Origin of the sequence: Micromonospora sp. CMU55-4, assembly GCF_011602315.1 — a bacterium.
Classification (GTDB): domain Bacteria; phylum Actinomycetota; class Actinomycetes; order Mycobacteriales; family Micromonosporaceae; genus Micromonospora; species Micromonospora chalcea.
In genome coordinates this window covers 1-46,380 of sequence record NZ_JAAOLH010000025.1, presented here as the reverse complement: position 1 = coordinate 46,380, position 46,380 = coordinate 1, and the positions used below count along the sequence as shown (strand labels likewise).

General features: G+C 73.9%; 39 protein-coding genes. 31 read left to right on the top strand and 8 right to left on the bottom strand.

Annotation, left to right across the window (positions count from 1 at the left end; all coding sequences use genetic code 11):
• Positions 1 to 346 precede the first annotated feature (346 nt).
• Positions 347 to 1,024: a hypothetical protein gene (locus HA073_RS28995; protein ID WP_043331013.1), complete on the bottom strand. Its 678-nt coding sequence runs from the start codon at positions 1,022 to 1,024 to the stop codon at positions 347 to 349.
• Between the two features lie 69 nt (positions 1,025 to 1,093).
• On the opposite strand from HA073_RS28995, the gene HA073_RS28990 reads away from it, so the two are divergent.
• The 3 genes from HA073_RS28990 (at position 1,094) to HA073_RS28980 (ending at position 5,486) form a co-directional block, all read left to right on the top strand.
• On the top strand, positions 1,094 to 3,712 hold the full coding sequence (locus tag HA073_RS28990; RefSeq protein WP_064448732.1) for a valine--tRNA ligase: 2,619 nt from the start codon (positions 1,094 to 1,096) through the stop codon (positions 3,710 to 3,712).
• 77 nt (positions 3,713 to 3,789) lie between these two features.
• Positions 3,790 to 5,061 (top strand): folylpolyglutamate synthase/dihydrofolate synthase family protein, encoded by a 1,272-nt coding sequence (locus tag HA073_RS28985; RefSeq protein WP_205798951.1) that lies wholly within the window; start codon positions 3,790 to 3,792, stop codon positions 5,059 to 5,061.
• Positions 5,058 to 5,486, top strand: coding sequence for a DUF4233 domain-containing protein (locus tag HA073_RS28980; RefSeq protein WP_166457755.1), 429 nt, complete (start codon positions 5,058 to 5,060; stop codon positions 5,484 to 5,486). The genes HA073_RS28985 and HA073_RS28980 overlap by 4 nt, the downstream gene beginning before the upstream one ends.
• Positions 5,487 to 5,573: 87 nt before the next feature.
• Here the strand turns inward: HA073_RS28980 and HA073_RS28975 are convergent, their stop codons facing one another.
• Complete coding sequence (locus HA073_RS28975) at positions 5,574 to 6,902, bottom strand: glyoxalase/bleomycin resistance/dioxygenase family protein (RefSeq protein ID WP_166457754.1); 1,329 nt, start codon at positions 6,900 to 6,902, stop codon at positions 5,574 to 5,576.
• A gap of 144 nt (positions 6,903 to 7,046) precedes the next feature.
• Here HA073_RS28975 and ndk point away from each other — a divergent pair, with 144 nt between their 5' ends.
• Positions 7,047 to 7,472 (top strand): nucleoside-diphosphate kinase, encoded by a 426-nt coding sequence (gene ndk / locus HA073_RS28970; protein WP_030503075.1) that lies wholly within the window; start codon positions 7,047 to 7,049, stop codon positions 7,470 to 7,472.
• Positions 7,473 to 7,532: 60 nt separating this feature from the next.
• On the opposite strand, the gene HA073_RS28965 is transcribed toward ndk, so the two are convergent.
• Positions 7,533 to 7,973: a carboxymuconolactone decarboxylase family protein gene (locus tag HA073_RS28965; RefSeq protein WP_043328964.1), complete on the bottom strand. Its 441-nt coding sequence runs from the start codon at positions 7,971 to 7,973 to the stop codon at positions 7,533 to 7,535.
• A 193-nt stretch (positions 7,974 to 8,166) separates the two neighbouring features.
• Between HA073_RS28965 and HA073_RS28960 the strand changes: the two genes are divergently transcribed.
• The 3 genes from HA073_RS28960 (at position 8,167) to HA073_RS28950 (ending at position 14,010) form a co-directional block, all read left to right on the top strand.
• On the top strand, positions 8,167 to 9,726 hold the full coding sequence (locus HA073_RS28960) for an alkaline phosphatase (RefSeq protein WP_113972702.1): 1,560 nt from the start codon (positions 8,167 to 8,169) through the stop codon (positions 9,724 to 9,726).
• 301 nt (positions 9,727 to 10,027) lie between these two features.
• Entirely contained in the window at positions 10,028 to 13,174 is a 3,147-nt protein-coding gene (gene ileS, locus HA073_RS28955) for an isoleucine--tRNA ligase (RefSeq protein ID WP_166457753.1), read from the top strand.
• Between the two features lie 143 nt (positions 13,175 to 13,317).
• A complete protein-coding gene (locus HA073_RS28950) occupies positions 13,318 to 14,010 on the top strand; it encodes a 1-acyl-sn-glycerol-3-phosphate acyltransferase (RefSeq protein ID WP_069087994.1) in 693 nt (230 codons plus the stop codon).
• A gap of 4 nt (positions 14,011 to 14,014) precedes the next feature.
• Here the strand turns inward: HA073_RS28950 and HA073_RS28945 are convergent, their stop codons facing one another.
• Positions 14,015 to 15,943: a hypothetical protein gene (locus tag HA073_RS28945; protein WP_166457752.1), complete on the bottom strand. Its 1,929-nt coding sequence runs from the start codon at positions 15,941 to 15,943 to the stop codon at positions 14,015 to 14,017.
• A gap of 217 nt (positions 15,944 to 16,160) precedes the next feature.
• Between HA073_RS28945 and HA073_RS28940 the strand changes: the two genes are divergently transcribed.
• From HA073_RS28940 to HA073_RS28895, 10 genes are all read left to right on the top strand, one after another.
• A complete protein-coding gene (locus HA073_RS28940; protein WP_043328969.1) occupies positions 16,161 to 18,146 on the top strand; it encodes a TIGR03960 family B12-binding radical SAM protein in 1,986 nt (661 codons plus the stop codon).
• 167 nt (positions 18,147 to 18,313) lie between these two features.
• Positions 18,314 to 18,751, top strand: a complete 438-nt coding sequence (locus HA073_RS28935; protein ID WP_030503083.1) for a hypothetical protein — start codon at positions 18,314 to 18,316, stop codon at positions 18,749 to 18,751.
• 13 nt (positions 18,752 to 18,764) lie between these two features.
• Entirely contained in the window at positions 18,765 to 20,249 is a 1,485-nt protein-coding gene (locus HA073_RS28930) for a hypothetical protein (RefSeq protein WP_166457751.1), read from the top strand.
• Positions 20,250 to 20,259: 10 nt separating this feature from the next.
• Positions 20,260 to 21,699 (top strand): type VII secretion-associated serine protease mycosin, encoded by a 1,440-nt coding sequence (mycP, locus tag HA073_RS28925; protein WP_166457750.1) that lies wholly within the window; start codon positions 20,260 to 20,262, stop codon positions 21,697 to 21,699.
• Positions 21,700 to 21,995: 296 nt separating this feature from the next.
• A complete protein-coding gene (locus HA073_RS28920; RefSeq protein ID WP_083296969.1) occupies positions 21,996 to 22,715 on the top strand; it encodes a TIGR03936 family radical SAM-associated protein in 720 nt (239 codons plus the stop codon).
• A 130-nt stretch (positions 22,716 to 22,845) separates the two neighbouring features.
• Complete coding sequence (locus tag HA073_RS28915) at positions 22,846 to 26,289, top strand: Rne/Rng family ribonuclease (protein ID WP_166457749.1); 3,444 nt, start codon at positions 22,846 to 22,848, stop codon at positions 26,287 to 26,289.
• A gap of 294 nt (positions 26,290 to 26,583) precedes the next feature.
• Positions 26,584 to 26,898 (top strand): 50S ribosomal protein L21, encoded by a 315-nt coding sequence (rplU, locus tag HA073_RS28910; RefSeq protein ID WP_018787289.1) that lies wholly within the window; start codon positions 26,584 to 26,586, stop codon positions 26,896 to 26,898.
• Between the two features lie 11 nt (positions 26,899 to 26,909).
• Positions 26,910 to 27,164, top strand: a complete 255-nt coding sequence (gene rpmA / locus HA073_RS28905) for a 50S ribosomal protein L27 (protein ID WP_013288010.1) — start codon at positions 26,910 to 26,912, stop codon at positions 27,162 to 27,164.
• Positions 27,165 to 27,253: 89 nt separating this feature from the next.
• Positions 27,254 to 28,705, top strand: a complete 1,452-nt coding sequence (gene obgE / locus HA073_RS28900) for a GTPase ObgE (protein ID WP_166457748.1) — start codon at positions 27,254 to 27,256, stop codon at positions 28,703 to 28,705.
• A 59-nt stretch (positions 28,706 to 28,764) separates the two neighbouring features.
• Positions 28,765 to 29,214: a GNAT family N-acetyltransferase gene (locus HA073_RS28895; RefSeq protein WP_064448720.1), complete on the top strand. Its 450-nt coding sequence runs from the start codon at positions 28,765 to 28,767 to the stop codon at positions 29,212 to 29,214.
• Positions 29,215 to 29,258: 44 nt separating this feature from the next.
• On the opposite strand, the gene HA073_RS28890 is transcribed toward HA073_RS28895, so the two are convergent.
• Positions 29,259 to 29,723 (bottom strand): DUF4383 domain-containing protein, encoded by a 465-nt coding sequence (locus HA073_RS28890; protein WP_197494991.1) that lies wholly within the window; start codon positions 29,721 to 29,723, stop codon positions 29,259 to 29,261.
• 211 nt (positions 29,724 to 29,934) lie between these two features.
• Here HA073_RS28890 and HA073_RS28885 point away from each other — a divergent pair, with 211 nt between their 5' ends.
• Genes HA073_RS28885 through HA073_RS28875 form a run of 3 tightly spaced genes read left to right on the top strand, consistent with a single transcriptional unit; the run spans position 29,935 to position 31,842 of the window.
• Positions 29,935 to 30,720 carry a hypothetical protein gene (locus tag HA073_RS28885; RefSeq protein WP_166457747.1) on the top strand — a complete coding sequence of 262 codons (786 nt, stop codon included), beginning with the start codon at positions 29,935 to 29,937 and terminating at the stop codon, positions 30,718 to 30,720.
• Positions 30,721 to 30,751: 31 nt separating this feature from the next.
• Positions 30,752 to 31,204: a phage holin family protein gene (locus tag HA073_RS28880; RefSeq protein ID WP_018787295.1), complete on the top strand. Its 453-nt coding sequence runs from the start codon at positions 30,752 to 30,754 to the stop codon at positions 31,202 to 31,204.
• Positions 31,201 to 31,842, top strand: coding sequence for a DUF3618 domain-containing protein (locus HA073_RS28875; protein WP_113972694.1), 642 nt, complete (start codon positions 31,201 to 31,203; stop codon positions 31,840 to 31,842). The genes HA073_RS28880 and HA073_RS28875 overlap by 4 nt, the downstream gene beginning before the upstream one ends.
• Positions 31,843 to 31,858: 16 nt before the next feature.
• Here the strand turns inward: HA073_RS28875 and HA073_RS28870 are convergent, their stop codons facing one another.
• Positions 31,859 to 32,980 (bottom strand): glycosyltransferase family 2 protein, encoded by a 1,122-nt coding sequence (locus HA073_RS28870; protein WP_166457746.1) that lies wholly within the window; start codon positions 32,978 to 32,980, stop codon positions 31,859 to 31,861.
• Positions 32,981 to 33,104: 124 nt separating this feature from the next.
• Positions 33,105 to 34,376, bottom strand: a complete 1,272-nt coding sequence (locus HA073_RS28865; RefSeq protein ID WP_166457745.1) for a cytochrome P450 — start codon at positions 34,374 to 34,376, stop codon at positions 33,105 to 33,107.
• A gap of 239 nt (positions 34,377 to 34,615) precedes the next feature.
• Between HA073_RS28865 and HA073_RS28860 the strand changes: the two genes are divergently transcribed.
• The gene (locus HA073_RS28860) at positions 34,616 to 35,002 is read left to right on the top strand and encodes a hypothetical protein (protein WP_113972690.1); all 387 of its coding nucleotides are present in this window, start codon (positions 34,616 to 34,618) and stop codon (positions 35,000 to 35,002) included.
• Positions 35,003 to 35,009: 7 nt separating this feature from the next.
• Here HA073_RS28860 and HA073_RS28855 read toward each other — a convergent pair whose 3' ends face one another.
• A complete protein-coding gene (locus HA073_RS28855) occupies positions 35,010 to 35,228 on the bottom strand; it encodes a DUF397 domain-containing protein (protein ID WP_013287999.1) in 219 nt (72 codons plus the stop codon).
• Between the two features lie 66 nt (positions 35,229 to 35,294).
• Between HA073_RS28855 and pepN the strand changes: the two genes are divergently transcribed.
• The 10 genes from pepN (at position 35,295) to HA073_RS28805 (ending at position 46,307) form a co-directional block, all read left to right on the top strand.
• Positions 35,295 to 37,811 carry an aminopeptidase N gene (pepN, locus tag HA073_RS28850; protein ID WP_166457744.1) on the top strand — a complete coding sequence of 839 codons (2,517 nt, stop codon included), beginning with the start codon at positions 35,295 to 35,297 and terminating at the stop codon, positions 37,809 to 37,811.
• A gap of 89 nt (positions 37,812 to 37,900) precedes the next feature.
• Positions 37,901 to 38,497, top strand: a complete 597-nt coding sequence (nadD, locus tag HA073_RS28845; RefSeq protein WP_030503098.1) for a nicotinate-nucleotide adenylyltransferase — start codon at positions 37,901 to 37,903, stop codon at positions 38,495 to 38,497.
• A gap of 110 nt (positions 38,498 to 38,607) precedes the next feature.
• Positions 38,608 to 39,012 (top strand): ribosome silencing factor, encoded by a 405-nt coding sequence (rsfS, locus tag HA073_RS28840; RefSeq protein ID WP_043328985.1) that lies wholly within the window; start codon positions 38,608 to 38,610, stop codon positions 39,010 to 39,012.
• Positions 39,009 to 39,638, top strand: coding sequence for a histidine phosphatase family protein (locus tag HA073_RS28835; RefSeq protein WP_166457743.1), 630 nt, complete (start codon positions 39,009 to 39,011; stop codon positions 39,636 to 39,638). Before rsfS ends, HA073_RS28835 begins: the two co-directional genes overlap by 4 nt.
• 48 nt (positions 39,639 to 39,686) lie before the next feature.
• On the top strand, positions 39,687 to 40,541 hold the full coding sequence (locus tag HA073_RS28830) for a DegV family protein (RefSeq protein ID WP_166457742.1): 855 nt from the start codon (positions 39,687 to 39,689) through the stop codon (positions 40,539 to 40,541).
• Between the two features lie 9 nt (positions 40,542 to 40,550).
• Positions 40,551 to 41,327 (top strand): SDR family NAD(P)-dependent oxidoreductase, encoded by a 777-nt coding sequence (locus HA073_RS28825; protein WP_064448711.1) that lies wholly within the window; start codon positions 40,551 to 40,553, stop codon positions 41,325 to 41,327.
• Positions 41,328 to 41,453: 126 nt separating this feature from the next.
• On the top strand, positions 41,454 to 42,332 hold the full coding sequence (locus HA073_RS28820) for a ComEA family DNA-binding protein (protein ID WP_113972686.1): 879 nt from the start codon (positions 41,454 to 41,456) through the stop codon (positions 42,330 to 42,332).
• Positions 42,329 to 44,743, top strand: a complete 2,415-nt coding sequence (locus HA073_RS28815; protein ID WP_375336247.1) for a ComEC/Rec2 family competence protein — start codon at positions 42,329 to 42,331, stop codon at positions 44,741 to 44,743. The genes HA073_RS28820 and HA073_RS28815 overlap by 4 nt, the downstream gene beginning before the upstream one ends.
• Before the next feature lie 122 nt (positions 44,744 to 44,865).
• Entirely contained in the window at positions 44,866 to 45,846 is a 981-nt protein-coding gene (holA, locus tag HA073_RS28810) for a DNA polymerase III subunit delta (RefSeq protein ID WP_043328991.1), read from the top strand.
• Positions 45,843 to 46,307: a hypothetical protein gene (locus tag HA073_RS28805; RefSeq protein ID WP_043328992.1), complete on the top strand. Its 465-nt coding sequence runs from the start codon at positions 45,843 to 45,845 to the stop codon at positions 46,305 to 46,307. The genes holA and HA073_RS28805 overlap by 4 nt, the downstream gene beginning before the upstream one ends.
• Positions 46,308 to 46,380 lie beyond the last annotated feature (73 nt).

Sequence of the window (46,380 nt, the reverse complement as noted above, 5' to 3'; positions counted from 1 at the left end):
ACATTCGATTTCAGGGCCACCCCCTCAGGGGGTGGCCCTGAAACGCGTCCACTCCGAAAACCGGCCCTCATGCCGGCGCGCGTGAACGGTGGACCACCCACCACTTCCCCGAACCGCCGAACCGGCCACCACTACGCCGTAATGGCGATCCGGGGGGCCGTTACGCCGAGGTGGCGGCAACGGAGTGCCGGGAATGCAGCCACCTCCCCGGTATGGCGAACCGGGCCGCCATTGCGGGGAGCGGTCACCAGGGAGGGGACAGGCACCCGTCACCACGGCGACGTGACGGGGCGGGTGCCTGTCCCCTCGCCGTACTGGCGTGGACGAGTGCCCGCCGAGGTCGCGGTCAGCGCGTCTGGACGGACTCTCGGATGTCCCGGAACAGGGCCGCGGCGGCGTCGACCGTCCGGCCCGGGAACATGCCCATCACCACGCTGCCGTGGTCGGCCCACCCGCAGACCGCGAAGTCACCGCCGTCGCCGCTCGTCGTACCGCACTTCATCACGCCACCCAAACGGCCGGCGTCCACCTCGCGCAGGCCCGCGACCCGGCCGGTCTCGTCGGCCATCAGCCCGAACAGGGTGTCCAGGTCGCGTTCGGGCTGCCAGAGCAGCGTGGTGCCGCCGAACAGCAGCACCGAGCGCTTGGCGTCGCCGCGGTCGGAGTAGACGGCACCGTAGCCGCGGTCCAGCTCGATGTCGGCGGCGAGCCCGTCGCGCAGGTAGTCGGCGGTGCTGCGGGCCCGCTCGCTGTCGTCGCGTACCAGCCCGGCGACCTCGGTGGGCTGGCCGAGAGTGGTGTCCTTCTGCTGGAGCACCCGCCATCCACCGAGGCCGAGCACGCCGGCGCCGGCCAGGCCGGCCGCCAGCAGGGCGGCGAGGACGATCTTCCGGCGCCGGGAGACGGGCCGGCGTTCGGGCTCCTGCGCGGGGTCGCGGCGGCTCAGCTCGATCGGCTCTTCGGTCAGCTCGACCGGATCGGAACCCCCGTCGACCGGGCGCTCGGTGAGATGCGCGTCGGACATGACCGCCACCGTACGCGAATCACCGGTGGCGCACGTCAGGTCCTCGAAAGCGCTCCGTAGACTTTCAGGGTGACCGAGAGACTGGATGCCCGACGCCCCGACGCCCCGACCCTCGCCGGCCAGTACCAGCCCGGCGAGGTAGAGCAGCGACGGTACGAGCAGTGGGTAGCCGGCGGACACTTCCGGGCGTCGGCGGACAGCGAGAAGCCACCGTTCACCATCGTCATCCCGCCGCCCAACGTCACCGGCTCGCTGCACATGGGCCACGCGTTCGAGCACACGCTCATGGACGCGCTCACCCGGCGCAAGAAGATGCAGGGGTACGAGGCGCTGTGGCTGCCGGGCATGGACCACGCCGGCATCGCCACCCAGAACCTGGTCGAGCGGCAGCTCGCCGGTGAGGGGCTGTCCCGCCACGACCTCGGCCGGGAGAAGTTCGTCGAGCGGGTCTGGCAGTGGAAGGCCGAGTCCGGCGGCGCGATCCTGGGCCAGATGCGCCGGCTCGGCGACGCCGTCGACTGGGACCGCGAGCGTTTCACCATGGACGAGGGCCTGTCCCGGGCCGTGCAGACCATGTTCAAGAAGCTCTTCGACGACGGGCTCATCTACCGGGCCAACCGGATCATCAACTGGTGCCCGCGTTGCCTCACCGCGCTGTCCGACATCGAGGTGGAGCACACCGACGACGAGGGCGAGCTGGTCTCGATCCGCTACGGCGACGAGGTGGTGGTGGCCACCACCCGTGCCGAGACGATGCTCGGTGACACCGCGGTGGCGGTGCACCCGGACGACGAGCGGTACCGGCACCTGATCGGCACCGAGGTGGAGCTTCCGCTCACCGACCGGCGGATCCCGATCGTCGCCGACGAGCACGTCGACCCGAGCTTCGGCACCGGCATGGTCAAGGTGACCCCGGCGCACGACCCGAACGACTTCGAGATCGGCCAGCGGCACGACCTGCCCTCGCTGACGATCATGGACGAGCGCGGGATCATCACCGCGCCCGGCCCGTTCGAGGGCCTGGACCGGTACGAGGCCCGCCCGGCGATCGTCGCAGCGCTGCGCGAGCAGGGCCGGATCGTGGCCGAGAAGCGGCCGTACCTGCACGCGGTGGGGCACTGCTCGCGCTGCAAGACGACTGTCGAGCCGCGGCTGTCGCTGCAGTGGTTCGTCAACACCGGGCCGCTCGCGAAGGCCGCCGGCGACGCGGTGCGCGACGGCCGGGTGGCGATCGAGCCGGCCGAGCTGGCCAAGCGCTACTTCGCCTGGGTCGACAACATGCACGACTGGTGCATCTCCCGCCAGCTGTGGTGGGGTCACCGCATCCCCGTCTGGTACGGCCCGGACGGCGAGATCGTCTGCGTCGGCCCGGACGAGGAACCGCCGTCCGGCGAGGGCTGGCGGCAGGACGAGGACGTGCTGGACACCTGGTTCTCCAGCGGCCTGTGGCCGTTCTCCACGCTCGGCTGGCCCGAGCGCACCCCGGACCTGGCGAAGTTCTACCCGACCAGCGTGCTGGTCACCGGCTACGACATCCTGTTCTTCTGGGTCGCCCGGATGATGATGTTCGGCCTGTACGCGATGGACGGCGTGCAGCCGTTCGACGTGGTGGCGCTGCACGGCATGGTCCGCGACGAGCACGGCAAGAAGATGTCGAAGTCGTTCGGCAACGTGGTGGACCCGCTGGACTGGATCGACCGGTTCGGTGCCGACGCCACCCGGTTCACGCTGGCCCGGGGCGCGAACCCCGGTCAGGACGTGCCGGTCAGCGAGGAGTGGTGCCAGGGCTCCCGCAACTTCTGCAACAAGCTCTGGAACGCCACCCGGTTCGCGCTGCTCAACGGCGCGCACACCGGCGGCCCGCTGCCGGACGCCGCCGAGCTCTCCACCGTCGACAGGTGGATCCTGTCCCGGCTGGCGCACGTCACCGCCGAGGTCGACGAGCAGTTCGAGGCGTACGAGTTCGCGAAGGTCTGTGACCTGCTCTACCACTTCGCGTGGGACGACGTCTGCGACTGGTACGTGGAGCTGAGCAAGCCGGTGCTCGCCGAGGGCGGCCCCGCTGCCGACGCCACCCGGCGGGTGCTCGGGCACGTGCTGGACCAGCTCCTGCGGCTGCTGCACCCGGTCATCCCGTTCGTCACCGACGAGCTGTGGTCCGCGCTCAGCGGCGGCGAGACCGTACTGACGGCGTCCTGGCCGGTCGCCGACCGTACCCTCGTCGACGACGCCGCGGAAGGCGAAGTCGCCACCCTCCAGCGGGTGGTGACCGAGGTCCGGCGGTTCCGGTCGGACCAGGGGCTGCGGCCGACCCAGCGGGTCGCCGCGCGGCTCGACGGCCTGACCGGCGCGGGCATCGCGGCGCACGAGCCGCTGGTGCGCTCGCTGGCCCGGCTCGACGCGCCCGGCGACGACTTCCAGGCCAGCGCCACGCTGGCCATGCCCGGCGCGGTCAGCGTCGCGCTGGACACTCGCGGCTCGATCGACGTGGCCGCCGAGCGCGCCCGGCTCACCAAGGACCGGGCGGCGGCCGAGAAGGAGGCCACCCAGGCGCGGGCGAAGCTGGACAATCCGGCGTTCGTCGGCAAGGCGCCCGAGCCGGTGGTGGCGAAGATCCGCGAACGGCTGGCGGTGGCCGAGGCGGACCTGGTCCGGATCGACGCCGCCCTGGAGGCGCTGCCCTCGTGAGCGACCGCACCGACCGCACCGACCGCAGCGCGTTCGCCGAGGTGGAGGCCGCGCTCAACGCGCGCGGCTTCACCCGGATGCACTTCGAGCTGGAGAAGATCGAAACCCTGCTCGACCTGCTGGGCAGCCCGCAGCGGGCGTACCCGTCGATTCATCTGACCGGCACCAACGGCAAGACCTCGACGGCCCGGATGATCGACTCGCTGCTGCGGGCGTTCGGGCTGCACACCGGCCGCTACACCAGCCCGCACCTGGAGACCGTCCGGGAGCGGATCAGCCTGGACGGCGAGGCGGTGAGCGAGGAGCGGTTCGTGTCCACGTACCGGGAGATCGCGCCGCTGGCCGAGCTGGTCGACCAGCGGTTCGCCGAGCCGCTGACGTACTTCGACATGACCACGGCGCTGGCGTTCGCCACGTTCGCCGACGCCCCGGTCGACGTGGCCGTGGTGGAGGTCGGGCTCGGCGGCGCGGAGGACGCGACGAACGTCATCCAGGCCGGCGTCGCCGTGATCACCCCGATCGGGCTGGACCACACCGAGTGGCTCGGCGACACGATCGAGGACATCGCGCTGCACAAGGCCGGCATCATCCACCCCGGCGCCACGGTGATCGCGGCGGCGCAGGAGGAGGAGGCGGCCCGCCCGATCCTGGAACGCTGCGCCGAGGTCAACGCCACAGTCGCCCGGGAGGGCGCCGAGTTCGGCGTGCTGCGCCGCGCGGTCGCCGTCGGCGGCCAGGTGCTGACCATCCAGGGCCTGGGCGGCGTGTACGAGGAGATCTTCATCCCGCTGCACGGCGCGCACCAGGCGCAGAACGCGGCGGTGGCGCTGGCCGCGGTGGAGGCGTTCCTCGGCGCCGGTGCCCGGCGGCAGCTCGACATCGAGGCGGTCCGGGAGGGCTTCGCCGCGACCAGCTCGCCGGGCCGGCTGGAGCGGGTACGGACCGCGCCGACGGTGCTGCTCGACGGCGCGCACAATCCGCACGGCATGGCCGCCACGGTGGCCGCGCTGCAGGAGGAGTTCGCGTTCAGCAAGCTGGTCGGCGTGCTGGCGGTGCTCGGCGACAAGGACGCGGCGAGCCTGCTGGAACTGCTCGAACCGGTGCTCGACTCGATCGTGGTGGCGGAGAACAGCTCGCCCCGGGCGATGCCGGTGGACGAGCTGGCCGCGCTGGCGCGGGAGATCTTCGGGCCGGAGCGGGTGCAGGTGGCCCGGGAGATGCCCGACGCGATCGAGGCGGCGGTGGCGGAGGCCGAGTCCGACGTGCCGGGTGAGCTGGCCGGGGTGGGCGTGCTGGTCACCGGATCGGTGGTGACAGTGGCCGACGCCCGCCGGCTGCTCAAGCGATGACCGGCCCGCAGCAGGGTCCGGGCCCTGAACCGGCGGCCGGCGACACGCCGGAGGGCCAGGCCGGTCCGGAGCAGGCGGGCGGCGAGCGGCGGTCCGGGCTCCGGAACCCGGACAAGGCGGTACGTGGACTGGGCGCCGGCACGATGGCGCTGGAGGCGCTGGTGCTGCTGCTGGCCATCCAGCCGATCCGGGTGGTCGGCGGTGACCTGAGCGGCGCGGCGATCGGCGCGATCGTGGCGCTGGCGGTCGCCTGCGTGGTGCTGGCCGGCCTGATGCGCCGACCGTGGGCGTGGCACGCCGGCACGGTGCTTCAGGGTCTGCTGCTGCTCTCCGGGCTGCTGCACTGGTCGCTGTTCGCGCTCGGGGTGATGTTCGCGCTGGTGTGGGCGTACGCGCTGCACGTGCGGCGGGTCATCCTCGGCTGAGCGCCGTCGCGCGCGGCGCGGTGCCGCGCGGTGTTGTGTTAAGAAGGGCCCCTTCCTCTACCTGAGGCGTTAAGAAGGGGCCCTTCCTTACACCTCGGCGAGGGTGCGCCACTGGGTCAGGGCGACGCCGTGACCGTCGGGGTCACGGAAGGCCGCCGCCCACACCTCCAGCTTGGTGCCCCGGTTGACCACGCGCGGCGCGTACGTGAACCGGACGCCCGATTCGCGCAGCCGCTCGTACGCGCCCTGGATGTCGTCCACCTCGAGGTTGACGTGCACCAGCCGGCGGCTGATCGGGGCGGCGCCGGTGACCCGGCGCAGCACCAGCCGGGTCGGCCCGGAGGCGAGCACGGCGTTGCCCTCGCCCCGGTCCAGCTCGTCGAAGCCCAGCTCGCGGTAGAAGTCGAGGGACCGGTCCAGGTCGGTGACGAGCAGGGTGATGCCGACGCCGCTGATCGGGCTGCCCAGCCCGTCCGGCTCGGCCGCGTCCGCCGGGCCGGACGAGGCGGACGGGCCGAAGATGGCCTCGTCCAGCTCCTCGGCCGTGGGCGGGGTGTCGGAGCGCCGGGGCGCGTCCGCCGGGTCGTCCAGCGGCACGTCGATCGGGTCGGGCACGGTCTCGACGGGAACGGTGTCGGCCGCCTCGGCGCGCGTGCTGTCGGGTGCCGGGGCGCCGATCGGCTCCTCGGCCGGGACGCGGGGCGCCGGGGCGCGGCGGGGGAGCGGGCCGGCGGCTGCCGGTTCGACGAGCTGCCCCTCCAGCACCATCCGGCCGCTGGGGCTCTGGTGCAGCACCACCGGCTCGCGCTCCTCGGCCCGGGGCACGTCGTCCAGGTACTCCTCCGGCGCGGGCGGGTAGTCGTCGCGGAAGTCGTCCTCGGGCGCGCGCCCGGCCCACGGCGGCGCCTCCTGCGCGATCAGCGGCTCGTCCAGCGGGTCCGGGGTGTCGTACTCGGGCGGCAGGTCGGCCACCGCGGCGGCGGTCTCCGCGTGGGTGGGCACCTCGTCCCAGAGGACGCGCACGTGCCGCTGGTCGTCCAGCGCCACCCGGACCGGCAGCGCCTGGCCGAGCGAGGGCCACTTGGCGACCGGCACCCGCGGCTCGATGATCTTCTTGGACCGGGGCGGCAATCCGGGCGCGTCGATCACCAGTTGCAGCTCGCAGCGGCCGAACGCGTACTGGGTGGGTGGTTCGGAGGCGCTGTGCACGTGCCCCAGCCCGATCACCCAGGTGCGACCGCCGCCGCGTACCGTGGCCAGCGCGATCGCCAGCACCAGCAGCGCGACGCCGAGCGCCACGATGGCCCAGCTGGTCATGCCCAGCCCGAACACCGTCACGAAGGTGGCGACGGTGCCCAGCACCGTGCCGATCAGTTTGCGTACCGGCGCGATCGTGCGGTTCCCGCCATTCGCCACAGTGGACCTCCCAGGGGTTCCAGGGCCAGGCTAGGCCGCCACGGCGGGCCAGGGAAGACGCAGCCGCCGCGCCGGCGCCGGGACCGGGTCGCTACGCTGACCGTACCCAGCCGACCCCGTTTGAGTGCGCAGGAGGAAACCAGCGTGTCCAGCAGCAGCCCGGACGAGCGGACGCTCGTACTGATCAAGCCCGACGCGGTGCGCCGCGGTCTGGTGGGCGAGATCCTGTCCCGTTTCGAGCGCAAGGGCCTGCGGATCGACGCGATGGTGAGCCGGACCATGGACGGCGACTTCGCCGACCAGCACTACGCCGAGCACGTCGACAAGCCCTTCTACCCGCCGCTGAAGACGTTCATGACCAGCGGCCCGCTGGTGGCGCTGGTGCTCTCCGGCGACCAGGTGATCGAGGTGGTGCGCGCCATGATCGGCAGCACCGACGGCCGCAAGGCCGCCGCCGGCACGATCCGGGGCGACCTGTCGCTGTCGAACCGGGAGAACCTGGTGCACGCCTCCGACTCGGCGGACAGCGCCAAGCGCGAGATCGCGCTCTGGTTCCCCGAGCTGGCCTGACCGACGCGCCGACGGCCCCGGCCCGCTCCTGGCGGGACCGGGGCCGTCGTGTGTCAGCGATCAGACCTGCGCCGGCGGCTGCGTCCGGCAGGTCACCGCGACCCGGTTCCACACGTTGATGGTGGCGATCGCCACCACCAGGTCGGCCAGTTCCTTCTCCGACCACACCTTCGCCGCGCCGTCCCAGACGTCGTCCGGCACGCCGTGCTCGCCGAGCCGGGTCACCGCGTCGGTGAGGGCCAGCGCGGCCCGCTCCCGCTCGTCGAAGAACGGCGCCTCCCGCCACGCCGCGACCGCGAACAGCCGGCGGCTGTCCTCCCCGGCCCCCAGCGCCTCCCGGCTGTGCATGTCCACGCAGAACGCACAGCCGTTGAGCATCGACGCCCGCAGCTTCACCAGCTCCAGCACGGTGTGGTCCACGTTCGTCCGGACGTACTTCTCCAGGCCCAGCACGGCCTGGTACGCCTCTGGCGCCACCGCCGCCATGTCCATCCGGCTCATCGCCGCCTCCTCGTTGGTTGGGGTACGCGCACAGGACGGGGCACGGCGGGCGCGGCGTGACGCGCCTGCGGTGTGACGGTGGTCATGGCCGGGCCGACAATAATCGTTGACGTTCCGGTCACCTCGACCGGAGTTCCCGGCCACCTGCGGCCGGTAGACCGGGCTGGCGACACTGCCGAGACCGGGAGAACCCATGACGCACATCGATCGACGTACCCTGCTCCGCGCCGGCCTGGTCGCCGGCGCCGGAGTCGCCGGCGGCGCGCTGCTCGGCGCGCCCGGCGCGCCCGCCGCACCCGGCCTGCGGCCCGGCGGCCGGCCGCTGCTCACCCACGGCGTGCAGAGCGGCGACGTGACCGCCGACTCGGCGCTGGTCTGGACCCGCGCGGACCGGCCCGGCCGGATGCTGGTCGAGGTGAGCCGCCGGCCGGACCTGCGCGGCGCCCGCCTGGTGCGCGGCCCGGTGGTCGACCCCACCGGCGACCTCACCGGCAAGGTCCGCCTGCGCGGCCTGCCCGCGGGCCAGCGGCTGCACTACCGGGTACGGGTGGAGAGCCTGGACCGGCACGGCCTGTGCAGCGAGCCGCTGACCGGCTCGTTCGCCACCGCCCCCGGCCGGCAGCAGCGGCGTGACGTGCGGTTCGTGTGGACCGGCGACATCGTCGGGCAGGGCTGGGGGATCAGCCCCGACTTCGACGGGCTGGCGATCTTCCGGGCCATGCGGGAGCGCCGCCCGGACTTCTTCCTGTGCAGCGGCGACACCGTGTACGCCGACGGCCCGCTGACCGAGAGCGTGGTGTTGCCGGACGGGCGCACCTGGCGCAACCTGGTGACGCCGGAGAAGAGCAAGGTGGCCGAGACGCTCGCCGAGTACCGGGGGCAGTTCGCGTACAACCTGCTCGACGAGCACCTGCGGGCGTTCGCCGCCGAGGTGCCGCAGATCAACCAGTGGGACGACCACGAGGTGGTGAACAACTGGTACCCGGGGGAGATCCTGACCGACGAGCGGTACGGCGAGAAGCGGGTGGACGTGCTCGCCGCCCGGGCCCGGCAGGCGTTCCACGAGTGGCTGCCGGTGCCGGCCGGCGGGCCGATGTACCGCAAGCTGTCGTACGGGCCGCTGCTGGACGTGTTCGTGCTGGACATGCGCACCTACAAGGACCCGAACGACGGCAACACGTACGCCGACCGCAACCGGGGGCTGCTCGGCAGGGCGCAGCGGGAGTGGCTGATCCGGGAGCTGCGCGCGTCCCGGGCCACCTGGAAGGTGATCGCCAACGACCTGCCGATCGGCGTGGTGGTGCCGGACGGGGCAGACGCCCAGGAGGGCGTGGCGCAGGGCGACCACGGCGCGCCGGCCGGCCGGGAGCTGGAGTTCGCCGAGGTGCTGCGCGCCTCGCACCGGGCCGGGGTGACCGGGCTGGTGTTCCTCACCGCCGACGTGCACTACACCGCCGCCCACCACTACGACCCGGCCCGTGCGGCGGTGCGGGACTTCAGCCCGTTCTGGGAGTTCGTCTCCGGCCCGGCGCACGCGGGCGCATTCGGCCCGAACGCGCTGGACGGCACGTTCGGCCCGAAGGCGGTGTTCGTGCACGCCCCGCCGCGCGCCAACACCTCCCCGGCCGAGGGCTTCCAGCACTTCGGCGAGGTCACGATCGACGGCCCGTCGGCGGCCCTGACGGTCCACCTGCGGGACCGCTCCGGCGCCTCGCTCTGGACCACCACCCTCCCGGCCCCGTCGCGCCGCTGACACCCCGCCGGGCAGTGGAATACCCGGCGGCGCGGCACGGCGGGCAGGGGGTCGAGTACGCTTGAACGCACAGGCGACGACCCGGCCATCACCGGTGAGCCTCCGGAGGAACAGCCGGGTGACCGGCCCAGTAGAACCGGACGGGACGGCCCGTCACAGCCGGCCAACGAGCGGGCGGTCGCACCTCGGCCGCCAAGCGGGGTGGTACCGCGGGCCACGCCCGGGACGCCGGTCACGGCGTACCGGATCCGGCTCGTCCTCGCAGAGCACAGACGAGTGAGCTGCTGAGGAGCGACAGGCGATGGCCTATCCGTTGCACGACCCGTCCGGCGCCGGTGTCCCGGCGAGCCCGGACCTGCCCGCGGTCGAGCGCCGGGTCCTGGAGCACTGGACGGCCGACAAGACCTTCGAGGCGTCCGTCGAGGCCCGCGACGCCGGCCGCGACGGCGAGAACGAGTACGTCTTCTACGACGGCCCCCCGTTCGCCAACGGCCTGCCGCACTACGGCCACCTGTTCACCGGCTACGTCAAGGACGTGGTGCCGCGCTACCAGACCATGCGCGGCCGGCGCGTCGAGCGCCGGTTCGGCTGGGACTGCCACGGCCTGCCCGCCGAGGTGGTGGCCGAGAAGCAGCTCGGCATCACCACCAAGGCGGAGATCCTCGACCTCGGCGTGGCCCGGTTCAACGACGCCTGCCGCACCTCCGTGCTGGAGTTCACGCACGACTGGGAGCGGTACGTCACCCGGCAGGCCCGCTGGGTCGACTTCGCCAACGACTACAAGACGCTCGACCTGGACTACATGGAAAGCGTCATGTGGGCCTTCAAGACCCTGCACGACAAGGGCCTGGTCTACGAGGGCTTCCGGGTGCTGGCGTACTGCTGGCGGTGCGAGACCCCGCTGTCGAACACCGAGACCCGGATGGACGACGTCTACCGGGACCGGCACGACCCGACGCTGACGGTGTGGTTCGAGCTGGCCGCCGACGACGCCGCCCCCGAGCTGCTGCGCGGGCCGGTGAAGCTGGGCGTGTGGACCACCACGCCGTGGACGCTGCCGTCGAACGTGGCGCTCGCCGTCGGCCCCGACATCGAGTACGCGGTGCTGGAACGCGACGGTGAGCGCTACGTCGTCGGCGCCGCGCGCCTCGGCGCGTACGCCAAGGAGCTGGAGGGGTACGAGCAGGTCGGCACGGTGTACGGCCGGGACCTGGTCGGGCGTCGCTACACGCCGCTGTTCGACTTCCTGGTCGAGCCGGCCGGGGAGAACGCCTACCAGGTGCTCGCCGCGGACTTCGTCACCACCGAGGACGGCACCGGGATCGTCCACCTCGCCCCCGCGTTCGGTGAGGACGACCAGAACGTCTGCAACGCCGCCGGCATCCCCACCGTCGTGACCGTGGACGACCACACCCGGTTCACCGCGCTGGTGCCGCCGTACCAGGGCGAGCAGGTCTTCGACGTGAACAAGCCGGTGATCCGGGAACTCAAGGAGCGGGGGGTGGTGCTGCGGCAGGACACCTACACCCACTCCTACCCGCACTGCTGGCGCTGCGACACCCCGCTGGTCTACAAGGCGGTGTCGTCCTGGTTCGTCGCGGTGACGAAGTTCAAGGACCGGATGGTCGAGCTGAACCAGCAGATCAACTGGACGCCCGGGCACATCAAGGACGGCTCGTTCGGCAAGTGGCTGGCCAACGCCCGCGACTGGTCGATCAGCCGGAACCGGTTCTGGGGCTCGCCGATCCCGGTGTGGCGCTCCGACGACCCGAACTACCCGCGGGTGGACGTGTACGGGTCGCTGGCCGACATCGAGCGTGACTTCGGCGTACGCCTGACCGACCTGCACCGGCCGGCGGTGGACGACCTGGTCCGTCCCAACCCGGACGACCCGACGGGCAAGTCGATGATGCGCCGGGTGCCGGAGGTGCTGGACTGCTGGTTCGAGTCCGGCTCGATGCCGTTCGCCCAGGTGCACTACCCGTTCTCCAACCGCGAGTGGTTCGAGCACCACTACCCGGGTGACTTCATCGTCGAGTACATCGGGCAGACCCGCGGCTGGTTCTACACCATGCACGTGCTGGCCACCGCGCTGTTCGACAGGCCGGCGTTCCGCAACTGCATCAGCCACGGCATCCTGCTCGGCTCGGACGGCCGCAAGATGTCCAAGAGCCTGCGCAACTACCCGGACGTCTACCACGTGTTCGACTCCTACGGGTCGGACGCGATGCGGTGGATGCTGATGTCCTCGCCGGTGCTGCGCGGCGGCGACATGGCGGTCACCGAGTCGCTGATCCGGGACGCGGTGCGCCAGGTGCTGCTGCCGCTGTGGAACGTCTGGTACTTCTTCTCGCTCTACGCCAACGCCGACGGCTACACCGCGCGTCGCCGTACCGACTCCACGCACGTGCTCGACCGGTACGTGCTGGCGAAGACGAACGAGCTGGTGGCGACCGTCGGCGCGCAGATGGACGCGTACGACATCTCCGGCGCGTGCGCCACCGTGCGGTCCTACCTGGACGCGCTGACCAACTGGTACGTGCGCCGGTCCCGGGACCGGTTCTGGGCCGGCGACGCTGACGCGTTCGACACGCTCTCGACGGTGCTGGAGACGCTGTGCCGGGTGGTCGCGCCGCTGGCGCCGCTGACCGCCGAGGAGATCTGGCGCGGGCTGACCGGCGAGCGGTCGGTGCACCTGACCGACTGGCCGCGGGCGGACGAGTTCCCGGCCGACCACGAGCTGGTCTCCGCGATGGACAACGTCCGGGCGGTCGCCTCGGCGGCGCTGTCCCTGCGCAAGGCCAAGGGCCTGCGGGTACGGCTGCCGCTGGCGAAGCTGACAGTGGCCTCGCCCGTCGCCGCCCAGCTGCGGCCCTTCGCCGACCTGGTCGCCGACGAGGTCAACGTGAAGGAGGTAGTGCTCACCGACGAGGTGTCCGCGTACTGCCAGCAGGTTCTCACCGTGGTGCCGCGGGCGCTCGGCCCGCGCGTCGGCAAGGCCGTCCAGCAGGTGATCAAGGCGGTCAAGGCGGGGGAGTGGGAGCTGCGCGACGGCGCCCCGGTCGCCGCCGGGGTCACGCTCGCCGAGGGCGAGTACGAGCTGCGCCTGGTCGCCGCCGACGCCGAGCACTCCGCGCCGCTACCCGGCGGTGAGGGCGTGGTCGTGCTGGACACCGAGGTCACGCCGGAGCTGGCCGCCGAAGGGCTGGCCCGGGACGTGGTCCGGGTCGTGCAGCAGGCACGCCGCGACGCCGACCTGGACGTGTCGGACCGGATCACGGTGGCCGTCTCCGCCTCCGAGGACGTACGCGCGGCGGTCGCCGCGTACACCGAGTTCGTGGCCCGGGAGGTGCTGGCCGACAGCATCGACTTCGCCGAGGGGCTCGACGGCTTCGCCGGCGAGGCCGGCGACGGCGAGCGGGTCACAGTGACGGTCCGGAAGGTCTGAGCCGGACCGGGTGCCCTCCCCCGCCCCCGTGGTGGGGGAGGGCCCAGCCCCAGCGAGTGGACTGCGGGCCACCCGCTCGGTGACGGACGGCCGCGTCGGCTACCGTGACAGCGCCTGTTTCACGTACGACCGCCGGAGGACCCGTGCCCCTGCTCTACACCATCGGCAAGCTCACCGTGGCGCCCGCGCTCCGGTTGGCCTTCCGTCCGCACGTGGAGGGTTTGGAGCACATCCCGGCGACCGGCGGCGCGATCTTCGCCAGCAACCACCTCTCCGTCGCCGACGAGCTGCTGCTCGGCACCGTGGTGCCCCGCCACCTGGCGTTCTGGGCCAAGTCGGAGTACTTCAAGGGCACCGGCCTCAAGGGCGGCTTCTCCAAGTTCGTGCTCACCGGGCTGGGCGCGATCCCGGTCGAGCGGGCCGGCGGGCGGGCCGCGCTCACCGCGTTCGACGCGGCGATCCCGGTGCTCAAGGCCGGTGACCTGGTCGCCGTCTACCCGGAGGGCACCCGTTCGCCGGACGGGCGGCTCTACCGCGGGCGTACCGGCACGGTCCGGCTGGCGATCGCCGCCGGCGTGCCGATCATCCCGGTCGGCGTGACCGGCACCGACAAGGCCCAGCCGATCGGTACGCGGATCCCGCGACCGGGCCGGGCCAAGATCACCATCAAGTTCGGCAAGCCGCTGGACTTCACCGGCCGTCCCGACGACCGCACGTCGCTGCGCGCGATGACCGACGAGATGATGGCCGAGATCCAGAAGCTCAGCGGCCAGGAGTACGTCCCGCGCTACGCGCCGAAGCGCGCCGACCAGGCCGCCGGTGAGCAGACCGCCTGAGCGGTCAGGACTTCGGCACCACCACGCGCTGACGCAGATCGTTCAGTAGCCGCCCGCTGTCGTCCACGGACAACCGGGTGAACACGCCTGTGGTCAGACTGCCGTGGTCGGCCGAGGCGCAGACCACCACCGAGTCGCCGTCCGCCCGGCCGACCGCGCAGCGCGCGTACCGGCCCCGGACGCCGGTCTCCACGTTCACCGACTCCTTCAGGGCGTACTCCCCGGCGAGGCGGTCGATCTCCGCCTTGGCGTCCGACTCCGGGCTGAACCGCAGGCCGGTGCTGCCGAACAACGTCACCCGCTTGCCGTCGCTCGTCGTGTAGATACCGGCGAACGTGTCCTCGGCGAGCAGGTTCGACTCGCGTACCCGGCTCTTCAGCTCCTCGGCGGCGGCCTGGCTGCGCTCGTCCTGGCGCAGCCGCATCGAGTCGATCTGGTCCGGGAGGCTGGCGCGGGCCGGGTACTGGCTGGAGATCGGCTGGAACCACCACAGCGGCAGGCCGCAGCAGCACGCGACGCTGAGCAGCAGCACCCAGGGCCAGCGACGCCGTCGGCGGGTCCGCTTGGGCGGCTGCTGCCAGCCCGGCGGCGGCGCGACCGGCGGCCCGGCCTTGCCCCGGCGCTGCTTCGGCGGCCGCGCCGGCTTGGCCGGGGCGGGAGCCGCCGGTGGTGGCAGGGGACGGGCGGCCGGCGCGGCGGGGTACTGCGGCGCGTGCGGCGGTGGCGACACCGGCCGGGCCGGGTGATGCGACGGCGGTGAGACCGGCCGGGCGGCCGGTGCGGCGGGGTGTGCCGGGTGGTGCGGCGGCGTCGAGACCGGCCGGGCGGCGGGCGGCTGCGGGTGGGGCGGCTGCGGCGGCGCCGGGTGGGCCGGGTGGGGGTTCGGCGTCGACCAGGGCGCGGTGTACGGCAGCGTCGGCGTCAGGGGCGGCAGCTCCGGCGCGTGCAGCTCCCAGCCGGTGGTGTCCACCCCCTCCCACGGGTCGACCGGCGTGGCGTGCTCGGGCGAGTCCAACGGCGGCACCGGCGTGGGCTCGGCGGACGCGCCCCAGCGGGGCCGGCTCGGCGCCGGTGGCGGGACGGCGGCGGAGCCGCTCCAGCGGGGCGCCTCGACGCGGGTGGCGTTCGGTGCGTTCCCAGTCGGGTTCGGGGCGTTGTCCACCCGGGTGGGGTCCGGCGTGGTGGCCGAGGGTGGCTGCGGCGCGGCGTCGATCCGGGTCGGGTCCGGCGTGGTGGTGGCCGCCGGCGGCTGCGGGGCCGCGTCGATCCGGGTCGGGTCCGGCTGGCGGCCCGTGCGGGGAGTGGGGGCGGGTGTGGTCCGGCCCGGCACCGGGGCCGACCCGCGGGCCCGTGGGACCGGCACCTGCGGGACGGTGTCGGTCCCGCCGGCGGCTGTCGCGGTGTTGTCGGCCGGTGTTCCGGCGGTCTCGGCGGGTGTTTCGGCGTCGGTTGCCGGGGCGTCAGTGCTGTCGGCGGGCGTCTCGGTGCCGGCGGCGAGGGCCTCAGCGCTGTCCGTGGCCGTCTCGGTTGCGGCGGACTGGACCTTGTCGGTGGGTGTCTCGGTTCCGGTGGGCTGGACCTTGGCGGTGGGCGTCTCGGTCTCGATGGGCTGGACCTTCTCGGTGGGCTTCTCGGTTCCGGTGGGCTCGACCCTGTCCGTGGGCGTCTCGGGCGCGGTGGCGTCGACCTCGTTCGTGGGCGTCTCGGCCTCGGTGGTCCGCGGCTGCGGGGCCGCGTCGTGCGAAGGCGCGGCGGTGTCCGGCGTGGTGGACGGCCGGCCCTCGGGTGCGGCGGCTCCCGGCGCGGCGGACGGCGACGCCGGAGCGGAGGCGCCGGTGGCGTCCTCGGTGTCGACGGCGGTGGCCGGCTCGATGACGGTCGGCTCCTCGGCCCCGTCGGCCGGCCGGCCCGCCCCCGGCTGCGGCTGCGGCATCGCGGCTATCTCCTCTCGCGCCCGTTGCGAGGTTAGTACCGCCCCGCCACCCAGGACTAATCCCGCCCGCTCACCGGCCCCACTCCGGTGATCAAGGAGTTCGTGTCCGGTGGGAGCGCGGGACAGCCCGCAAACTCCTTGATCAACGCGGCGGACACGGGCGCGGGTGTGGCGGCTGGGGACGGCGGGGCGGGGGCACCGCGTACGCTTGGGCATCATGAGTGCCCCGTCCACCACCCCGCGTCCCGCCGCCGCCAACTCGGTCTGGCCTCGGCTGGAGCCGTTGCTGCCGCAGGTGACCAAGCCCATCCAGTACGTGGGTGGAGAGCTGGGCGCGGTGGTCAAGGACTGGGACGCCGCCACCGTCCGGTGGGCGCTGATGTATCCGGACGCGTACGAGGTGGGCCTGCCCAACCAGGGCGTGCAGATCCTGTACGAGGTGCTCAACGAGCTGCCCGACGTGCTGGCTGAGCGGACGTACGCGGTCTGGCCGGACCTGGAGAAGCTGATGCGCGCCCACGGCGTGCCGCAGTTCACCGTCGACGCCCACCGCCCGGTGCGTGACTTCGACGTGTTCGGCGTCTCGTTCTCCACCGAGCTGGGCTACACCAACCTGCTCACCGCGATCGACCTGGCCGGCATCCCGCTGCTCGCGGCCGACCGCACCGACGCCGACCCGGTGATCGTGGCCGGCGGGCACGCCGCGTTCAACCCGGAGCCGATCGCCGACTTCGTCGACGCCGCGGTGCTCGGCGACGGCGAGGAGGCGGTGCTGGAGATCACCGCCATCGTCCGGGAGTGGAAGGCCGAGGGCTCCCCGGGCGGCCGGGACGAGCTTCTGCTGCGGCTGGCCCGGACCGAGAGCGTCTACGTGCCGCGCTTCTACGACGTCGACTACCTGCCCGACGGCCGTATCCAGCGGGTCGTGCCGAACCGCCCGGACGTGCCGTTCCGGGTGCACAAGCGCACGACGATGGACCTGGACGCCTGGCCGTACCCGAAGAAGCCCCTGGTCCCGCTCGCCGAGACGGTCCACGAGCGGTACGCGGTGGAGATCTTCCGGGGCTGCACCCGGGGCTGCCGGTTCTGCCAGGCCGGCATGATCACCCGTCCGGTGCGGGAGCGCTCGATCACCACCGTCGGCCAGATGGTCAAGGAAGGGCTGGAGTTCTCCGGCTTCCACGAGGTCGGCCTGCTGTCGCTTTCGTCGGCCGACCACTCGGAGATCGGCGACATGTGCTCCGGCCTGGCCGAGCAGTACGCCGGCACGAACGTCTCGCTGTCACTGCCCTCGACCCGGGTGGACGCGTTCAACATCGACCTGGCCCAGGAACTGTCCCGCAACGGGCGGCGGACCGGTCTGACGTTCGCCCCGGAGGGCGGGTCGGAGCGGATCCGCAAGGTGATCAACAAGATGGTGTCGAAGGAAGACCTCATCCGCACCGTGGTCACCGCGTACTCCAACGGCTGGCGGCAGGTGAAGCTCTACTTCATGTGCGGCCTGCCCACCGAGACCGACGAGGACGTCCTGGAGATCGCCGACATGGCGCACGAGGTGATCCGGGCCGGCCGCGCCGCGACCGGGTCCAAGGACATCCGCTGCACGGTCTCCATCGGCGGTTTCGTGCCCAAGCCGCACACCCCGTTCCAGTGGGCCTCGATGGAGCGGCCGGAGGTCATCGACGGCCGGCTCAAGCTGCTCAAGCAGGCGATCAACAGCGACCGGTCGCTGGGCCGGGCGATCGGCTTCCGCTACCACGACGGCGAGCCGTCGCTGATCGAGGGCCTGCTGTCCCGGGGCGACCGCCGGGTCGGCGCGGTGATCCGCAAGGTCTGGGAGAACGGCGGCCGGTTCGACGGCTGGAGCGAGCACTTCTCGTACCAGCGCTGGGTGGACGCCGCCGCCGAGGTGCTGCCGGCGTACGGCGTGGACCTCGACTGGTACACCACCCGCGAGCGCGAGGAGCTGGAGGTCCTGCCCTGGGACCACCTCGACTCCGGCCTGGACAAGGACTGGCTCTGGCAGGACTGGCAGGACTCGCTGTCGGAGTACGAGCAGGACGACTGCCGCTGGACGCCCTGCTTCGACTGCGGCGTGTGCCCGTCCATGGACACCGAGATCCAGATCGGCCCGACCGGCCGCAAGCTGCTGCCGCTCACCCCGGTCAATGGACTGAAGCTGCCCGCCGCCGCCCAGGGCTGAGGCACGGACCGTACCGGAGCGCGGGAACCCGACCGGGTTCCCGCGCTCCGTCGTCCTTCCGGGCGACCGCGCGCGTGCGCGGGGTGGGGCTGCCCCGACTGGTGCATCCTCGATACGCTGCGTCCGTAATGGACCGGCCAGGGCCGGTAGCGGGGAGGACAGCAGGCATGGGCATCAATCCGCCGGATACCGGCGATCTGCACGTCAGCGTCGAGGACCTGGACGCCGCGGCGGAGTACGTCGAGCGCCTCAAGCAGTACGTCGACGACACCATCGGCTACGAGATGGAACGCATCAAGGAGCGGATGAAGGGCGACAGCGGCAACGCGCAGACGGTGCCCAACGGCACCCCGTTCGGCGCGTACGAGGACGCCCGGATGCAGTGGGCGGCGCTGACCAGGTCCACGGCCAGCATGGAGGCCCACCTCAAGGCCATCTCCATGAAGCTGGCCGGCCTGAAGCAGGGCACGCAGGACATCGCCAAGGCGTTCCGCGACGCCGAGGCCCGCAACGCCGCGAACGGCAAGGACATCGAGCGGCTGCTGGAGACCGCGGCCCCGCCGCCGGACGCCGGGCAGCAGCCCACCTACCCGTACACGGCCTGAGGGGGAGACGGTCATGGCAGGAGGCACCTGGGAGCGCTGCGTCCGTGAGGTGACGCTCTCGGCGGATCCGGAGACCGTGGGTTCGGTCGGCGCGGGCTGGCGCAACCTGTCCACCGCGCTCGGCCATCTGCGTGACTCGCTGGTCGGCCGCTCGTTCGTCGGCCCGATCGCGCCCGGCCAGGAGCGCCCGCACACCGGCGGTCTCCCCGGGCTGCTCGCCGGCTGGCAGGGCAGCGGCGGCGACGCGTACCGCGAGCACCTGGGCGAGATCGGCAAAGAGATCGAGGAGCTCATTACGCACGCCAGCAACGTCAGTGGCGCGCTGTCGCGGATCGAGGGCGACATCCGTACGGCGGTGGCGAGCATCCCGATCCCGCTGATGGACAACTTCGGCTGGAACGAGTGGAGCCTGCCCGGCGGCACCGAGCTGGACGACGCGCGCGACGGCGAGAGCCAGTCCGGCTTCCTCGCCGCCCTGCGCAGCGACTACCAGTCCAACCAGGCGCTCTACGCCGACGGCGCGTTCCGCGACAAGGCCGACGACCTCGAAGCCACCATGAAGATCGACGGCAACGCCAACGACCAGAAGCGCGGCGGCTGGTGGGACACCAAGTCCCACCTGGACAACTGGTACCGCGACAACCAGCAGGCGGCCAACAAGGCGATGTCGCCGCTGCCGGCCGCGGTCGAGGCCGAGCGTCCCAAGCTGGTCGTACCCCAGCCCGACGGGCGGCTCGACGACGGCTACCGCGCGGATCCCCGCGTACCCCCGTCGGGAGTGCCCGGCGGTGGGCTGCCCGGCGGCGGCGGTGGCGGCGGTGCCGGTGGTGGCGGCGGCGGGATGCCCTCGCTGGGCAGCACCGGCATCGGCGGCGGCGGTGGCGGTGTCGGCGGTGGCGGCTCGTTCACGCCCCCGCCGACCACCGGCGTGCCCGAGTTCGGTGGCAGCGGCCCCGGCGGCGGCTCGTACACCCCGCCCGGCACCGGCCTGCCCGGCGCCGGCGCCCCGGGTTCCGGCAGTCCCGAATACGGCACCGGCCTGGCCGGCGCGGGTGGGCCGGGCACGATCACCCCGGGCGGTCCGGGCAGCACCCTCGGCGGTGGCGGCGCCGGACTGAGCACCGGCGGCGCCGGCTTCGGCGGCGGTGGTGCCGGGCTGGGTTCGGCGGGCGGCATCGGCGGCGGTGGCCTCGGCGCGGCCGGTGGCATGGGCGTGGGTGCGCTGCCCGGCATGGTCGGCGGCGGCAACGGCAAGGTGCCCCCGCTGACCAGCGCGGCCGGCGCGCTGCGGGCGGCGGCGGGCGCGGGGCCGGGAGGCGCGGGCGCGGCCGGCGCGCGTGGTGGCCTGGCCGGCGCGGGCATGATGGGCGGCGGGATGATGGGCGGCCACGGCGGCGCCGGGCATGGCGGCGGCGGTGGCGACCACTCGTCGTGGTTGACTGAGGACGACGATCCGTGGGGCGCCGGTGACGGTGCGTCCCCGGGCATCCTGCGATGAGGACGGACGGATGACGGTGCACGTCGGCGCGTTCCGGCCGGTGGTGGCCGCGCTGGCGGCCGGGCTGATGGTGCTGGGGGCCGCGCAGCCCGCCGTCGGCGCTCCCCGCCGGGCCGAGCAGTGGTACCTCGACGAGCTGCGGATCGACCGGGCACACCAGATCTCCACCGGGCGTGGTGTCGTGGTCGGAGTGGTCGACAGCGGCGCCGACGCCGGCCACCCGGATCTGCGCGGCCGGCTCCTGGCCGGGCGCAGCACGTTCGACTCCGGCGACGGCCGGCGCGACCCGGACGGCCACGGCACCCACATGGCCGGGATCATCGCGGCGAACGGGACCGGGGTGGTCGGCGTCGCGCCGGACGCCCGGATCCTGCCCATCCGCACGCCGTCCGGCGACAAGGGCGCCGACGCGGGCAACTCCGCGACCGGCATCCGGATGGCGGTGGACGGCGGCGCGAGGGTGCTCAACCTGTCCTACGGGCACGCCGGCGCCGTCGACGAGGGCGAAGAGGCGGCGATCCGGTACGCGCTGGAACGCGACGTGGTCGTGGTGGCCGCCGCCGGCAACGTCCGCAAGCTCGGCCCGGACATCGCCTCACCCGCGAAGATCCCCGGCGTGATCGCGGTGACCGGCACGACCCGGGGCGGCGGCTTCTGGCCCGGCTCGGCCCAGGGCCCGGAGGCGGTGGTCGCCGCTCCGGGGGACGAGGTCTACAACATCGGACCCGACCGGGGGTACGGCTGGGGCGACGGCACGTCCGACTCCACGGCCATCGTCGCCGGTGTGGCGGCGCTGATCAGGTCGAAGTTCCCCCGGCTCTCCGCACCCGACGTGATCAACCGGATCATCCGTACCGCCCGGGACGCCGGCCCGCCCGGCCGCGACCCGCAGTTCGGCTTCGGCCGGATCGACCCGGTGGCGGCGCTCACCGCCGACGTGCCGTCGGTGTCGGCGAACCCGCTGCTCGGCGCCGCTCCGGCCAGCGCGTCCGCGCCACCGGCCGCGGCCGAGGATGAAGACTTCGACGTGACCGACTACGGCGACCGGGGCGGCCCCACCGACCAGCAGGTCATGGTGATCGGCATCGGCATCGCCGTGGCGCTGGTGGTGCTGGTGGCACTCGTGGTGTTCCTGATCTGGAACCGCCGCCGGCACCGGCGCGAGCTGGCGCGCGCCGCCGACATCCCGGACGAGGCGCTCGACCGGATGACCGAGCAGGGCCCGCCGGTCCCGGCCGGCCACCCCGCCGGCTACGGCCCGCCGCCCGGCTACGGCCCACCCGGCGGCCCTTCGTCGCCCGGCGCCTACGCCCGCCCGGGCACCTCACCGCACCCTGGCGCCCCGTCCCAGCCGGACGGATACCCGCCCAAGGGCACCCACCCCCAGCCCGACCCCGGCGCCTACCCACCCCCGGCCCAGCCCACCCCGCCCCACGACAACCGCTCCTGACCCCGCCCAACCTCTCCCGGCCCTCCGGCCCTTGTCGGCCCGACCCGGCAGGCCGGGTGGGGTGATCAAGGGGTTTGGGGTCTCGGGGGCGTGGGAGCTGGACGTGAACTCCTTGATCACGGCGGGGGCGGGCGGGGGTTTGGGGCGGTTTGGGGTGGGTGGGGTGGCCCCGGGTGTGGGGCACCGTGGGTGCTGCGCCAGGATGGGACCGATACGCAGGCACAGCCGAGGAGCTCACGATCGCCAGAAAGCCTCAACCCGAGGGCGGCCAGGCCCCCGTCGTCCAGCGGGTCCGTATCCGGTACGCCAAGCGGGGACCGCTGCGTTTCACCTCGCACCGGGACTTCGCCCGGGCCTTCGAGCGCGCGCTGCGCCGGGCCGGCGTGCCGATCGCCTTCTCCCAGGGCTTCACCCCACACCCCAAGATCTCGTACGCCTCGGCGGCGCCCACAGGTGTGGCCAGCGAGGCGGAGTACCTGGAGATCGGGCTGCGTGAGCCGGTCGACCCGGCGCGGCTGCGCGAGGCCCTCGACGCCGCGCTCTCGCCCGGACTCGACGTGCTCGACGCGGTGGAGGCCACCGGCGGCAGCCTCGCCGACCGGATCGAGGCGTCGTACTGGCGGATCGAGCTGCCCGAGGTCGACCCGAAGGTGCTGGCGGGGGCCGTGGCGGCCTTCACCGCCGCCGAGGAGGTCCTGGTCGAGCGGATGACCAAGCAGGGGCGGCGTACGTTCGACGCCCGTGCGGCAGTGGTGTCCATCGATGTGGTGTCTCCGTCTGAGACGCCTTCCGAAGCGGCGGCCGTACCGTGTGCGATACTCGAACTGGTCGTGCGGCAGGTCACCCCGTCCGTTCGGCCCGATGACGTCCTGTCCGGCCTCCGCGCGGTGGCCGCCCTGGAGCCGCCGGTCACCCCGAAGGTGATTCGGCTGGCGCAGGGCACGCTGACCGCGCAGGGCGAGATCGTCGATCCGTTGGAAGCGGATCGCGACGGGGCAACCATCGGAGAGCGCTGACCGTCGGTCAACGCTCTGGCAGGCAGACTTCGGCGGTCGCGCGTTTGCGCGCCCGGCGGAAACACCTTTGCGGCAACCCTGCGTGGCAGCGCTCACCCGCGCCCGGGGCAGCCAGAACTGGAGAACGTCCATGCTCGAGAACGAGCCCGAGGGCGGCGAACGGACCGGCGCAGAGCCGACCGGGACGCCCGCCGACAACGCCGCCACCGCCTCCGGCAGCGCCGCGAGCGCGGCCTCCGCCGGCGCCCAGGGTGCCGCCTCCGGCAGCGCCGACGACGGCACCGCCCAGGGCGTCGCCAGTGCGGAAGGCGCCACCGCTGAAGGCGCCACCGCTGAAGGCGTCGCCGCCCTGGAGGGCGTCGCCGAGACCAAGCCGCCGGCCCGTAAGCGGGCCAGCCGTCGCAAGGCCGCCCCGCTGAACCAGCCGGAGCAGACCGACGCGCCGGTCGAGGCGTCCACTGCGGCGACCGGCAGCGGCGAGTCGCCGCAGGCCGAGGTGCTCGCACCGATCGCCGGAGAGTTGGACACCGCGCCCAAGACCACCCGGCGGCGTCGTAAGGCCACCCCGGCGAAGGCGGTCGAGGAGCCGGTGGCCGCGGCGGGTGTGGAGGCCGCCTCGGAGGAGGTCGTGCCGCCGGTCAAGGTGACCCGGACCCGTCGTCGCAAGGCCACGCCGCCGGCTGCCGAGACCGTCGTGCCGGACGAGACCGCCGCCGGCGGGCAGACGCCCACGGACGGGGTGATCGACGGGCCGGTCTCTGCGCCCGGGGGTGACTTGATCGCCGAGGGCCGCGCCGACATCGACGGTGCCGAGGCCACCGCGCCGGGCCAGGCCGGGGTCGCGGAGAGCACGGGTACCGCCGGGCGGTCCCGCACCCGCCGCCGCGCCGCCACCGCCGACAAGGCCGCCTCCGGGGACACGGCCACCACCACCGGCGACAAGGCCGCCACCGGCGACCGGACCACCGCCATCGGGGATGCTGCCACCACCGGCGGGAGCGGGGCCACCGCCGGTGACAAGGCGATCGCCGGCCTCGGCGAGGACGTCGAGGACGAGGACGCCGAGGCCGGGACCGTCGAGGACGCGAGCGCCGCGGGTGCGCGTACCCACGAGGTCGACCTGGCCCGCAGCGGCGGCCCGGCGGACGCGACGGGCGTCGTGTCGACGGGCGCCGCCGTGCCGCGCGTGGACGAGGAGCCGGCCGAGCCGACGCCGCCCACCACCCGGCGGCGTCGTGCCGCGCTCTCCGCGCCGACCGTCCTGTTCATGGCGCCGCAGCCCGACGAGGCGCCCGCCGTCCAGGTCACGTACCCGGCGGCGGAGGAGCCGATCGAGGAAGCGGTCGAGACCGGCCGGCGCCGCCGTCGCGCCCGCCGGGAGGTCGAGCCGGCCGAGGCCGAGGCCGAGTCGGAGGTCGTCGAGGAGGAGCCGTCCGCCGAGGCCGAGGAGTCCGCCGAGATCGACGAGGACGACGAGACGGCCGCCGGCCGGCGGCGTCGTCGCCGGGGTCGCCGGGGCCGGGGCCGGGGCAAGGGTGGCGCCGACGAGGCCGACGACGAGGACGTCGAGGAGCCCGCCGCGGCCGAGACCGCCGAGGACGAGACCGAGGAGTCCGCCGAGGACGAGGAGCCCGACGGCGAGGGGATGACCCGCCGCCGTCGCCGCCGTCGCCGCCGCGGCGCGGGGGAGGCGGACACCGCCGCCGAGGACGGCGTGCCCACCGTCGTCAAGATCCGTGAGCCGCGCAAGCCGGTCGACGAGGTGCAGGGCGTCTCCGGCTCGACCCGGCTGGAGGCCAAGCGGCAGCGCCGCCGGGACGGCCGCGAGCAGCGGCGTACCCGGCCGCCGATCCTGAGCGAGTCGGAGTTCCTGGCCCGCCGTGAGGCGGTCGACCGGGTGATGGTGGTCCGCCAGCGCGGCGACCGCACCCAGATCGCCGTGCTCGAGGACGGCGTGCTGGTCGAGCACTACGTGACCCGCAACTCGTCCGCCACCATGGCCGGCAACGTCTACCTGGGCAAGGTCCAGAACGTGCTGCCGAGCATGGAGGCCGCCTTCGTCGACATCGGGCGCGGGCGCAACGCGGTGCTGTACGCCGGCGAGGTCAACTGGGACGCCACCGGCCTGGAGGGCCGGGCGCGCTCGATCGAGCAGGCGCTGCGCTCCGGCGACTCGGTGCTCGTGCAGGTGACCAAGGACCCGATCGGGCACAAGGGCGCGCGGCTGACCAGTCACATCGCGCTCTCCGGCCGGCACCTGGTCTACGTGCCGAACGGCAACGCCTCCGGCATCAGCCGCAAGCTGCCCGACACCGAGCGCAAGCGGCTGCGGGACGCGCTGAAGAAGCTGGTGCCGGACGGCGCCGGGGTGATCGTCCGGACCGCGGCCGAGGGCGCCAGCGAGGACGAGCTGGCGCGTGACGTCAAGCGGCTGCAGGCGCAGTGGGAGGACATCCAGGCCAAGGCGACCGAGGGCGGCGCCCCGGTGCTGCTCTACGAGGAGCCGGACCTGGTCATCCGCGTGGTCCGGGACCTCTTCAACGAGGACTTCCGCGAGCTGGTCATCGAGGGCGAGTCCGCGTACGACCTGGTCGAGTCGTACCTGTCGCACGTCTCGCCGGACCTGGTGGCGCGGCTGCGGCGGCACGCCGGGGTGGCGGACGTGTTCGCCGAGTACCGGATCGACGAGCAGATCCTCAAGGGGCTGGACCGGAAGGTCTTCCTCCCCTCCGGCGGCTCGCTGGTGATCGACCGCACCGAGGCGATGACCGTCATCGACGTCAACACCGGCAAGTACACCGGCTCCGGCGGCAACCTGGAGGAGACGGTCACCCGCAACAACCTGGAGGCGGCCGAGGAGATCGTGCGTCAGCTGCGGCTGCGCGACCTCGGCGGCATCGTGGTGATCGACTTCATCGACATGGTGCTGGAGTCGAACCGGGAGCTGGTGCTGCGCCGGCTCACCGAGTGCCTGGGCCGGGACCGCACCAAGCACCAGGTCACCGAGATCACCTCGCTCGGCCTGGTGCAGATGACCCGTAAGCGCATCGGCGCGGGCCTGCTGGAGGCGTTCAGCGAGACCTGCGAGTGCTGCAAGGGCCGGGGCGTGATCATTCACACCGAGCCGGTGCCGGAGAAGCCGCGCGGCGGCGCGGGCGAGAAGGTCAAGGCGGTCGCCTCGGCGGTCGCCGCGCCGGCCGAGGAGAAGAGCGGCCGACGCCGGGGCCGCAAGGCCGCCGCGGAGAAGCCGGCCGTGGAGGCCGCGCCGGAGCCCGCAGCCGCGCAGCCGCCGGCCGCCGAGCCGCCTTCCGCACCGGCCGCCCCGGAGCGGACCGTCGCCGAGGTGGTCGAGACCGACGACGACTACTACGACACCCAGGGCTACGACCTGTCCCGGTTCGAGACGGACACGCCCGCCGCCCCGGCGGTCGCGGACAGCCAGGAGGGCGACTCGGCCCGGCTGGCCGCCGCCGACGACCCGGACGCGATCGGTGACGGCGACAGCGACGACGACAGCGGCGCCCCGCGCCGGCGGACCCGCCGTGGCGGCGCCCGGCGGCGTACCCGGCCGTAGGGCACTGACCTGCGCGAACAGGGCCCCCGATCCACGCCTGGCGTGTGGCGCGGGGGCCCTGTCGTGCCGGTGGGCCGCGCGGAAGAGCCGCCTACCGGCAGCCCGGTTTGGGGAGCGGGCCGGGTATGGCGTAGGCTTGCCTGCGGCGCACTTTGGTGTGCCGAGTTCCCGCGTGCCCGCGCCGCCGGTGTCACGGCTCCCGGCGAGACGCCGTGGGAACGACCGCCGACGGTGTGACAACCGGCAGCGGTGGAACAGACGCCAGCAGCCTCAACGACAGGGAGTCCGCCTCCGATGTACGCGATCGTCAAGACCGGCGGCAAGCAGTACAAGGTCGCCGAGGGCGACGTGATCGAGGTCGAGAAGCTCGCCGGTGCCCCCGGCGACGCGGTGAAGCTCACCGCGGTGCTCCTCGTCGACGGTGACGACCTGGTGACCGACGCGGCGAAGCTCGCCAAGGTCGCGGTGTCCGGCGAGATCGCCGCGCACACCAAGGGCCCGAAGATCCGGATCCACAAGTTCAAGAACAAGACCGGCTACCACAAGCGCCAGGGTCACCGCCAGCCGCTGACCCAGGTCAAGGTGACCGGCATCTCCAGCGGGAAGTAGGTCGTCCTCCAATGGCTCACAAAAAGGGTGCGTCCAGCTCGCGTAACGGCCGTGACTCCGCGGCCCAGCGGCTCGGCGTGAAGCGCTTCGGTGGTCAGGTCGTCAGCGCGGGTGAGATCCTCATCCGTCAGCGTGGCACCAAGTTCCACCCCGGTGACCTGGTCGGCCGTGGCGGCGACGACACGCTGTTCGCGCTGGCCGCCGGCTCGGTTCAGTTCGGCACCAAGCGCGGTCGCAAGACCGTCAGCATCGTGCCGCAGCAGTAGTTTTCTGGCCAAGCGGGCCGCGGACCTCTGGTCCCGGCCCGCTTCGCCTTTTCACGCGCGGGGCGGACCCCGCTGGAAGGATTGGCGTCGTGACGACGTTCGTTGACCGGGTCGTCCTGCACATGCAGGCCGGCGACGGCGGGCACGGCTGTGTCTCGATCCACCGGGAGAAGTTCAAGCCGTTCGGCGGGCCGGACGGCGGCAACGGCGGCCACGGCGGCAGCGTGTCCCTGGTGGTCGACGCGCAGGTCACCACGCTGCTCGACTTCCACTTCCGGCCCCACCTGAAGGCCGAGAACGGCAAGGGCGGGGCCGGCTCGAACCGGGACGGCGCGAACGGCCGCGACCTGGTCATCAAGGTGCCCAACGGCACCGTGGTGCAGAGCCTCGACGGCGACGTCCTGGCCGACATGGTCGGCGTGGGCACCACGTTCGAGGCGGCCCGGGGCGGCCGGGGCGGGCGCGGCAACGCCTCGCTGGCGAACGCCCGCCGCAAGGCACCCGGCTTCGCCGAGCTGGGTGAGCCCGGCGACCGGCTGGACGTGGTGCTGGAGCTCAAGAGCGTCGCCGACGTGGGCCTGGTCGGCTTCCCGTCGGCCGGCAAGTCGTCGCTGATCTCGGTGATCTCCGCGGCCAAGCCGAAGATCGCCGACTACCCGTTCACCACGCTGGTGCCGAACCTGGGCGTGGTCCGCGTGGACAACCACACCTTCACCGTCGCCGACGTGCCGGGCCTGATCCCGGGCGCGGCCAGCGGCAAGGGCCTGGGCCTGGAGTTCCTCCGCCACGTCGAGCGCTGCGCCGTGCTGGTGCACGTGGTCGACACCGCGACGCTGGAGCCCGGCCGCGACCCGCTCGCCGACATCGACGCCATCGAGTCGGAGCTGTCCCAGTACGGCGGGCTCGCCGACCGGCCCCGGCTGGTCGCGCTCAACAAGGTCGACGTGCCCGACGGCAAGGACCTCGCCGACATCGTCCGCCCCGACCTGGAGGCCCGCGGCCTGCGCGTCTTCGACGTCTCCACCGCCACCCGCGAGGGCCTGCGCGAGCTGACGTACGCGATGGCGGAGCTGGTCGAGCAGGGCCGCCAGGCCGCCCCGCCGGCCGAGCCGACCCGGATCGTGATCCGCCCGAAGGCGGTCGACGACGCCGGCTTCACCATCGAGGCCGAGCCGGACGGCTCGTACACGGTGCGCGGCAGCCGGCCGGAGCGCTGGGTGAAGCAGACCAACTTCGACAACGACGAGGCGGTGGGTTACCTGGCCGACCGGCTGGCCCGCCTCGGCGTTGAGGAGAAGCTCGCCAAGGCCGGCGCGCAGGCCGGTGACCTGGTGCGCATCGGCGAACGGGAGTTCGACTGGCAACCGACGCTCTACGCCGGTGTCGACTTCGTACCCGGTAACCGGGGCACCGACGTGCGGCTGGAGGAGAAGTCGAACCGTCCGTCGGCGTCCGACCGGCTGGCGGCCCGCAAGGCCCGCCGGGTCCGCCCGGAGGACGAGATCGAGGCCCCGGCCGCGGCGGAAGCGGACGTCGAGTAGCCGTCTGCGGGACGGTGGCGGGAAACCTGCGCGAAATCCGGCGGATCTAGCGTACGGGCATGTTGATCGAGTCCCGTCCCGCCACCGACCCGGAGATCGCCGCGCTCGTCGTCGCCCAGCAGCGTGAGCTGCGCGACGCGGACGGCGGGCTGGACGGGCAGGTGACGGTCGTGCACACCGACATCCACTACCTGGCCGCCGTGGTCGGCGGCCGGGCGGTCGGCTGCGGTGGGCTCCAGGCGCTCGACGCCGACACCGGTGAGCTGAAGCGGATGTACGTGCGACCGGCGTTCCGGGGGCGGGGCATCGCCCGGCAGTTGCTCGTCGCGCTGGAGGAACTGGCGTTCCGGGCGGGGCACCGGACGGTGTGCCTGGAGACGGGCACCTACCTGCCGGCCGCGATCTCGCTCTACCGGTCCAGCGGCTACGAGCCGATCCCGGTGTACGGCGAGTACGTGGACAACCCGTACAGCGTCTGCTTCGCCAAGCGGCTGCCGGTGGCGGCCTGACGCTCGAACACCATCGCCGGACCTCTCGGCCCGCTCGCGCCTGCTCAAGGGCGGTCGAACGGGGCCTCCACCCGGGTGCCGGTGCCGAGGTTGTTGTTGAGCAGCAGGCCGGCCGCGAGCATGCCGAAACCGAGGAACAGGTGCAGCCAGTTGTCGGCGTCATTCACCGGCACGAAGTTCGCCGAGGCATCCCGGTCGATGGCGAAGCCGTACAGCCACAGCACCAGGTAGAGCGCGCCGCCGCCGGCCAGGAACACGCGCGCCCCGGCCAGCCGCCGCGCCATGACCAGACCGACCAGGCCGAACAGCAGGTGCACCAGGTTGTGCAGCACCGACACCTGGAACACGCCGAGCAGCTTCGCCTCGGAGTGGTGCCCGGCGAACGTCATCTCGCCGTAGTGCGTGGTGATGCCGGGTACGAAACCGAGTACGCCGATCAGCGCGAAGACGGCTGCCGCCGCGAGGGCGACCTTCTGCACCGTAGGCCGGGCGGGCGCGTGTTCGCGCACGTCACGTGCCATCCCTGTCACCCCCGTGGACTCGCCGCCGCCCGGGCGGGCAGGCATTCCATTCTCTGACCGGAGCGGGTCGCTCCCGCAGAGAAATCACGAATCAGGCATGGACCGGTCGACCGGGGGTAGGGCGATTGTCATGCGGAAACAAATCCGCGTACCCCCCCCGAGAACACCCGCTGGGAAACACACGAGCGGAAGGGACATCATGACTCAGGATCTTTCCCCGGCTTCTGCCACGTACCAGTCGACGAACGGCGGCGGCGTGCGTGACCAGGCCCGCCAGGTGGGTTCCGACGCCGCGAGCGCCGGTGGCGCCGTGGCGCAGACCGCCAAGGAGCAGGGTCGGGAGGTGGTGGGCGAGGCCAAGCGACAGGCCCGCGACCTTTACGGCGAGACCCGCAGCCAGGTCACCGCCCAGGCCGGTCAGCAGCAGCAGCGCGCCGCCAGCGGCCTGCGGTCGCTCGCCGACGAGATGCGCACCATGGCGCAGCAGGGTGGCGGCTCCGGCCCGGTCACCGAGCTGGCCCACCAGGCGGCCGAGCGGGTGCACGGCGTGGCCGGCTGGCTGGAGCAGCGCGAGCCGGGCGACCTGCTCAACGAGGTGAAGAACTACGCCCGTCGCAACCCCGGCACGTTCCTCGTCGGCGCCGCGCTGCTCGGCGTGGTCGCCGGGCGGCTCACCCGCAACATCACCGCGCTCGGCGACGACAACAGCGGCGCGCGGCCGGCGTACGACCCGGACCGCACGGCCGTCATCCCGACCGCGCGTGAGGTGCCGGACCAGGTGCCGCCGGGCGGCTACCTCGACCCGACGCCGGGCAGCTACGCCGAGCCGGACCCGGGCTACTCCGCGCCGGGCGCGACCTACCCGACCGGCGGCGCCCCGAACACCTGGGCCGACCCGGCGGGTGGCACCGGTCAGCCGCTGCCGCCGCCGGAGCGCACCGACCCGCTGCCGGGCGTCCCGTCCACCGGCGCTCCCCGCCCGTGACCGGCCGTACCGGCAGAAGGGAGGCGACGGCATGACCGTACCCACGCAGGACCCCGGCTATCAGGCGGCGGGCGCCCCGCCCCACGCCGACGAGGTGCGCGGCAGCTCGCTCGGCGACCTGATGCGCCAGGTCACCACGGACCTGTCCACGCTGATGCGGCAGGAGGTCGAACTGGCGAAGGCGGAGATCCGCCAGGAGGGCAAGAAGGCGGGCAAGGCCGCCGGCCTGTTCGGCGGCGCCGGTTTCGGCGGCTACATGGTGGCGCTCTTCGTCTCGATCGCGATCTGGCAGTTCCTCGACAACGTCATGGACTCCGGGCTGGCCGCGCTGATCGTGGCCGTCATCTGGGCCGCTGTCGCGGCGGTCCTGTACTCGATGGGCAAGAAGAACGCCGAGCGGATCCGCGGCCTGAAGCAGACGAACGACAGCGTGCAGCGCATCCCCGACGCGCTCAAGCCGCACCCGGAGGGAGTCACCCGATGAGCACCGATCCCGAGCAGATCCGCCGCGAGATCGAAGCCACCCGCAACAACCTCAGCTCGGACGTGGACGCCCTGGCGTACAAGGTCAGCCCGGGCCGCATCGTCGACGACCGCAAGCAGCGCGTGCGCAGCGCGCTGACGAACGTGAAGGACAAGGTGATGGGAACCGCATCGGACCTCGGCCACGGCACCGGCCACGCCGCCCACTCGGTGGGCGACCACGCCTCCTCGATGGCGTCCACGGTGGGCGACAAGGCGCACTCGGCCGCCGCCACGGTGGGCGACGCCGCCCACCGGGCGCCGCAGGTGGTGCGGCGCAAGTCCGAGGGCAACCCGATCGCCGCCGGCGTGATCGCCTTCGGCGTCGGCATGCTGGTCTCCTCGCTGATCCCCGCCACCCGCCGCGAGCAGCAGGTCGCCGCGCAGGTCAAGGAGAAGGCCGCCGAGCACGGCGGCGTGGTCAAGGAGAAGCTGGGCGAGGTCGCCGGTGAGCTGAAGGAGGAGCTGCGCGAGCCCGCGCAGCACGCCGCCGAGTCGGTGAAGGCCACCGCGCAGGACGCCGCGTACGCGGTCAAGGACGACGGCCGCGCCGCCGCGCAGGACGTGCGGCACAGCGCCGAGCAGGCGCGGTCCTCCTGAAGGCCCGCGCTCTCGGTTAGGAAGGGCCCCTTCTTATCGCCTCGCGATAAGAAGGGGCCCTTCCTTTCACCTCAGCGGGCATCGACCCGGTCTGCACCCAGAGCACCAGCTCGTCCGGGCGGTGCCGGGTCGTCCGTCGCCGCAGCGCACGTGTGGAGTTGGCCGCCACCCGCAGCCGGGCGCCCGCGTAGGGCACCCCGCCGCGCAGCCGCCGGCCCACCGCGAGCCACGCGCACAGCCCGCGTTCCAGCGCCCAGAGCGGCGCGGCCAGGCTGGTGTGCGCCGGGAACACCGCCGCGCCGCCGGCCCGTCGCCGGCCCAGCTCCGCCACCGCGACAGTCGCCAGCCCGGCCCGCAGCAGCAGCCCGGGCCGGCGGGTGGCGAGCGCGGCCGCCGTCGCGGGCAGCACCGCCAGCGCGGCGAGCAGCCACGCCGGCCGGGCCGTCTCGTCGTACGCCTGGCGGACGCGCTGCCCGAGGAAGTGCGCCGCGGAGGGCGGGAGCCGCCGCACGTACAGCCACGCCGGGGTGGCGGTGCTGCCGCCGTACGCGCGCACGGTCCGGACCAGCTCCAGGTTCTCGAAGAGCACGTCCGGGTCGTAGCCGCCCATCGCCAGGAACGTGCCCCGCCGCACCCCGAGGGTGCCGGGCCAGTCCCCGCCGAACGCGCGGGCGAGCAGCGTCCGGCCGGTGTCCCACCAGGCGTGCCAGGGCAGCGGGTCGAAGTGGTTCTGCGGGCGGACCAGGTCGACCCCGTCCAGCATCTGGTGCACGGCGGCCAGGGCCGGCAGGTCGTACCGGATGTCGTCGTCGGCGATCACCACGTGCTCGTGCCGGGCCAGCGCGACGCCGGTGAGCACGCCGAGCACCTTACCGTTGCGTCCGCGCAGCGCCGGGTCCGGCGGCACGTGCCGCACCAGCCCGTCCCAGGCGGCGGCGTGCCGGGCGAACAGCTGCGGCGGCGAGGCGTCGACCACCACCACGTCCACCCAGCGGCTCAGCTCCCGCAGGTACGCGGTCAGCTCGTCCAGGCCGCCGTCGTCGTGGGCGCGCAGCGGCAGGACGTACGCCATCGGCAGCCGGACCGGCGCGGACGCGGCGCCCGCGTCGCGCGGCTGCGCGGCGGTCGGTCGGGTCATGTCGTCTCCCCTCGTGCCGGGTGACGCGACTTGCCCGGAATGCGGCTGCTGAAACGTTTCGGGCACGCTGCGCATCGTCGGTGTACCCGTGCCGCCCGACCGTCCGGGGAGGGAGCGTGCCCGTTCAGCGCAGCGGGCGTACCGCGTCGACCGGGCGTACGCCGTCGAGCACCAGCCCGCTGGGCGGCAACGCCGGCATGGCGCCCAGGTCGAGCGCCAGGTCCTGCGGCGGTACGCGGTAGTCCATCGCGCCGGTCAGGTTCGTCACGGCCCGCTTCATCAGCTCGATGGTGATCCACTCGCCGGCGCAGCGGTGGCCGGTGAAGTGGTCGCCGCCGCCCTGCGGGACCAGGCCGAACGGGTCGTCGCGCCAGCCGGTGAAGCGCTCGGGGCGGAACTGCTCCGGCTCCGGCCAGATGTCCGGGTGGTGATTGGTGCCGTACAGGTCGAGCAGCACCCGCCGGCCCTGCGGGAACGTGTACCCCCGCCACTGGAACGAGCGGCGCACCCGGGCCGCGGTGACCGGGAAAAATGGGTAGTAGCGCCGTACCTCCTGCACGAACCGTTCGGTCGCGGCGTCGTCGCCGGGCAGCCGGTCCCGCCAGTGCGGGTGGTCGTGCAGGGCCAGCGCGGCGAAGACCACGTACCGGTCCACCGCGACTGTGGGGCGCAGCACGTTGAGCAGTTCCACGGCGGCGATCCGGCGGGGCAGCGGCAGTCCCCGCTCGTCCCGGTGCCCGGCCACGACCGCCAGCGCGCTGCCCTCCGGGGCGGGCACCGCGCCCGCGCGTACCCGTTCGATCAGGTCGCCGGCCCATCGTTGCGCGCGGTAGCGGCCGAGCCGGCCGCGCCAGTGCCGGGGGCCCAGCGCGGCCGGCGCCTCGATCATCGCGTGCATCTCGGCGGTGCGGCGCGGCACGTCGGCCTCGGCCAGCGGCACCCCGGCCCAGGCCCAGGCCCAGACCGTACGGGTCAGGATCTCGCCCACCTCGTCGTAGAGCACCACCGGGCCGTTGCGGGCCCAGACCGGGATCCGGGCCTGCCACTGTTCGTCGAAGATCTCCCCGAGGCGGCGGATCGCGGCCGACGTCATGATCGACATGAACATCGCCTTGCGGACCCGGTGCGCCTGCCCGTCCAGGCCCTGCACGCCGCCGACACCGGTGAGCGTGCGCTGCCCGCGCATCGGCATGGCGCCCCGCCGCACGAACCGCTCCTCGTCGTAGAACAGCTCGGCGGCCTCCCGGCCGCGCAGGCAGATCGTCGGCTCCAGCAGCAGCCGGGTCTGGAACACGTCGGTGCCGAGGCGGTCGCAGCGGGAGCCGACGAAGCGGTAGCCCTCCCGGATGAAGGCGAGCGTGCTGTCCGGGCTCCGGTCGCTCGGCATGGTGCTCATGTCGGCTGCTCCTGACGCGGTTCGGCGGCGCTGCCTACCTACCCCGGGCGACGCCGCCGAACCCTTCATCTCAGCAGCTCGGGCCGCACGCGGGAGGGGCCAGCCGGTCGGGCGGACGCTGGCCCCTCCCCGGCGGCGGAAAAGCTGGTTCCCTCAAGGCACGCGGACCGGCGGCTACCGGTCCGGCGCCCGCCGGCGTGGTGTCCGGCGAGGGTCACCGGCGACGGGGGAGGGCACTGATGCGTGACGACAGCGCGGCACGGCGGCACCGCGAGGCGTGGGCCGGGCTGCGCGGGGACGGCCGCGACGGTCCGCTGATCGGCGGGCCCCGGCGCGCCGGGGCCCGCCCACCGCGGTACTTCACCGTGCACCTGGGCTTCGCCGCCACCGATCCCGCCGTCGCGCGGGAGCAGGCGGTGGCGTACGCCGAAGCGCTCGGCCTGCTCCGCCCGGAGCTGGCGCTCGGCGCGGCGGCCCTGTCCCCGGCGGACGCCTGGCACCGGGCCGAGCGGCTGTTCTGCGACGCGGTCGGGCCCGACGGCGAGCGCTGCGCCGACGTGTCCGGGCACCCGGGCTTCCACCACGCGCCCGGTCCGGGCGGCCTCGGCTGGGGCGACGGTGACTGAGGTGCGCTCAGTCCAGGTCGAACTCGCCGTCCTGGGCGCCGGCGACGAACGCGTCCCACTCGGCCTGGGTGAAGACCAGCACGGGCCCGTCCGGCTCGGCGGAGTTGCGCATACCGATCAGGTCGTCGACGAATGCCACCTCGACCGCTCCCTCGGAGGTGTCGCCCTCTGCCCGCTGCCAAACCGCCCGGGAGAGGTCGAAATCGCCCTTGGGGTGCTGACCCATCGCTGCTCCTCCATCGCCATGCGTAACGAGGCGGCCCGAGCGGACCACATCGGGCAGGATAAGCGGATGCCGAGCCTCACCCGTGCAGAGGCGACCGCGCGCCGCGCGTCGATCACCGTCGAGTCCTACGATGTGGACCTCGACCTGACCGGCGACGCCGAGCGGTTCCGCTCCGCCGTCACCATCCGGTTCCGGGCCACCCCCGGCGCCGAGACCTTCGTCGACGTCAAGCCGCGCCGACTCCTCGCCGCCCGCCTCAACGACAGCGACCTCGACCCGGCCCTGCTGGCGGACGGCCGGCTGCCGCTGACCGGCCTGGCCGCCGACAACACGCTCACCGTCGAGGCCGAGATGGCCTACTCCAACACCGGCGAAGGGCTGCACCGGTTCGTCGACCCGGCCGACGGCGAGACCTACCTGTATGCGATGTCCTTCCTGGACGACGGGCCGCGGATCTTCGCCGCGTTCGACCAGCCCGACCTGAAGGCGCCGGTGACGCTGACCGTCACCGCGCCACCGGAGTGGACGGTGGCCGCCAACGGGCCGCTCGCCGACCGGCCCGCACCCGGCCGCTGGGAGTTCGCCACCACCGAGCCGCTCGCGACCTACTTCGTCTCGCTGATCGCCGGGCCGTGGCACGTGCTGCGCGCCGAGCACGACGGCATCCCGCTCGGCCTCTACTGCCGGCGCTCGCTCGCCGAGCACCTGGATGCCGACGCCGACGAGATCTTCACAGTCACCCGCCAGTGCTTCGACCGCTTCCACGAGCTGTTCGCCGAACGCTATCCGTTCGGCAAGTACGACCAGGCGTTCGTGCCCGAGTTCAACGCCGGCGCGATGGAGAACCCGGGCCTGGTCACGATCCGCGACGACTACGTCTTCCGCTCGGCGGTGACCGACACCCAGCGGGAGCTGCGCGCCACCACGATCGCCCACGAGATGGCACACATGTGGTTCGGCGACCTGGTCACCATGAGCTGGTGGGACGACCTGTGGCTCAACGAGTCCTTCGCCGAATACCTGGGCACCCGGGTCACCGCCGAGGCGACCCGGTTCGACCGGGCGTGGACCACGTTCGCGAGCCGTCGCAAGGCCTGGGGCTACACCGCCGACCAGCGCCCCTCCACCCATCCGGTGGCGCCGGAGGAGGTGGCAGACGCCGCCCAGGCGCTGCTGAACTTCGACGGCATCTCGTACGCCAAGGGCGCCAGCGTGCTGCGCCAGCTCGTCGCCTGGCTCGGTGACGAGGCGTTCCTGGCCGGGCTGAACGCGCACTTCGCCGCGCACCGCTTCGGCAACGCGACGCTCGCCGACCTGCTGGCCGCCCTGGGTACGGCGAGTGGCCGCGACCTGGACGGCTGGGCGGAACGCTGGCTGCGCCGCGCGCAGGTGAACACGCTGCGGGTCGACACCGCCGTGGACGCCGACGGGCGGTGGACCGACGTGGCGATCGTGCAGACCGCCCCGGCGAGCCACCCGGTGCTGCGGCCGCACCGTATCGGCGTGGCCCACCACACCGCCGACGGCCCGGCGTACCGGTTCGACGTCGACCTCGACCCCGACGCCGACGGCGGCCGGACGCCGCTGCCCGAGCTGGTCGGACGGCCCGCCACCGGGCTCGTGCTGCCGAACGCCGGTGACCTGACGTTCGCCAAGATCCGCCTCGACCCGGCCTCGGCGGACGCGGTGCCGACGCTGCTGCCGGGGCTCGACGATCCGCTGGCCCGGGCGCTGCTCTGGGGCGAGGCGCTGGATGCGGTCACCGACGGGGAACGGCCGGCCGGCGCGCTGGCCGCGCTGATCGCGGCGGCGCTGCCCGCCGAGACCGAGGTGACGATCGTCGAGGACGTGCTGCTGCTCAGTCGCCGGCTGATCGACCGCTACCTCGACCCGCTCGGCCGGGACGCGGCGCTGCTGCGGGTGGCGACCGCCTGCGCGGCGTTGCTCGACTCGGCCCCCGCGGGCGGTTCCCTGCAACTGGCGGCGGCGCGGGGCCTGATCGCCGCCACCACCGACACCGCGATGCTCGCCGGCTGGCTGGCCGGTAAGGACGTGCCGTCGGGGCTGGCCGTGGACACCGACCTGCGCTGGGCGGTGCTGCGCCGGCTGGTGGTGCTCGGCGCGGCCGGTACGCCGCAGATCGACGCCGAGGCCGACGCCGACCGCAGCGCCACCGGCGCCGAGCAGGCCGCCGCGTGCCGGGCCGCGCTGCCCGACGCCGACGCGAAGCGGGCCGCCTGGGAGATCGTCACCCGCAGCACCGAGCTGTCCAACCGCCTGGTCGAGGCGACCGCCGAGGGCTTCTGGCAGCCCGAGCAGGCCGAGCTGACCGCCGGGTACGTGCAGCGCTACTTCACCGACATGCCGGCGGCGGCGCGTCTGCGTACCGCGTGGGTGGCCGACGCGGTCACGGTGGCCGCCTACCCCCGCTACGCCGTGGCGCAGCCCACCCGGGAGATGGCCGCGGCGCTGCTGGCCCGCGACGACCTGACGCCGGGCCTGCGGCGGTGGGTGACCGACCTGGACGACGACATGCGCCGGGCGCTCGTGGCCCGGACGGCGGTGGCCGCCGCGTCGGCCTGAGCTGGGAGCGCGCCGGGTGGGGGACCGCCCGGCGCGCTCGACGGCGGACCCCGCCCGGAGCCGCCGGGCGGGCGGCCTACGATCGCTGGGTGGAGGAAGACATCCGGCGGGTCGGCATCATGGGCGGCACGTTCGACCCGATCCACCACGGGCACCTGGTGGCGGCGAGCGAGGTGGCCGACCGGTTCGGTCTGGACGAGGTGGTCTTCGTGCCCACCGGACAGCCGTGGCAGAAGGCGGAGGAGGCGGTCACTCCGGCCGAGGACCGTTATCTGATGACGGTGATCGCCACCGCCTCCAACCCGCGCTTCCAGGTGAGCCGGGTCGACATCGACCGCGGCGGCCCCACCTACACCGTCGACACGCTGCGCGACCTGCACGCCGAGTACGGCGCGAAGGCGCAGCTGTTCTTCATCACCGGCGCGGACGCGCTGGAGCGCATCCTCTCCTGGAAGGATCTGGACGAGGCGCTCGAACTGGCCCACTTCATCGGCGTGACCCGGCCCGGCTTCGAACTGACCGACAAGCACCTGCCGGCCGACTCGGTGAGCCTCGTGCAGGTGCCCGCGATGGCGATCTCCTCGACCGACTGCCGTGCGCGGGTCGCCCGGGGCGAACCGGTGTGGTACCTGGTGCCCGACGGTGTGGTGCAGTACATCGCGAAACGGCGTCTCTATCAGCGGTGATTCCGCGCTTTATGTCCCCGTTTGTGCCTGAAATCGACCAGAACTGACAAGTCGCCGCACCGCCGGGTGTGAGAGGCTTGGAGGGTCGCACGGTTGATCGAAGGAGAACGGTGACAGTTTCCGAGCGCGCGCACGAGCTGGCGATGGCCGCCGCCCAGGCCGCGGCCGACAAGAAGGCACAGGACATCGTCATCATCGACGTGGGCGACCAGCTCGCGATCACCGACGCATTCCTGCTGGCCGCCGCTCCGAACGAGCGTCAGGTGCTCGCCATCGTCGACGCCATCGAGGAGCGCCTGCTGGAGCTGCCGGAGAAGGCCAAGCCGGTGCGCCGCGAAGGCGAGCGCGGCGGCCGCTGGGTGCTGCTCGACTACGTCGACATCGTGGTCCACGTCCAGCACACCGAGGAGCGCGAGTTCTACGCGCTCGACCGGCTCTGGAAGGACTGCCCGCAGATCCCGTTCACCGATCGCGACCTGGCCGACTCGGCCGCCGGCAGCGCCACCGCCGAATGACCCGACTGATCATCTGGCGGCACGGCAACACCGACTGGAACGCCGCGAGCCGCGTCCAGGGCCAGACCGACGTGCCCCTCAACGACCTCGGCCGCGAGCAGGCCCACGCCGCCGCCCCGGTACTCGCCGCCCTGCGCCCGGACGCGATCGTCGCCAGCGACCTGCGCCGGGCCGCCGACACCGCCGCCGCGCTCGCGGCGCTGACCGGGCTGCCGGTCCGCACCGACGCGCGGCTGCGGGAACGGCACTTCGGCCAGTGGCAGGGCCTCACCCTGACCGAGGTGGCCGAACGGTTCCCCGACGAGTACGCCCGCTGGCGGGCCGGCGACCCGGACCCGGGCGCCGGCCTCGAACCCCTGGGTGACCTGGGCGCCCGGCTCGGCGCCGGGTTCCAGGACGCGGCCGACCTCGCCGTCGGCGGCACGGTCGTGGTGACCACCCACGGCGGCGGCGCCCGGCAGGGCGTCGGGCACCTGCTCGGCTGGGACCACACGGTGCTGCGCAGCCTCGGCTCGCTGGCGAACTGCCACTGGACCGAACTGCGCCACAACGGCGTCCGGGGCTGGCACCTGCGGGCGCACAACGTCGGTCTGGTCACCCGGGCGGCGCTCACCGACGCGGTCTGACACCTCCGGCCCCGGCGCGTCACAGCGCCATCGGCTAGCGTGCCGGTCATGCCCGTCGCGGTCGTCACCGACTCCACCGCCTACCTGCCCTCCGACCTGGCCCGCGCACGCGGGCTCACCGTCGTCCCGCTCACAGTCGTCCTCAACGGCGCGGAAGGGCTGGAGGGCGTCGAGACCTCCCCGGCCGACGCCACCCGCGCGCTGAGCGGCCGGCGGGTCTCGGTGAGCACGTCCCGGCCCGCGCCCGAACAGTTCGCGCAGGTCTACCGCACGCTGCTCGCCGAGGGCGCCGACGGCGTGGTGTCGGTGCACCTGTCCGCCGAGCTGTCCGGCACCGTCGAGGCCGCCCGGCTCGCCGCCGCCGAGATCGGCGACGACCGCGTCACCGTCGTCGACAGCCGATCCACAGGCATGGGCCTCGGCTTCCCGGCGCTCGCCGCCGCCGCGGCCGCCGCGGCGGGCGCCGACCTGACCGGGGTACGCGACGCGGCGCTGGACGCGGTCGCCCGCACCACCATCTACTTCTACGTCGACACGCTGGAGTTCCTGCGCCGGGGCGGCCGGATCAACGCGGCCGAGGCGCTGCTCGGCACCGCGCTCTCGGTAAAGCCGATCATGCACATGCCGCATGGCGCGATCGTGGTGAAGGACAAGGTCCGTACCGCCAGCCGGGGAGTCGCGCGGCTGGTCGACCTCGCCGTCGAGGCGGCAGACGACGCCCAGGTCGACGTCGCGGTGCACCACCTCGCCGCGCCGCAGCGGGCCGAGCAGTTGCTGACGGCGCTGACCGAGCGGCTGGGCGACCGGCTGCACGACACGTACGTCACCGAGGCCGGAGCGGTGGTCGCCGCCCACGCCGGGCCCGGGCTGGCGTGCGTGGTGGTCCACCGCCGTACACCCTAGGGTGGCCGGATGAGCCCACTGTCGTATGTCGTCACCGGCGGGGGCCGGGGCGTCGGACGGGCGATCGTCGAGCGGCTGGCCACCGACGGCGGCATCGTGGTCGTGGTCGAACGGGACACGAGCGCACTGGACTGGCTGGCCCGGCATCCGCTCGCCGACCGGCTGCACGCCGTGACCGGGGACGCCGGCGACGAGGCGGTCACCGGCCGGGCCGCCGACCGCGCCGAGGCGTACGCGCCGCTGGCCGGCTGGGTCAACAACGCCGCCGTCTTCCGCGACGCCGACCTGCACCGCGCGCCCGCGAGCGAGGTGGTCGACCTGATCACGCTCAACCTGCGGCCCGCCGTGGCCGGGGCCGGCACCGCCGTACGCCGGTTCCTGGCCGCCCGTACCGGCGGCGCGATCGTCAACGTCTCGTCCCACCAGGCCCGCCGGGCGGTGCCGGGCGCGCTGCCGTACGCCACCGCCAAGGCCGCGCTGGAAGGGCTGACCCGGGCGCTCGCCGTCGACTACGGCCGCCACGGGATCCGCGCCAACGCGGTGGCGCTCGGCTCCGTCCACACCGAACGGCACGCCGCCTACCTGGCCGGACTCGACCCGGCCGAGGTGGCGCACGTCGACGCGGAGATGGCCCGGCTGCACCCGCTCGGCCGGATCGGGCGTACCGACGAGGTGGCCGAGGTGGTCGCGTTCCTGCTCTCCGACCGCGCCTCGTTCGTCAACGGCGCGGTCGTGCCGGTCGACGGGGGACGGGCCGCGCTCGGCCTGGACCCGGAGGCGCGCTGACCGTCGTTTTCGGCCACCTAGCACGGCCACGGCTTGATCGGGTGTGTGTCCACAGTCCCTTGGTTGTCCACAGGTGAGCGTTCATCGGCCGATGCGGGACGAGCTGTCGCCGTAGCGTCCCGAGCCGTGCCAGACGACGAGGAGACGACGGTACGGCGGCGGCTCGCCCGGCTGTTCGGGCCTGGGCCCGGCGAGGCCGAGCCGGGTCTCGGGCTGCGTCCCGGCTTCCCGGAGCGCGACGGCGGGCGGGAACCCTCGTCCGGGGCGAACCCCTGGTCCGCCGAGCCGGACGCCGACGACGGCCCGTCCCACGATGCTCCGGTGGCCGCGCGCGGCCTGGCGTCCCGGCTGCCCGGACCCGGGGCGTTCGATCCCGGCCGCCGGGGTGTGCGGGCGCTCGCGGCGGTGGCGGCAGTGGTGGTCGTGGTGGCCGCCGTCTGGGCCTGGCGCTCGCGTCCGAGCACCGAACCCGTGCCGCCGGTGACGGCGTCCTCCGAGGCGCCTGTGGGCGCGGCGACCGAGGCGGTCACCGGGGTGCCCGCGTCAGCCGGCGCACCGGGTCAGGTGGTCGTCGCGGTGGCCGGGAAGGTCCGCCGCCCCGGCCTGGTCCGGCTGCCGGCCGGCGCCCGGCTGGCCGACGCCGTCGAAGCGGCAGGCGGCGCGCTGCCCGGCGTCGACGTCGCGCTGCTCAACCCCGCCCGCAAGGTCACCGACGGTGAACTGATCCTGGTCGGCGTGACCGCCCCACCGCCACCGGGCGGGCCCGCCGCGGCGGGCGCAGGCGGTGCGCCGGGCGGACCGGCGGCGCCGGCCGGACCGGTCAACCTGAACACCGCGACGCTTGCCCAGCTCGACGCGCTACCCGGCGTCGGCCCGGTGCTCGCCCAGCGGATCCTCGACCACCGCGACCAGCACGGCGGCTTCCGGTCCGTGTCCGACCTGCGGCAGGTCGACGGCATCGGCGACGCCCGGTACGAGCAGCTCAAGGAACTGGTGACGGTGTGACCGGCCGGCGTGCCGCTGCCTCGCCCGTCCTCGACGGTGACCCTGCGCCTGTCCGCGACGTGCCCGACCTGCGGCTGGCCGGGTTGGCGGTGGCCGCGTGGCTCGCCGCGCTGGCCGGGCTGCACCTCACCGTCCGCGCGACCGTGTGGACGGCCGCCGTCGCCGCCGCGCTCGCCCTCCTGGCGGCCCTGCGCTGCTGCGGCGTGCTCGGCCGACCGGGGGAACCGACCCGCCGCTACGGCTGGATCGTGGTCGCCGTGCTGCTCGGCGTGGTCTGCGGGGCCGCCGCCACCGGCGCCCGGCTCGCGATCCGCGACGCCACGGCGGTACGCGCTCTGGTCGCCGAAGGCGCAGTGGTCACCGCCGACCTCGTGCTGCGCGACGATCCCCGCCCGGTACGCGGTGCCCCCGGCCGGCCACCGATGCTCCTGGTCCGCGTCGACCTGGTCCGCCTCACCGGAGGCGACGGCGCGCGGGTCACCGGCCCGGTACGCGCCCTGGTGCTGGCCACCGACCCGGCCTGGCGGCCGCTGCTGCCGGGTCAGCGGGTCACCACCCAGGGGCGGCTGTCCGCCCCGCGCGGCGGTGACCTGACCGCCGCCGTGCTCTCCGCCGCCGATCCGCCCACGCTGCGCGGCAGCGCGTCCTGGCCGCAACGGGCGGCCGGGGTGCTGCGATCAGGGCTCCAGCGCGCCTGTGCGCCGCTGCCGGACGCGCCGGGCGGGCTGCTGCCCGGCCTCGTGGTGGGGGACACCAGCCGGCTGCTGCCCGAGGTGGAGGAGGACTTCCGGGCCACCGGGATGACGCACCTCAACGCGGTGTCCGGCTCCAACGTGGCGATAGTGGTCGGCGCGGTGCTGCTGCTGGCCCGCTGGGCGCGCGCCGGTCCGCGTACCGCCGCCACGCTGTGTGTGCTCGCCCTGGTCGGGTTCGTCATCCTGGTACGGCCCTCGCCGAGCGTGGTGCGCGCCGCCGCGATGGGTGCGATCGGGCTCGCCGCGCTGGCCGCCGGGCGGTCCCGGTCGGCGCTGCCCGCGCTCGCCGCGGCGGTCACCGGGCTGATCCTGTACGACCCGGACCTCGCGGGCGACCCGGGGTTCGCGTTGTCGGTCTGCGCCACCGGGGGACTGCTGCTGCTCGCGCCGGGATGGCGGGACGCGCTGCGCCGCCGGGGCGTACCGCCCGGGCTGGCCGAGGCGCTCGCCGTGCCGGCCGCCGCGCAGCTCGCCTGCGGCCCGGTGATCGCCGGACTGTCCGCGACGGTGAGCCTGGTGGCGGTGCCGGCGAACCTGTTGGCGGTGCCGGCCGTCGCGCCCGCCACTGTGCTCGGTGTGCTGGCGGCGGTGCTGTCGCCGGTGTGGCCGGGCGGCGCGGAGTTCCTGGCCTGGCTGGCGAGTTGGCCGGCGCGCTGGCTGGTGGCGGTGGCCGCGCACGGGGCGGACCTGCCGGCCGGGAACCTGCCCTGGGTGGGCGGGGTGGCCGGGGCCCTGCTGCTGGCGGGGGTGAGCGTGGCGCTGCTGCTCGCCTTCCGCCGACGCCGGGCGCGGCGGCTGGTCGCGGTCGTGGTGATGGCGGTGGTGCTCGGCGCGGCGCCGGTCCGGTTGCTTGCCTCCGGCTGGCCGCCGCGCGGCTGGGTGGTGGTGGCGTGCGCGGTGGGGCAGGGGGACGCCGTGGTGCTGCCGGTGGCGGCCGGCCGGGCCGTGGTGGTCGACGCCGGACCGGACCCGTCCGGCGTGGACGCCTGCCTGCGCCGCCTGCGCGTACGTGAGGTGTCGCTGCTGGTGGTCAGTCACTTCCACGTCGACCACGTCGGCGGCGTGGCCGGGGTGTTCCGGGGCCGGCGGGTGGGCGCGGTGGTGGGTCCGTCCTGGTCCGAGCCGCCCTACGGCGCCGCCCAGGTACGCGAGGCGGCCCGCCGGGCCGGTGCGCCGCTCGCCGCCGCGCAGGCGGGCTGGCGGTGGCGGGCCGGAGCGGTGGACCTGGTCGCGGTCGGGCCGCCGTACCCGCTGCGGGGCAGCCGGTCCGACCCGAACAACAACTCACTCGTCCTGACCGCCACCGTGGCCGGGGTACGGGTCCTGCTCGCCGGTGACGCCGAGACGGAGGAGCAGCGGGCGATGCTGGAGACGATGCCGGCCGCCGCGATCCGGGCCGACGTGCTGAAGGTGGCCCACCACGGCTCGGCGTACCAGGATCCGCAGTTCCTCGCCGCGGTGCGCCCGGCGGTGGCGCTGGTGTGCGTGGGCGTCGACAACGACTACGGGCATCCCAACGCCGGGCTGCTGGACCGGCTGGCCCGGGGCGGCGCGCGGGTGCTGCGTACCGACACCGGCGGTGACCTGGCCGCCGTGCGCGTCGGCGCCGGCCTCGCCGTGGTGACGCGCGGCCCCGATCCGGTACGACAGCGGTGAGGTGGCGAATCTTGTTGCGATAGATGGTGGATCAAGGCAAATGTCTGGATTTGCGCTGAGTGCGGGCTGTGCCGTCACAGTCCTCGATGACCAGGTCCGATCGGGTCGGAGGGCGTGCGAGTATGGGCGACGTGACCCCCGCCGACCTGCCTCCTATTGTGCTCGTCCTCGGCGACGAGGAGCTGCTCGCCACGCGAGCGGTGACCGAAGCCGTCGCCCGGGCCCGCGAGGTGGACCCCGACGTGGACGTGCGGGAATACCAGGCCGGCACGCTCACCGTCGGCGAGATCGCCGAGATGCTCAGCCCGTCGCTGTTCGGCGGCCGCCGGGTGCTGGTGCTCCGCTCCGGTCAGGACGCCCGCAAGGACCTGTCCACCGCGCTACTGGCGTACGCGAAGAACCCCGACCCGGACGTGCAGCTCGTCGTGCTGCACCTGGGCGGGGCCAAGGGCAAGGCGTTCGCCGACGGGCTTCGGGCGGCCGGTGCCACTGTGGTGCCGGCGATGAAGCTCAAGGGCGACCGGGAACGGGCCGCCTTCGTGCGGGACGAGATCCGTCGCAACGGGGGCAAGTGCACGCCGGACGCGGCCGACGCCCTGGTCGCGGCAGTCGGCAACGACATGCGTGAGCTGGCCGCCGCCTGCTCGCAGCTGCTCGCCGACACGGACGGGCGGATCAGCGCGGACACGGTGGCCCGCTACTACCGGGGGCGGGCCGAGGTGACCGGCTTCACGGTGGCCGACGCGACGATGGTCGGCGACGTGCCCGGCGCGCTGGAGGCGCTGCGCTGGGCGCTGCACGTCGGCGTCGATCCGGTGCCGATCGCCGACGCGCTGGCCGACGGCGTACGAACCGTGGCCCGGGTCGCCGCCGCCGGGCGGGGAAGCCCGTTCCAGCTGGCCAAGACGCTGGGCATGCCGGCCTGGAAGATCGAGAAGGCTCAGGTGCGGGCCCGGGGCTGGACGCCGGAGGGCCTGGTCGAGGCGATGCGGGTGGCCGCCGAGTGCAACGCGGCGGTCAAGGGCGGCGCCGACGACCGGGCGTACGCGCTGGAGCGAGCCGTGTTCTCGGTGGCCGCGGCCCGGCAGGGCGGCGCCCGGTGACCCGATCGTGGTCGACTGTGGCCACGGACGAGGAGCGGTACCGCCCGCTCTACGCCCGGGTGCTGGGCCTGCGCTTCGTCAACCCGGGCGGGGTGCTCTGCTTCCTGTTCTTCGAGGGCGCGATGGCGCTCGCCGTGCTGCTCGCGCTCGCCGAACTGGTGAGCTGGTGGGCGGTGCTGGTGCTGCCGGTCGCGGTGGCCGCGATGGTCAAGCTCAACGACGTGGTCGCCGAGATGGTCGTCCGCACCGCGGCGCTGGTGCCCGAGCAGGAGCGGGACCGCTTCCGGCGGCAGATGGAGCCGGTGGTCGGCCGGGCCCGGGTGCCCGCGAGCGCCCGCGCGCTGCCGAGCGGCGCGGTCCGGAGCGTCCGGTCGTTGCCGGGCGGCACGCCAGCCGACTCCCGGGGCGTCCGCTACCACCACCCGCAACGCGCGACGTTCGACCGCCCGACCGAGCGCTAGCAGCGCCTCTTCCCCCGCGCCGCGCCCTGCGCCTTCGCGCGGAGATCTTGGTACGGAACCGCCCCTCAGGGGG

What these genes read in the sequence shown, in the direction of transcription:
- HA073_RS28995 (WP_043331013.1), bottom strand. Translation starts at nt 1,024, where the DNA reads ATGTCCGACGCGCATCTCACCGAGCGCCCGGTCGACGGGGGTTCCGAT.
- HA073_RS28985 (WP_205798951.1), top strand. Translation starts at nt 3,790, where the DNA reads ATGCACTTCGAGCTGGAGAAGATCGAAACCCTGCTCGACCTGCTGGGC.
- HA073_RS28980 (WP_166457755.1), top strand. Translation starts at nt 5,058, where the DNA reads ATGACCGGCCCGCAGCAGGGTCCGGGCCCTGAACCGGCGGCCGGCGAC.
- HA073_RS28965 (WP_043328964.1), bottom strand. Translation starts at nt 7,973, where the DNA reads ATGAGCCGGATGGACATGGCGGCGGTGGCGCCAGAGGCGTACCAGGCC.
- HA073_RS28960 (WP_113972702.1), top strand. Translation starts at nt 8,167, where the DNA reads ATGACGCACATCGATCGACGTACCCTGCTCCGCGCCGGCCTGGTCGCC.
- ileS (WP_166457753.1), top strand. Translation starts at nt 10,028, where the DNA reads ATGGCCTATCCGTTGCACGACCCGTCCGGCGCCGGTGTCCCGGCGAGC.
- HA073_RS28945 (WP_166457752.1), bottom strand. Translation starts at nt 15,943, where the DNA reads ATGCCGCAGCCGCAGCCGGGGGCGGGCCGGCCGGCCGACGGGGCCGAG.
- HA073_RS28940 (WP_043328969.1), top strand. Translation starts at nt 16,161, where the DNA reads ATGAGTGCCCCGTCCACCACCCCGCGTCCCGCCGCCGCCAACTCGGTC.
- HA073_RS28935 (WP_030503083.1), top strand. Translation starts at nt 18,314, where the DNA reads ATGGGCATCAATCCGCCGGATACCGGCGATCTGCACGTCAGCGTCGAG.
- HA073_RS28930 (WP_166457751.1), top strand. Translation starts at nt 18,765, where the DNA reads ATGGCAGGAGGCACCTGGGAGCGCTGCGTCCGTGAGGTGACGCTCTCG.
- mycP (WP_166457750.1), top strand. Translation starts at nt 20,260, where the DNA reads ATGACGGTGCACGTCGGCGCGTTCCGGCCGGTGGTGGCCGCGCTGGCG.
- HA073_RS28915 (WP_166457749.1), top strand. Translation starts at nt 22,846, where the DNA reads ATGCTCGAGAACGAGCCCGAGGGCGGCGAACGGACCGGCGCAGAGCCG.
- rplU (WP_018787289.1), top strand. Translation starts at nt 26,584, where the DNA reads ATGTACGCGATCGTCAAGACCGGCGGCAAGCAGTACAAGGTCGCCGAG.
- rpmA (WP_013288010.1), top strand. Translation starts at nt 26,910, where the DNA reads ATGGCTCACAAAAAGGGTGCGTCCAGCTCGCGTAACGGCCGTGACTCC.
- HA073_RS28895 (WP_064448720.1), top strand. Translation starts at nt 28,765, where the DNA reads ATGTTGATCGAGTCCCGTCCCGCCACCGACCCGGAGATCGCCGCGCTC.
- HA073_RS28885 (WP_166457747.1), top strand. Translation starts at nt 29,935, where the DNA reads ATGACTCAGGATCTTTCCCCGGCTTCTGCCACGTACCAGTCGACGAAC.
- HA073_RS28880 (WP_018787295.1), top strand. Translation starts at nt 30,752, where the DNA reads ATGACCGTACCCACGCAGGACCCCGGCTATCAGGCGGCGGGCGCCCCG.
- HA073_RS28875 (WP_113972694.1), top strand. Translation starts at nt 31,201, where the DNA reads ATGAGCACCGATCCCGAGCAGATCCGCCGCGAGATCGAAGCCACCCGC.
- HA073_RS28870 (WP_166457746.1), bottom strand. Translation starts at nt 32,980, where the DNA reads ATGACCCGACCGACCGCCGCGCAGCCGCGCGACGCGGGCGCCGCGTCC.
- HA073_RS28865 (WP_166457745.1), bottom strand. Translation starts at nt 34,376, where the DNA reads ATGAGCACCATGCCGAGCGACCGGAGCCCGGACAGCACGCTCGCCTTC.
- HA073_RS28860 (WP_113972690.1), top strand. Translation starts at nt 34,616, where the DNA reads ATGCGTGACGACAGCGCGGCACGGCGGCACCGCGAGGCGTGGGCCGGG.
- HA073_RS28855 (WP_013287999.1), bottom strand. Translation starts at nt 35,228, where the DNA reads ATGGGTCAGCACCCCAAGGGCGATTTCGACCTCTCCCGGGCGGTTTGG.
- pepN (WP_166457744.1), top strand. Translation starts at nt 35,295, where the DNA reads ATGCCGAGCCTCACCCGTGCAGAGGCGACCGCGCGCCGCGCGTCGATC.
- HA073_RS28835 (WP_166457743.1), top strand. Translation starts at nt 39,009, where the DNA reads ATGACCCGACTGATCATCTGGCGGCACGGCAACACCGACTGGAACGCC.
- HA073_RS28830 (WP_166457742.1), top strand. Translation starts at nt 39,687, where the DNA reads ATGCCCGTCGCGGTCGTCACCGACTCCACCGCCTACCTGCCCTCCGAC.
- HA073_RS28825 (WP_064448711.1), top strand. Translation starts at nt 40,551, where the DNA reads ATGAGCCCACTGTCGTATGTCGTCACCGGCGGGGGCCGGGGCGTCGGA.
- holA (WP_043328991.1), top strand. Translation starts at nt 44,866, where the DNA reads ATGGGCGACGTGACCCCCGCCGACCTGCCTCCTATTGTGCTCGTCCTC.